Source organism: Sphingopyxis sp. PAMC25046, from assembly GCF_004795895.1.
Lineage (GTDB): Bacteria > Pseudomonadota > Alphaproteobacteria > Sphingomonadales > Sphingomonadaceae > Sphingopyxis.
Genome location: NZ_CP039250.1, coordinates 2,273,867 through 2,330,660, shown reverse-complemented (window position 1 = coordinate 2,330,660; position 56,794 = coordinate 2,273,867). Strand labels below are relative to the sequence as shown.

54 protein-coding genes and 1 tRNA gene (2 of these 55 cut by a window edge) are annotated in these 56,794 nt (G+C 63.2%); 29 read left to right on the top strand and 26 right to left on the bottom strand.

Going from position 1 to position 56,794, the window contains the following annotated elements; genetic code table 11:
* The 3 genes from lpdA to E5675_RS10885 all read left to right on the top strand — a co-directional run.
* Window positions 1-1,261 carry the 3' portion of a dihydrolipoyl dehydrogenase gene (gene lpdA / locus E5675_RS10895; RefSeq protein WP_136174533.1) on the top strand. The gene continues 137 nt to the left of window position 1, outside the view, so only the last 1,261 of its 1,398 coding nucleotides appear in the window; its start codon lies beyond the left edge, outside the window; the stop codon is at window positions 1,259-1,261.
* Window positions 1,262-1,390: 129 nt separating this feature from the next.
* The gene (locus tag E5675_RS10890) at window positions 1,391-2,011 is read left to right on the top strand and encodes a phosphatase PAP2 family protein (RefSeq protein WP_136174532.1); all 621 of its coding nucleotides are present in this window, start codon (window positions 1,391-1,393) and stop codon (window positions 2,009-2,011) included.
* Between the two features lie 72 nt (window positions 2,012-2,083).
* Window positions 2,084-3,418 (top strand): amidohydrolase family protein, encoded by a 1,335-nt coding sequence (locus E5675_RS10885; RefSeq protein WP_136174531.1) that lies wholly within the window; start codon window positions 2,084-2,086, stop codon window positions 3,416-3,418.
* A gap of 4 nt (window positions 3,419-3,422) precedes the next feature.
* On the opposite strand, the gene E5675_RS10880 is transcribed toward E5675_RS10885, so the two are convergent.
* Both E5675_RS10880 and E5675_RS10875 read right to left on the bottom strand, forming a co-directional pair.
* Window positions 3,423-4,202: a tyrosine-protein phosphatase gene (locus tag E5675_RS10880; RefSeq protein WP_168707849.1), complete on the bottom strand. Its 780-nt coding sequence runs from the start codon at window positions 4,200-4,202 to the stop codon at window positions 3,423-3,425.
* 2 nt (window positions 4,203-4,204) lie between these two features.
* The gene (locus E5675_RS10875; RefSeq protein ID WP_136174529.1) at window positions 4,205-5,008 is read right to left on the bottom strand and encodes a crotonase/enoyl-CoA hydratase family protein; all 804 of its coding nucleotides are present in this window, start codon (window positions 5,006-5,008) and stop codon (window positions 4,205-4,207) included.
* 51 nt (window positions 5,009-5,059) lie between these two features.
* Here E5675_RS10875 and E5675_RS10870 point away from each other — a divergent pair, with 51 nt between their 5' ends.
* Complete coding sequence (locus tag E5675_RS10870; RefSeq protein WP_136174528.1) at window positions 5,060-6,199, top strand: acyl-CoA dehydrogenase family protein; 1,140 nt, start codon at window positions 5,060-5,062, stop codon at window positions 6,197-6,199.
* Window positions 6,196-6,909 (top strand): acyl-CoA dehydrogenase family protein, encoded by a 714-nt coding sequence (locus tag E5675_RS10865; RefSeq protein WP_136174527.1) that lies wholly within the window; start codon window positions 6,196-6,198, stop codon window positions 6,907-6,909. Before E5675_RS10870 ends, E5675_RS10865 begins: the two co-directional genes overlap by 4 nt.
* A 4-nt stretch (window positions 6,910-6,913) precedes the next feature.
* Here E5675_RS10865 and E5675_RS10860 read toward each other — a convergent pair whose 3' ends face one another.
* The 6 genes from E5675_RS10860 to E5675_RS10835 form a co-directional block, all read right to left on the bottom strand.
* Window positions 6,914-8,044, bottom strand: coding sequence for a CaiB/BaiF CoA-transferase family protein (locus E5675_RS10860; protein WP_136174526.1), 1,131 nt, complete (start codon window positions 8,042-8,044; stop codon window positions 6,914-6,916).
* A gap of 16 nt (window positions 8,045-8,060) precedes the next feature.
* Complete coding sequence (locus E5675_RS10855; RefSeq protein WP_136174525.1) at window positions 8,061-9,311, bottom strand: acetyl-CoA C-acetyltransferase; 1,251 nt, start codon at window positions 9,309-9,311, stop codon at window positions 8,061-8,063.
* A 24-nt stretch (window positions 9,312-9,335) separates the two neighbouring features.
* Window positions 9,336-10,118: an SDR family NAD(P)-dependent oxidoreductase gene (locus E5675_RS10850; protein ID WP_136174524.1), complete on the bottom strand. Its 783-nt coding sequence runs from the start codon at window positions 10,116-10,118 to the stop codon at window positions 9,336-9,338.
* An 11-nt stretch (window positions 10,119-10,129) separates the two neighbouring features.
* A complete protein-coding gene (locus tag E5675_RS10845) occupies window positions 10,130-11,335 on the bottom strand; it encodes an acyl-CoA dehydrogenase family protein (RefSeq protein ID WP_136174523.1) in 1,206 nt (401 codons plus the stop codon).
* The gene (locus E5675_RS10840; protein WP_136174522.1) at window positions 11,332-12,426 is read right to left on the bottom strand and encodes an acyl-CoA dehydrogenase family protein; all 1,095 of its coding nucleotides are present in this window, start codon (window positions 12,424-12,426) and stop codon (window positions 11,332-11,334) included. The genes E5675_RS10845 and E5675_RS10840 overlap by 4 nt, the downstream gene beginning before the upstream one ends.
* Window positions 12,427-12,531: 105 nt before the next feature.
* Window positions 12,532-13,713: an acyl-CoA dehydrogenase gene (locus E5675_RS10835; protein ID WP_136174521.1), complete on the bottom strand. Its 1,182-nt coding sequence runs from the start codon at window positions 13,711-13,713 to the stop codon at window positions 12,532-12,534.
* Between the two features lie 121 nt (window positions 13,714-13,834).
* Between E5675_RS10835 and E5675_RS10830 the strand changes: the two genes are divergently transcribed.
* The 9 genes from E5675_RS10830 to E5675_RS10790 all read left to right on the top strand — a co-directional run bounded on the left by E5675_RS10830 (window position 13,835) and on the right by E5675_RS10790 (window position 25,644).
* The gene (locus E5675_RS10830; protein WP_136174520.1) at window positions 13,835-14,815 is read left to right on the top strand and encodes a nitronate monooxygenase family protein; all 981 of its coding nucleotides are present in this window, start codon (window positions 13,835-13,837) and stop codon (window positions 14,813-14,815) included.
* A gap of 127 nt (window positions 14,816-14,942) precedes the next feature.
* A complete protein-coding gene (locus E5675_RS10825) occupies window positions 14,943-16,025 on the top strand; it encodes a flavin reductase (RefSeq protein WP_136174519.1) in 1,083 nt (360 codons plus the stop codon).
* 460 nt (window positions 16,026-16,485) lie between these two features.
* Entirely contained in the window at window positions 16,486-18,003 is a 1,518-nt protein-coding gene (locus E5675_RS10820) for a site-specific DNA-methyltransferase (RefSeq protein ID WP_210727513.1), read from the top strand.
* Window positions 18,003-20,591 (top strand): DEAD/DEAH box helicase family protein, encoded by a 2,589-nt coding sequence (locus tag E5675_RS10815; protein WP_136174517.1) that lies wholly within the window; start codon window positions 18,003-18,005, stop codon window positions 20,589-20,591. Before E5675_RS10820 ends, E5675_RS10815 begins: the two co-directional genes overlap by 1 nt.
* A 9-nt stretch (window positions 20,592-20,600) precedes the next feature.
* Window positions 20,601-21,395 carry a hypothetical protein gene (locus E5675_RS10810; RefSeq protein ID WP_136174516.1) on the top strand — a complete coding sequence of 265 codons (795 nt, stop codon included), beginning with the start codon at window positions 20,601-20,603 and terminating at the stop codon, window positions 21,393-21,395.
* Between the two features lie 316 nt (window positions 21,396-21,711).
* On the top strand, window positions 21,712-22,101 hold the full coding sequence (locus E5675_RS10805; protein WP_247594575.1) for a response regulator: 390 nt from the start codon (window positions 21,712-21,714) through the stop codon (window positions 22,099-22,101).
* Window positions 22,098-23,192 carry a YaiO family outer membrane beta-barrel protein gene (locus E5675_RS10800; RefSeq protein WP_136174514.1) on the top strand — a complete coding sequence of 365 codons (1,095 nt, stop codon included), beginning with the start codon at window positions 22,098-22,100 and terminating at the stop codon, window positions 23,190-23,192. The genes E5675_RS10805 and E5675_RS10800 overlap by 4 nt, the downstream gene beginning before the upstream one ends.
* A gap of 335 nt (window positions 23,193-23,527) precedes the next feature.
* Entirely contained in the window at window positions 23,528-24,229 is a 702-nt protein-coding gene (locus E5675_RS21605) for a HEAT repeat domain-containing protein (RefSeq protein WP_210727512.1), read from the top strand.
* The gene (locus tag E5675_RS10790; protein ID WP_210727511.1) at window positions 24,226-25,644 is read left to right on the top strand and encodes a glycosyltransferase; all 1,419 of its coding nucleotides are present in this window, start codon (window positions 24,226-24,228) and stop codon (window positions 25,642-25,644) included. The genes E5675_RS21605 and E5675_RS10790 overlap by 4 nt, the downstream gene beginning before the upstream one ends.
* Here the strand turns inward: E5675_RS10790 and E5675_RS10785 are convergent.
* The 8 genes from E5675_RS10785 to E5675_RS21985 all read right to left on the bottom strand — a co-directional run bounded on the left by E5675_RS10785 (window position 25,632) and on the right by E5675_RS21985 (window position 34,749).
* A complete protein-coding gene (locus tag E5675_RS10785) occupies window positions 25,632-25,910 on the bottom strand; it encodes an Hpt domain-containing protein (protein WP_062902869.1) in 279 nt (92 codons plus the stop codon). The genes E5675_RS10790 and E5675_RS10785 overlap by 13 nt on opposite strands.
* Window positions 25,903-26,283, bottom strand: a complete 381-nt coding sequence (locus E5675_RS10780) for a response regulator (RefSeq protein WP_062902870.1) — start codon at window positions 26,281-26,283, stop codon at window positions 25,903-25,905. The genes E5675_RS10785 and E5675_RS10780 overlap by 8 nt, the downstream gene beginning before the upstream one ends.
* Window positions 26,280-28,304, bottom strand: a complete 2,025-nt coding sequence (locus tag E5675_RS10775; RefSeq protein ID WP_168707848.1) for an ATP-binding protein — start codon at window positions 28,302-28,304, stop codon at window positions 26,280-26,282. Before E5675_RS10775 ends, E5675_RS10780 begins: the two co-directional genes overlap by 4 nt.
* Window positions 28,305-28,684: 380 nt before the next feature.
* Window positions 28,685-30,106: a Shedu immune nuclease family protein gene (locus E5675_RS10770; RefSeq protein ID WP_136174510.1), complete on the bottom strand. Its 1,422-nt coding sequence runs from the start codon at window positions 30,104-30,106 to the stop codon at window positions 28,685-28,687.
* Between the two features lie 3 nt (window positions 30,107-30,109).
* On the bottom strand, window positions 30,110-31,540 hold the full coding sequence (locus E5675_RS10765; protein WP_136174509.1) for a response regulator: 1,431 nt from the start codon (window positions 31,538-31,540) through the stop codon (window positions 30,110-30,112).
* Window positions 31,540-32,427: an ATP-binding protein gene (locus E5675_RS10760; RefSeq protein WP_136174508.1), complete on the bottom strand. Its 888-nt coding sequence runs from the start codon at window positions 32,425-32,427 to the stop codon at window positions 31,540-31,542. Before E5675_RS10760 ends, E5675_RS10765 begins: the two co-directional genes overlap by 1 nt.
* Window positions 32,420-34,264 (bottom strand): AAA family ATPase, encoded by a 1,845-nt coding sequence (locus E5675_RS10755; protein ID WP_168707847.1) that lies wholly within the window; start codon window positions 34,262-34,264, stop codon window positions 32,420-32,422. The genes E5675_RS10760 and E5675_RS10755 overlap by 8 nt, the downstream gene beginning before the upstream one ends.
* Window positions 34,265-34,461: 197 nt before the next feature.
* Entirely contained in the window at window positions 34,462-34,749 is a 288-nt protein-coding gene (locus E5675_RS21985; protein ID WP_348769795.1) for a helix-turn-helix domain-containing protein, read from the bottom strand.
* A gap of 728 nt (window positions 34,750-35,477) precedes the next feature.
* Between E5675_RS21985 and E5675_RS10745 the strand changes: the two genes are divergently transcribed.
* From E5675_RS10745 to E5675_RS10735, 3 genes are read left to right on the top strand one after another with little or no spacing between them, the layout of a single operon-like run.
* Window positions 35,478-35,951: a TIR domain-containing protein gene (locus E5675_RS10745; RefSeq protein ID WP_247594574.1), complete on the top strand. Its 474-nt coding sequence runs from the start codon at window positions 35,478-35,480 to the stop codon at window positions 35,949-35,951.
* The gene (locus E5675_RS10740; RefSeq protein ID WP_136174505.1) at window positions 35,951-36,931 is read left to right on the top strand and encodes a caspase family protein; all 981 of its coding nucleotides are present in this window, start codon (window positions 35,951-35,953) and stop codon (window positions 36,929-36,931) included. Before E5675_RS10745 ends, E5675_RS10740 begins: the two co-directional genes overlap by 1 nt.
* Window positions 36,932-36,938: 7 nt before the next feature.
* Window positions 36,939-37,202 carry a hypothetical protein gene (locus E5675_RS10735; RefSeq protein ID WP_136174504.1) on the top strand — a complete coding sequence of 88 codons (264 nt, stop codon included), beginning with the start codon at window positions 36,939-36,941 and terminating at the stop codon, window positions 37,200-37,202.
* Between the two features lie 215 nt (window positions 37,203-37,417).
* On the opposite strand, the gene E5675_RS10730 is transcribed toward E5675_RS10735, so the two are convergent.
* The 4 genes from E5675_RS10730 to E5675_RS10715 form a co-directional block, all read right to left on the bottom strand.
* Entirely contained in the window at window positions 37,418-38,347 is a 930-nt protein-coding gene (locus tag E5675_RS10730) for a HEPN domain-containing protein (protein WP_136174503.1), read from the bottom strand.
* A gap of 52 nt (window positions 38,348-38,399) precedes the next feature.
* The gene (locus tag E5675_RS10725) at window positions 38,400-38,648 is read right to left on the bottom strand and encodes a sigma factor-like helix-turn-helix DNA-binding protein (RefSeq protein ID WP_136174502.1); all 249 of its coding nucleotides are present in this window, start codon (window positions 38,646-38,648) and stop codon (window positions 38,400-38,402) included.
* Window positions 38,645-39,850, bottom strand: coding sequence for a site-specific integrase (locus tag E5675_RS10720; protein ID WP_247594573.1), 1,206 nt, complete (start codon window positions 39,848-39,850; stop codon window positions 38,645-38,647). Before E5675_RS10720 ends, E5675_RS10725 begins: the two co-directional genes overlap by 4 nt.
* Window positions 39,851-39,939: 89 nt before the next feature.
* A tRNA-Ser gene (locus E5675_RS10715) sits at window positions 39,940-40,029 on the bottom strand.
* Between the two features lie 213 nt (window positions 40,030-40,242).
* On the opposite strand from E5675_RS10715, the gene E5675_RS10710 reads away from it, so the two are divergent.
* The 9 genes from E5675_RS10710 (at window position 40,243) to E5675_RS21485 (ending at window position 48,187) form a co-directional block, all read left to right on the top strand.
* On the top strand, window positions 40,243-41,238 hold the full coding sequence (locus E5675_RS10710) for a lytic murein transglycosylase (RefSeq protein WP_247594880.1): 996 nt from the start codon (window positions 40,243-40,245) through the stop codon (window positions 41,236-41,238).
* Window positions 41,222-42,202 (top strand): septal ring lytic transglycosylase RlpA family protein, encoded by a 981-nt coding sequence (locus E5675_RS10705; protein ID WP_136174501.1) that lies wholly within the window; start codon window positions 41,222-41,224, stop codon window positions 42,200-42,202. Before E5675_RS10710 ends, E5675_RS10705 begins: the two co-directional genes overlap by 17 nt.
* Before the next feature lie 9 nt (window positions 42,203-42,211).
* Window positions 42,212-43,162 (top strand): D-alanyl-D-alanine carboxypeptidase family protein, encoded by a 951-nt coding sequence (locus E5675_RS10700; RefSeq protein ID WP_136174500.1) that lies wholly within the window; start codon window positions 42,212-42,214, stop codon window positions 43,160-43,162.
* A gap of 75 nt (window positions 43,163-43,237) precedes the next feature.
* On the top strand, window positions 43,238-43,861 hold the full coding sequence (gene tmk, locus E5675_RS10695; protein ID WP_136174499.1) for a dTMP kinase: 624 nt from the start codon (window positions 43,238-43,240) through the stop codon (window positions 43,859-43,861).
* A complete protein-coding gene (locus tag E5675_RS10690; RefSeq protein ID WP_247594572.1) occupies window positions 43,858-44,838 on the top strand; it encodes a DNA polymerase III subunit delta' in 981 nt (326 codons plus the stop codon). The genes tmk and E5675_RS10690 overlap by 4 nt, the downstream gene beginning before the upstream one ends.
* Before the next feature lie 38 nt (window positions 44,839-44,876).
* Complete coding sequence (metG, locus tag E5675_RS10685) at window positions 44,877-46,460, top strand: methionine--tRNA ligase (RefSeq protein WP_136174497.1); 1,584 nt, start codon at window positions 44,877-44,879, stop codon at window positions 46,458-46,460.
* Complete coding sequence (locus tag E5675_RS10680; protein WP_136174496.1) at window positions 46,460-47,236, top strand: TatD family hydrolase; 777 nt, start codon at window positions 46,460-46,462, stop codon at window positions 47,234-47,236. The genes metG and E5675_RS10680 overlap by 1 nt, the downstream gene beginning before the upstream one ends.
* Before the next feature lie 13 nt (window positions 47,237-47,249).
* Window positions 47,250-48,014, top strand: coding sequence for an MBL fold metallo-hydrolase (locus tag E5675_RS10675; protein WP_136174495.1), 765 nt, complete (start codon window positions 47,250-47,252; stop codon window positions 48,012-48,014).
* Complete coding sequence (locus E5675_RS21485) at window positions 48,011-48,187, top strand: hypothetical protein (RefSeq protein ID WP_168707846.1); 177 nt, start codon at window positions 48,011-48,013, stop codon at window positions 48,185-48,187. The genes E5675_RS10675 and E5675_RS21485 overlap by 4 nt, the downstream gene beginning before the upstream one ends.
* Window positions 48,188-48,266: 79 nt before the next feature.
* Here E5675_RS21485 and E5675_RS10670 read toward each other — a convergent pair whose 3' ends face one another.
* Together E5675_RS10670 and E5675_RS10665 are read right to left on the bottom strand one after the other, a co-directional pair.
* Window positions 48,267-49,115 carry a hypothetical protein gene (locus tag E5675_RS10670; protein ID WP_136174494.1) on the bottom strand — a complete coding sequence of 283 codons (849 nt, stop codon included), beginning with the start codon at window positions 49,113-49,115 and terminating at the stop codon, window positions 48,267-48,269.
* Between the two features lie 92 nt (window positions 49,116-49,207).
* Entirely contained in the window at window positions 49,208-50,476 is a 1,269-nt protein-coding gene (locus E5675_RS10665; protein ID WP_136174493.1) for a S8 family serine peptidase, read from the bottom strand.
* A 124-nt stretch (window positions 50,477-50,600) separates the two neighbouring features.
* On the opposite strand from E5675_RS10665, the gene E5675_RS10660 reads away from it, so the two are divergent.
* The 3 genes from E5675_RS10660 to mazG all read left to right on the top strand — a co-directional run bounded on the left by E5675_RS10660 (window position 50,601) and on the right by mazG (window position 52,719).
* A complete protein-coding gene (locus tag E5675_RS10660) occupies window positions 50,601-51,089 on the top strand; it encodes an RNA polymerase sigma factor (protein ID WP_136174492.1) in 489 nt (162 codons plus the stop codon).
* On the top strand, window positions 51,086-51,802 hold the full coding sequence (locus E5675_RS10655) for an anti-sigma factor (protein ID WP_136174491.1): 717 nt from the start codon (window positions 51,086-51,088) through the stop codon (window positions 51,800-51,802). The genes E5675_RS10660 and E5675_RS10655 overlap by 4 nt, the downstream gene beginning before the upstream one ends.
* 143 nt (window positions 51,803-51,945) lie before the next feature.
* Window positions 51,946-52,719 carry a nucleoside triphosphate pyrophosphohydrolase gene (gene mazG, locus E5675_RS10650; RefSeq protein ID WP_136174490.1) on the top strand — a complete coding sequence of 258 codons (774 nt, stop codon included), beginning with the start codon at window positions 51,946-51,948 and terminating at the stop codon, window positions 52,717-52,719.
* Here mazG and hflX read toward each other — a convergent pair.
* The 4 genes from hflX to E5675_RS10630 form a co-directional block, all read right to left on the bottom strand.
* Window positions 52,697-54,040, bottom strand: a complete 1,344-nt coding sequence (hflX, locus tag E5675_RS10645) for a GTPase HflX (protein WP_210727670.1) — start codon at window positions 54,038-54,040, stop codon at window positions 52,697-52,699. The two genes, mazG and hflX, sit on opposite strands and share 23 nt — an antisense overlap.
* Before the next feature lie 8 nt (window positions 54,041-54,048).
* Window positions 54,049-54,552: an RNA chaperone Hfq gene (gene hfq, locus E5675_RS10640; protein WP_247594571.1), complete on the bottom strand. Its 504-nt coding sequence runs from the start codon at window positions 54,550-54,552 to the stop codon at window positions 54,049-54,051.
* A 118-nt stretch (window positions 54,553-54,670) separates the two neighbouring features.
* A complete protein-coding gene (locus E5675_RS10635) occupies window positions 54,671-56,050 on the bottom strand; it encodes a sigma-54 dependent transcriptional regulator (RefSeq protein WP_136174487.1) in 1,380 nt (459 codons plus the stop codon).
* Window positions 56,040-56,794 carry the 3' portion of an ATP-binding protein gene (locus E5675_RS10630; RefSeq protein WP_247594570.1) on the bottom strand. It continues 1,507 nt past the right edge of the window, so 755 of the gene's 2,262 nt are visible here — the last part of the coding sequence; its start codon lies off the right edge, out of view — the gene reads right to left on this strand; the stop codon is at window positions 56,040-56,042. Before E5675_RS10630 ends, E5675_RS10635 begins: the two co-directional genes overlap by 11 nt.

The window sequence follows — 56,794 nt, the reverse complement described above, 5'->3', positions numbered from 1 at the left end:
GGGCTGCATTCCGACCAAGGCGCTGCTGCGTTCGGCCGAAATCTATCATTACATGCAACACGCCGGCGACTATGGCCTGATCGCCGCGCAGATCAGCGCCGACATTGAGGCGGTCGTGAAGCGGAGCCGTGGTGTCGCGAAACAGCTGAGCCAAGGCGTCGCCTTCCTGATGAAGAAGCACAAGATCACCGTCCATATGGGCGAAGGCAAGCTGACCGCGCCGGGCAAGCTGGAAGTGAAGGGCGAGAAGGGCAGCGAAACGCTGACCGCGAAGAATATCATCGTCGCCACCGGCGCGCGCGCGCGCGACCTGCCGTTCGCGCCCGCCGACGGCAAGCGCATCTGGACCTATCGCCACGCGCTCGTCCCGCCCGAAATGCCGAAGAAATTGCTCGTCATCGGATCGGGCGCGATCGGCATCGAATTCGCGAGCTTCTACAGCGACATGGGCTGCGACGTGACCGTCGTCGAGATGCTCGACCGGCTCGTCCCCGTCGAGGACGCCGACGTGTCGGCCTTCCTCGAAAAGCAACTCAAGAAGCAAGGCATGACGATCTACACCGGCGCGGGCGTTGAGGAGCTCAAGGCGACCGCGACCGGCGTCACCGCAAAGATCAAGACGAAGGACGGCAAGACCGAAAGCGCCGAATTCAGCCATGCCATCGTCGCGATCGGCATCGTCCCGAACACCGAGAATATCGGGCTCGAAGCGCTCGGCGTGAAGACCACAAAAGGCCATATCGACACCGACGCAATGTGCCGCACCAACGTCCCCGGCATCTGGGCGATCGGCGACGTCACCGCCCCGCCTTGGCTCGCGCACAAGGCGATGCATGAATCGGTGATTTCCGTCGAGGCGATCGCCGGCAACCATCCGCACGCGATGGACCCGCGCAACATCCCCGGCTGCACCTATTGCCGCCCGCAGATCGCCAGCGTCGGCCTGACCGAGGCGAAGGCGAAGGAACTCGGCTATGAGGTCAAGGCCGGCACTTTCCCCTTCATCGGAAATGGCAAGGCGATCGCGCTGGGCGAATCCGAAGGTTTCACCAAGACCGTGTTCGACGCGAAGACCGGCGAACTGCTCGGCGCGCACATGATCGGCGCCGAAGTCACCGAGTTGATCCAGGGCTATACGATCGGGAAGACCGCCGAACTGGTCGAGGATGATTTTATCGGCACCGTCTTCCCGCATCCGACGCTCAGCGAAACGATGCACGAGGGCGTGCTCGCCGCGTTCGGACGGCCGCTGCATATTTGATCCCGATCCTCCCTGTGGCGAAGCCATGGGGAGGGGGACCGCTCGCCGCAGGCGAGTGGTGGAGGGGCCCCTACGTCGGCCCCTGCGGGGCCGCCACCTCCCCATGGCTGCGCCACAGGGAGGATATTCTTGTTTCGACGCTCACGCTTTCCCGCCTTGGCACTGGCGCTCTTCATCGCCGTCGTCCTGCTCGGTTTCGCAGTCGGCGCGGGCTGGACCGAAACCGTCGACTGGCAAATCTCGCAATCCCTGTCGCTCCGCATCGACGAAAGTGCTCCCGCCTTTATCGCCTTCATGCAATGGGCGAGCTGGATCGGCGGCGGCACCCCGCGCTGGATCATCGTCATCCTGCTCTGCGGGCTCGTCTGGCACTGGTGCGGGCCGCGTTGCGCGGTGGCGCTCGGCGGCGCGTCGCTGCTTTCCAACCTCGCGTCGAGCTCGCTCAAGCTCGGCTTCGGCCGCGCGCGGCCCGATCTGATCGACCATCTCGACCATCAAACGAGTTTTTCCTACCCCAGCGGCCACGCGACGAGCGCGGCGGTCGTCTATCTGCTCCTCGCCTGGCTCGCGCCGCCACGCTGGCGGCCCTTCGCCTGGACGCTCGCCGCCGCGATGATCATCCTCAACGGCTCTTCGCGCATCATGCTCGGCGTACATTGGGCAAGTGACATCGCGGGCGGCACGATGCTCGGCACCGCCTTCGCGCTGCTCGGCGCGTGGTGGGTCGGCCGACAGAAGATTTCAGCCTGAACATTTTCCGCTGTCCTATTTCGCGCCGCTTTGCCATCAGGTTCGCGGGGATTGATAAGGGGTGGGGCGAAGATGAAATCGCGAATGAAGTTCGGCAGTTTTCTGTGGATAATCGCTTTGGGATCGGCGTCGCTTTTCGTCGCCCCAATCGCTCCGGTAAAGGCGCGGGAGTCGACCGGACAGACGGTCATCACCGCGGCGCGCTATATCGATGTGCTAACGGGAAAGATCGTCGAATTTCCAGCGATCTTCGTCGGCGCAGACGGCCGCATCACGAACATCGCCGATGCGCGCACGGTGCGCTGGGGATCAAACGTCAAGCATATCGATCTGAGCGACAAGACGCTGCTGCCGGGCCTGATCGACATGCACGTCCATCTCGACGGCCCCGCCGACATCGGCGGCTATCGCGGGCTGGAGTTCACCGACAGCTTCTGGGGCATGACGGCGGTCAAGAATGCGAACGATATGCTCGGCGCGGGTTTCACCACCGTGCGCAACGTCGGGTCGAGCGACCGCAACGACATCGGGCTCAAGCAGGCGATCGACGCGGGCTATGCGACTGGGCCGCGTATCGTGCCCGCAGGCTACGCGCTCGGCGCGACGGGCGGCCATTGCGACAGCACCTTCCTGCCGCCCAGCCTCGAAAAGAAGGACGGCAAGGAAGAGGGAATCGGCGATACGCCCGACGAACTGCGCTATCAGGTCCGCCGCCAGCGCAAATATGGCGCCGAGGTGATCAAGGTCTGCGCGACCGGCGGCGTCTTTTCGCGCAATACCGAGCCGGGGCAGCTTCAGGTGTCCGAAACGGAACTCGCCGCGATCGCCGACGAAGCGCACCAGTGGGGGCTGCGCGTCGCCGCGCACGCGCATGGCGCCGAGGGCATCCGCGCCGCAATCGCCGCGGGGATCGACACGATCGAACATGTCAGCTTGGTCGATGACGAGGGCATTCGCATGGCGACCCAACGCAAGCGGCCGGTATGGTTCTCGATGGATATCTATAACACCGAATATACCCAAGCCGAAGGCGCGAAGAACGGCGTGCTCGAGGATAATCTGCGCAAGGACCGCGAGATCGCGCAGATTCAGCGCGACAATTTCCGCAAGGCCGTGAAGGCGGGTGTGCGAATGGTGTTCGGCTCGGACGCGGGCGTGATGCCGCACGGCGACGTCGGCAAGCAGTTCCGCGTCATGGTCGAATATGGGATGACCCCAATGCAGGCGATCCAGGCCGCGACGAAGAACGCTGCCGAGGCGCTGGGACGCGAAAAGGATGTCGGGGCGATCGCGGTCGGCCGCTATGCCGATATCGTCGCGGTCGACGGCGACCCGCTGGCCGACGTGCGCCAGCTGGAAAGCGTCGATGCGGTGGTGAAGGGCGGGGTGCTAGTGCGGGGCCAATAGGCCCCTAGACCACTAGCCGGTCGACCAGCGCCTCGCGCATCTCGGGGGTGAAGTTCAACACCGCTTCGGCGTAGGTCGGGATATCACCATGGTCACGGCGCACGGTGGCGAGCGCGGCGTCGAGATAGGAAGGATTGACCGACATCAGCGCGCGGATCGCGTCGTCGTGGATCTCGGCGCCATAGCGCGAGCGGATATGCGCCGCGCCCTGCGCAATGCGTTCCTCGATCTTTCCGGCGGTGTTGGTCAGCAGATAGTCGTGCATCAGATCATCCTCATGCACGCCGAGCAGCCGGTGGACGATCGCCACGGCAAAGCCGGTGCGGTCCTTGCCCGCGACGCAGTGGACGAGGCTCGGCGCGTCATATTCAGCGAGCGCGCCGAGATAGAGCCGGAGCGTCGCGACGAGCGCCGGACGATAGGGCATGCCGGCGTAGGTATCGATCATCCGGTGTCGCGCCGTCGCGACATCAATCGTCCCGCCTGCCGCCTGAAGGTGCGGCGCGAGGCCCGCGGTGACCCCGCCCGCGAACAGTACGCGCGCCGAGAAATTCTCGGAGCGCCGGCACGGGTGCATCTCGCGCTCGTCGTCTCCGCGGAGATCAACGACCGTTTCGAGCCCCAGCGCGTCGAGCGCGGCCAGATCGTCGTCGGTTGCCGCTTCATGATGCGCCGAGCGCCACAGCGTCCCTTCGCGCAGACGCCCGCCGCCCTCGACGGCATAACCGCCATAGTCGCGGAAATTGTGGATACCGGACAGCGGCAGGACACGCTCGGCGAGCATGGTCATTCTCCTGTAAAAATAGGGGGGCGCTTTTCGACGAACGCGTTGATCGCCTCCCGGTTATCCGCGGTTTCATGGACGATCGCCTGATAGGCTGCGCTCAATTCCAAAATATCGCTCATCCGGCTGTGCTGCGCCTCGCGCAACAAACGCTTCGTCAGGCGCAGCGCCCGGGGCGGGTTGCAGACGATCCGCTCGGCGATGGCGATCGCACGATCGAGCAGTTCCGCATCGGGCACGACGTCCGTGACCAGACCATATTCCTTTGCCCGAGCCGCGTCAAAGCGATCGCCGGTCAGGAACAGTTCGGCGGCGCGCGAATAGCCGAGTATCTTCTGCAGCAGCCAGGCGCCGCCGTCGCCGGGGACGATCCCGACCTTGATGAAGCTGCACGCGAACTGCGCGCTTTCGGCGGCGATGCGGATGTCGCAGGTGCAGGCAAGATCGGCGCCGAGCCCGATCGCATGTCCGTTGACCGCGGCGATCATCGGCACTTCGCAATCCATCAGCGCGCGGATCACCGCCTGCACGCCCTTGCGGTAATTGGCGCGGGTGGAATCGGGCTGGTCGAGCACGCCGATCCCGGTGCGATCCTGCATGCCCTTGAGGTTGCCGCCGGCGCTGAACGCCTTGCCGCTGCCGGTAAGGATGATCGCGCTGACGCTGCGGTCGTCGCCGAGGGTGCGCAGCGTGTCGATGATGTTCTGGCAGTCCTCGTGGGTGCCGATCGCATTCATGCTTTCGGGCTTGATCATCGTCAGGATTGCGATCTTGCCCCGCCGCTCGACACTCAAAAATTCGCCCATCTTCAATAATCCTTTGCTGCCTAACCAAAGCTATTGCATGGCTGGTGCGACATGCAAAGCTTCGCGCTCTATCCTTTCGATCCGCCCGGCGACACTGTCGCACTGCGCACCGATTTGCGAGCCTGGCTTGCGGCGAACCAACCCACGGATGACGTCGTGGCGCGCGCGAATTGCTGGGCGAGCTTCGATCCCGATTTCAGCCGCGCGCTTGGGGCGGCGGGTTATGTCGGCATGACGCTCCCGGCAATTTATGGCGGCGGCGATCGGCATCCACTTGAACGCTATGTGGTGATCGAGGAACTGCTCGCGGCGGGCGCGCCCGTCGGCGCACACTGGATCGCCGACCGACAGACCGGGCCGCTGATCCTGCGTTATGGCAGCGAGGAGCAGCGGCAACGCTATCTTCCGGGGATCGCCAAGGGCGAGCTTTATGCCTGCATCGGCCTGTCCGAGCCGGGCGCGGGGTCCGATCTTGCGGCAGTGCGGACGTCGGCGCGCGAAACGAGCGAAGGCTGGCGGATCAACGGCCAGAAAATCTGGACCACGGGCGCACATCTGTCGCATGTCATCCTCGCGCTCGTGCGCACCGAGGAAGGCAGCGAGCGCAATGCGGGGCTAAGCCAGTTGCTGATCGACCTCGACACGCCCGGCGTGACGATCCGCCCGATCATCGACATGGCGGGCAACCATGATTTCAACGAGGTGTTTTTCGACGATGTGCTCGTCCCGCATGGCGCCCTCGTCGGCGAACGCGGGCAGGGATGGAAACAGGTTACGGCCGAACTGGGGCTCGAACGGTCGGGACCCGAACGTTATCTGTCGAGCCATGCGCTTCTGGTCGCGCTGATCGATGCGGCGGGGGCCGATCCCGATCCGGCGGTGGCTGGGCTGATCGGCGAACTGACGGCCGAGATGTGGACGCTGCGTCAGCTGTCGATGTCGACCGCAGCAAAGCTCGCGGCGGGCGAGGATCCGATGGTCGAGGCGTCGGTGGTCAAGGAACTGGGCAATGCGTTCGAACAGGATATGCCGCGCCGCGTGCAGGCGATCGTCAACTTTGATTGGGACGACGAAGACGATCTGGCAAGGCTGCTCCGCGCACTCCTTATCGCGTCGCCCAGCTTTTCGCTGCGCGGCGGGACGCGCGAAGTGATCCGCGGGATCATCGCGCGCGGATTGGGCCTTCGATGAGCGCGGCGCGCGACATGCTCTGCGACACTACGCGTACGGTTCTGGCCGGTGCCGACGATATCGCGCCGGTCGAAGAGGCGGGTTTCGCGCTGCTGCTTGTGGCGGAGGACGAAGGCGGTTTTGGCGGTGATTGGGGCGATGCGAATGCCGTCCTTCACATCGCAGGTATGTTGGCGCCCGACCTGCCGGTCGCCGACGTCATCCTCTCGGGCCTCGGCGACGTTTCGATGCCGCACCGCGCCGCCGCAACGGTCGGCCTGATGGCCGGCGCGATGGGGCAGGCGCTGTCGCTTTCGATCGACCATGTGAACACGCGCCAGCAATTCGGCCGCCGGCTCGGCAAGTTTCAGGCGGTGCAGCAATCGCTCGCGGTGATGGCGTGCGAGGTGGCGGCGGTCGACGCGGCTGCAGCCGCGATGGCGGCGCGGCTCGACGCGACGGGGTTCGACGCCGAAGCGGCGGGTTTCGAAATCGCCGCCGCGAAGCTGCGCGCCAATCGCGCGGTCGGCGTTGTGACCGCAATTGCGCACCAAGTGCATGGCGCGATCGGGTTCACCGAGGAATATGACCTGTGCCGCGTCACGATCCCGCTGATGCGCTGGCGCGGTGAGCATGGCAACGACGCCCACTGGGCGCGGACCCTTGGGCGTCAGGTTGCCGCCCTCGGCGGGCGCGGCCTCTGGGAAGGTCTGACCGCCCGCGCCGGGTGACGGGTCAGCGCAGCGCACCGCTTTCGCGCAGTGCGGCGATGCTCGCTACATCATAGCCAAGACCCGTCAGCACGGTATCGCCGTCGGCGCCGACCGCAGGCGCAGCGCGCGGCGTGTCGTTGACCGTCGCCGAATAGCGCGGGGCGGGAGCGGGCTGGATCGCGCCGCCCACCGTGAGGAAGGTTTCGCGTTCGACATTGTGCGGATGCTGCGGCGCCTCGCCCAGCGACAGGATCGGCGCAAAGCAGACGTCGGTCATTTCCATGATCGCGCACCATTCGTCGCGCGTCTTCGTCTTGAACAGCGCAGTGAGCTTTTCCTTCAGCGGACCCCATTTCGACGGGTCGAGTTGGGCGTCGAAATCGGCATCATCGGTCAACCCGGTCTTTTCGCGAAGCAGCGCATAGAATTGCGGTTCGATCGAACCGATCGAGACGAACTTGCCGTCGGAGCATTCGTAACTGTCGTAGAAGTGCGCCGCGCCATCGAGCATGTTGACGCCGGCCTCGTCCTTGAGCCGTCCTGCGGCGAGAAAGCCCCAGGTCATACCCGCGAGCAGCGCCGAGCCGTCGGTCATCGCGCAGTCGATCACCTGGCCCTCGCCGGTGCGCGCGGCGTGGACGAGTGCGCTCGACATGCCAAAGGCGAGCATCATGCCGCCGCCGCCGAAGTCGCCGACATAATTGACCGGCGGCACGGGCTTCTCACCCGCGCGGCCGATACCGTGGAGGACGCCCGAGAGCGAAATATAGTTGATGTCGTGACCCGCCGCCTGCGCATAGGGGCCGAACTGGCCCCAGCCGGTCATGCGCCCGTAGACGAGCTTCGGATTGTCGGCGAGCAGCACGTCGGGGCCGAGCCCGAGCCGCTCCATCACGCCGGGACGATAGCCCTCGATGATCCCGTCGGCGCTTTTGCAAAGTTCGCGCGCGATGCGGACCGCGTCGGGGTTCTTCATGTCGAGCGCGATCGAAGTGCGATTGCGGCTCAGCGGATCGCGCGGATCCATGAAGCCGCCGGGGCGATCGATACGGATCACCTCGGCGCCATGGTCGGCGAGCATCATGCCGCAGAAGGGGCCGGGACCAATGCCGGCAAATTCGATGATCCTGACACCCTTCAGCGGCCCGGTCATGTTTTACTCCTGTAACTCAGATACGTTCGATGATGATCGCGGGCGCCATGCCGCCGGCAGCGCACATGGTTACAAGGCCGTAACGGCCGCCCGAGCGTTCGAGCTCGTCGAGCGCGGTGCCGATCAGGATCGAGCCCGTTGCGCCGATCGGATGACCAAGCGCCATCGCGCCGCCGTTGATGTTGACCTTTTCGCGGGGCAAGTCGAGGTCGCGGATGAACTTTTCAGCGACGACCGAGAAGGCTTCGTTGATTTCCCAGACGTCGATGTCGTCCTTCGTCAGGCCGGCCTTTTCGAGCACCTTCTTCGCCGCCGGGACGGGCGCGTTAAGCATCAACGTCGGATCGTCGCCGATATTGGCATAGGCGACGACGCGCGCGCGCGGCTTCAGGCCGTGCTTGTCGGCATAATCCTTCGACGTCAGCAGGATCGCGGCGGCACCGTCGACGACACCCGACGAATTGCCGGCATGGTGGAAATGCTGGATTTCGAGATCGGGGTAACGGCGGTTGATCTGCTTCCTGAAAGTGAAGCCGCCGCCCATGTCGAAATCGGCGAGGCCCGCGAAGCTCGGCTTCAGCGCCGCGAGGCCTTCGGCGGTGGTTTCGGGGCGCGGAAATTCCTCGCGGTCGAGCGCGACGCTGCCGTCGGGATTGAGCACCGGCACGACCGACTTGGCGAAGCGGCCTTCCTTGATCGCGCGATCGGCGCGCTGCTGGCTAACGAGCGCGAGCGCGTCGAGATCTTCGCGGCTGATCCCCTCGATCGTCGCGATCGCGTCGCCGCAAATGCCCTGATGCGATTGCGGGTGGAGTTCGTCGAGCGCTTCGTGACCCGAGCCCATCAGGCGCGGCGGCAGGCCGGCGTTCGCCTGTTCGGCAGCATGGGCGCTGGTGTAGCTCATCATTTCGGTGCCGCCCGCGATGACGCAATCTTCCATGCCGCTCATCACGCTGGCGGCGGCAAAGTTTACCGAGCTGATGCCGCCTCCGCAGAAGCGGTCGAGCGTCGTGCCCGAAGCCTTGGTGTCATAGCCCGCCGACAGCGCCGCCATGCGGCCGAGATCGCCGCCCTGCTTGCCATTCTGCGACGAAGTCGACCAGACGATGTCGTCGACCGTCGCGGTATCGAGATGGTTGCGGTCGCGGATCGCGGCGAGCACGGTCGCGGCGAGATGCTGCGGGTGGAGGTGCGACAACGCACCCTTGCCGGGCTTGCCGATCCCGCGGGGAGTACGGACGGCGTCGATGATATAGGCTTCGGCCATGGGGATATTCCTTCGCTGAGAGAATTAACGGGGGGCCATGCGGATCGCGCCGTCGAGGCGGACGGCCTGACCGTTGAAATAGGTGTTGCGGATCATTTCTATCGCGAGGCTCGCATATTCTTCGGCCTTGCCGAGCCGCTTGGGGAAGGGGACCGAGGCTTCGAGGCTCTCCTTCACCTTCGGGTTCATATTGTTGAGGAGCGGCGTGCCGAATACGCCGGGCATGATCGAATTGACGCGGATGCCAAGGTCCATCAGGTCGCGCGCCATCGGAAGGACAAGGCCGTTCACCCCGGCCTTTGCCGAGCCATAGATGACCTGCCCGATCTGGCCGTCCTGCGCGGCGACCGAAGCGGTCAGCACAATCGCGCCGCGCTCGCCGTCTTCCATTTCGGGAAGGATCGCCATGCCTTCGGCGGCGATCGACGCGACGCGGTAGCTCGCGGTCAAAATGCCTTCGACACCAAAGGCATAATCGGCGGTCGGCGTCCTGCGATAACCACCCGTTTCCTTGTCGTAGGCCAGCGTCTTGCCGCGACGCGACGTCATCGCGCAGTGCACGCATACGCGCTCCTGGCCATGCGCCGCGCGCGCCTTGGCATAACCGTCCACAACCGATTGCTCGTCGGTGATGTCGACACGCACGAACAGCCCGCCGATCGATGCCGCTACCTCCTCACCGAGCGCGTCGTTGATGTCGAAAATGGCGACCTTCACTCCAGACGCGGCGAGCGCCTCGGCGGTTGCGCGGCCGAGGCCCGACGCGCCACCGGTGACCACGGCCGATATGCTGGAATCGATTTTCATGGGGAGGCTCCTCAGGCGGGTATCTGGTTGAAGGGAATACCCTTGTCGGGGCGATGGTCCTGCGGCAGGCCGAGGATGCGTTCGGCGATCGTGTTGAGCAACGTCTCGTCCGACCCGCCCGCGATGCGGCCCGTCGGCGCGTTGATCCAGCTCGATGCCCAGTCGTCCTTGGGCGAGGCATGTTCGTCGAACGCGAAGGCATCGGTGCCCTGCAGATCGAGGGCAAGTTCTGACAGCTTCTGCCGCGAGCGCACCGCGACAAGTTTGTTGAGCGAGCCTTCGGGCCCCGGCGTCATGCCCGCCTGCATCATCAGCCGGGCGCGCCGGTTGATCGAATCGAGCCCGGCGCGCATCGCATGGTTGCGCGCGATCTGCTGACGGATACGGCCATCCTCGATCGCGGGGCGACCGTTCAGCCGCACCTCTTTGGCGAGATCAACGAAGAGGTCGAGGTGCGGCCCGAAACCCGCGCTGTCTGTCGCGACATAGCGTTCTATCATCAGCGTCGCGAGCGCGACCGCGAAGCCGCCGCCAACTGGCGACATGCGATGATCGTCGCTGATCTTCACATCGTCGAAGAAGACTTCGTTGACGTGGCTGTCGCCGCCCGCGAGCTTGATCGGACGCACGGTGACCCCCGGCGCCTTCATGTCGACCCAGAAGTAAGTGAGACCCTTATGCTTCGCGACGGTCGGGTCGGTTCGCACGACGATGACGCCATAGTCGCTATACTGCGCCCAGCTCGTCCACACTTTCTGTCCGTTGATCTTCCAGCCGTTGCCGTCGGTTTCGGCGCGGGTGCGGAGGCCCGCAAGATCGGTGCCGCCCGAGGGTTCCGAAAAGAGCTGGCACCAGATTTCTTCACCCTGCAGCGCCTTGAGCACGCGCTCCTTCACGAACTCGCGGTCACTGCCGAACTGCATCAGCACGGGGACGGGCATGCCGAGCGAGATGCCGAAATAGACGTTCGGGAAGCCGTGCTTCATCTCTTCGCCCTCGAAAGTGATCTTCTCGATATGGCCGAGCCCCTGACCGCCGAGGTCGGTCGGCCAGTTGATTCCGGCATATCCGGCGTCGAACTTGGCCTTCTGATAGCGGCGGCCGAGCGCGAGATCTTCTTCGACGGTCAGCCCCTCGCGCGCTGCCTTGCCGAAGGCGGGCACCATCGCTTCGCACCATTCAGCGGCCTTGGCGCGATAGGTTTCGAGGTCGGTCATGCGCCTGCTCCTGCCAACCGGTCGACGAGTATATCTTCCCAGAAGAAGCTGCTCCCCTGTTCGAGCGCGAGCGTGCGCGACCGGCGCATGTGGAGGTGGAGGCCGATCTCCCAAGTCACGCCGATCCCGCCGTGAATCTGGATGCAATCGCGCGCGGCGGTGTCGTAGGCCTCGGTCGCCGACAAGCGCGCGGCGGCGGCGGCGGTGATGAAATCATCCTGTCCTTCGCACGCGGCTGCGTGGATCGCATTGGCGCGCGCCAGTTCGACAAGGCCGTAAAGCTCGGCGATGCGGTGCTTGATCGACTGAAAGGCGCCGATCGGCTGACCGAACGCCTTGCGCGTCAGCGCATAGTCGCGCGCGATTTCCATCAGCGCTTCGGCGCCGCCGGTCTGTTCGTGCGCGGTAACGACCGCCTGCAGCGCAAGGATGCGGAGCGCTGCGGCACGTGCCGCCTCGCCGGTCACGAGAGGCTCCGCCGGTGTGCCGGCAAATGTGATATCCGCGACGCAGCGGCTGTTGTCGAAGCTGTCGACAGCCTTGCGTTCGATGCCGGCCAGATCGACGATCAGCAGCGCGGGTGTTCCGCCGTCTAGCGCGAGAAGGATGGCGACATCGGCGAAGAGGCCGCCCGATACGCCTGGAGCCATTCCTTCGACCTTCCCGGCATTCAATCCAATCGCCGGTTGGTCGGGCAGGGCATCCGCTCCCGCCGCAAAGGCGATGGCGCCGATCGTTTCACCGCTTGCGAGGCCCGGGAGCCAGCGCGCCTTCTGCGTATCGTTGCCGTAAAGCTCGATCGCCTTGGCCGCGCCGAAGTTCGAGGTGAGAAAGGGGGCGCCGCTGAGCGTCCGACCCGCCTGATGCGCGATCAGCCCCAGCTCGACGAGACCGAGATCGAGGCCGCCATAGGCTTCGGGAAGCGCGAGCGCCGTCCAGCCCTGCTCCTTCGCGGTCGTCCAGAAACCGTCATGATATCGGCCGCTCGTCTGGAGCAGGGGCAGCAGGTCATCCTTGCTGACCCGCGCTTCGAGCGCGCGACGCGATTCGGTTGCGATCGCCTGCTGCCCTTCGTCGTACAAGATCGACATCGGCCCGATTCCTCTACCCTATGGTTTCCGATCATCATCCGGACGTTAACGTAAACGTCAAGTGTTTTGACGCTACGGCCGCTCGCTGGTCAACTGGCGGCCGTGTCAGGCAAGGCCGGCCTTCCAGTCGCGCTTGATCTTTTTCGCGAGGCTCCATTTGTGAACCTCGGTCGGGCCATCGTAGATGCGAAAGGCGCGAACTTCGCGGAACACCTGCTCGACGATCGTCTTGTCGGTGACGCCGGTGCCGCCCATGATCTGGACGCAGCGGTCGGCGATGCGCATCAGCGCCTCCGAAACTGCGACTTTTGCCATCGAGCTTTCGACGGTGCCAAGCGATCCGGTGTCGAGCACGCCCGCGCACCAGTCGATCATCAACTCGGCCTGTTTGAGGTCGATCATATTCTCGGCGAGCATGAAGCCGACGCCTTCGTGATCGATCAGCGGCTTGCCGAACGCCTCACGGCGATTGGCGTAGTCGGTCGCGATCTCGTGCGCGCGAATGCAGCAGCCGAGCCAGCGCATGCAGTGCGACAGGCGGGCAGGCGATAGGCGCACCTGCGCGTAGCGAAAGCCTTCGCCGACTTCGCCAAGCATCTGGTCGGCGGGGATGCGCAGATTGTCGATCATCAGCGTCGCATGGCCGCCGGGCATCGAACTGTCGATCGTGTTCGGCACATCATCGATGCGGATCGCGGGATCGGGCAGGTCAACGAGGAACATGCATGCGCCCTGCTCGGCCTTGGCCATCACGATGCCGACGCGCGCGCCCTGTGCCCCGGTGATGAAGGTCTTGCGGCCGTTCACGACCCAATGATTGCCGTCGAGATGGCATGTCGTCTTCATCATTGATGGATCAGAGCCCGCGCCGCCCTCTTCTGCGGGTTCGGTCATGAAGAAGGCCGAACGAACCTCGCCCGCGACCATCGGCTTCAGAAACCGTTCCTTGAGTTCGAGGCTGCCCTCCTTGCCGAGCAGATACATATTGCCCTCGTCGGGCGCCATGGTGTTGCACGCGAGCGGGCCGAGCGGCGACAGGCCGCTCTTGATAAGGACGACCGCGGTCTCGCGCTGGTTGAGGTGGCTGCCGTCGGACAGGATATGCGGCGTCAGCACACCGGCGGCGCGCGCGTGCTCGCGCATTTCCATGACCAATTCATCTGTCGGCGCGCCATGATGGTCGCGGCGCGGGTCAGCTTCATAGGGAATGATCTTTTCGCGCACGAAGGCTTCGACTTTTTCGGCGATGGCGCGCGCTCGATCCGATATGCCTTCGTGCGCTGCCATTCCGATTCCCTTCGTTATCTAACTATCTTCCTAGTCAACCCGACGTTGACGTAAGCGTCAAGTTATTTCATGGACCGGAACGAAGATGCCGTAAGGGCAGGAGCAATCAGGAGGGATCGAGATGGCTTTCAAGACACGCATTACCGAGATGCTGGGTATCGAACATCCGATCGTCCAGGGCGGAATGCAGAGCGTCGGCTACGCCGAACTCGCCAGCGCCGTATCGAACGCCGGCGGTCTCGGCATCATCACCGCACTGACGCAGCCGTCACCCGAAGCGCTGCGCGAAGAAATCGAACGGTGCCGGGCGATGACCGACAAGCCGTTCGGCGTGAACATGACCGTCTTTCCGACGATCAACGCCCCCGAATACAAGGCCTATGCGCAGGCGATCATCGACGGCGGGGTCAAGATTGTCGAGACCGCGGGCACACAGGCAGTGCGCGAAATCTGGGAAATGCTGAAACCCCATGGCGTCACGATCCTGCACAAATGCACCGCGGTTCGACACGCGCTGTCGGCCGAACGTGCGGGCTGCGACATCATCTCGATCGACGGCTTCGAGTGCGCCGGCCATCCGGGCGAGGACGACATCCCCGGGCTGATCCTGATCCCGGCGGCCGCCGACAAGGTGAAGATCCCGATGTTGGCAAGCGGCGGCTTCGGCGACGGGCGCGGGCTGGTCGCGGCGCTCTCCCTCGGCGCGGAGGGGATCAACATGGGCACGCGCTTCTGCGCGACGCAGGAAGCGCCGATCCACGACAATGTGAAGCAGGCCTATATCGACAATGATGAGCGCGGCAGTTTCCTGATCTTCCGCAGCCTCAAGAACACCGCGCGCGTCGGGAAGAGCGCGGTGAGCGAAGAGGTGGTGCGCCGCCTCGCGCAGCCCGACGCCACCTTCGCCGACGTCGCCGAACTGGTGAACGGCAAGGCTGGGCGGGAACTGCTCGAGACCGGCGATCTCAGCAAGGGCGTGTTCTGGGCGGGGATGGTACAGGGGCTGATCCACGATATCCCGACCTGTCAGCAACTCATCGACCGGATTATCGCCGATGCCGACGCGATCATCGACCGGCGGCTGGCATCGATGCGCGGCTGATGCGCCCGAAGTCCTGACCTTAGCCGCTGGCGCGCCGTGACGGCTTTCGATATGATCCGATTCTTCGCAATTTGATCGTATCGAAGCCCGCCGGCGTTCGCGTCTGCCGGCGCGGCAAGGGGGATGTTTGAGCCTCATCGAATATAAGGGTTTCGGCGGCGTAGTGCTGGCGGCCGACATGCTGGGCGACGAGAATGATCCCGCGGTGCTGCTGGTGCCCGAGATCGGGCAGGGCCGCGCGGCATGGCGTGATGTTGCCGAAGCCTTGGTGCTTTCGGGCCGCCGCGTCGTGAATCTCGACCTTCGGGACGACGATGAACTCGCGCCGCATATAGAGGACCTGCGCGCCGTTCTCGCCCAGATGGGATCGCGCCCGGTCGTCGTCGCGGCGGGGCGGGGCAGCTGGATCGCCACGCGTGCGCTGGGGCACGACGGGGCGCATCTCGCCGCGGGTCTTGTGCTTGTCGACATGCCCGTCGATCAGGATGCCATCGAAAGCGGCGTCGCGGCGCGCCTCACACTGCCGACCCTCGTCGTGCGCGGCGGCTTCGCGCCCGCGCAGGGCAGCGTGGTGAGCGATGCGTTCAGCGCCGCGTTGCCGTTCGGCGAGAGCGCCGACATCAACGAATGCGATCTCGAACTCGCCTCCGACCGCGAGGAAGCGCTGCTCGGCCAGCTGCTCGAATTTCTCGAGCGTCGCCAGCCGCGCGAGGCGATGGAGTTCAAGGCGGGATCCGATCCGCGCACCTTGCGCGATGCGATGGGGTGTTTTGCCACCGGCATTACGATCGTTACCGCGCTCGATGCGATGGGCACGCCGGTGGGATTGACCGCGAACAGCTTTACGTCGGTGTCGCTCGATCCGCCGCTCCTGCTCGTGTGCATTGCGAATACCGCTGGAACGGCGCCGGCGTTGCGCAATGCCGCGTATTTCGGCGTCAATGTGCTCCAGATCGGCCAGCAGCCTACATCCAACCGTTTTGCCGCAAAGGGGGAAGACCGCTTCGCCAACCAGCCCTGGGCGCCGGGGCAAACCGGCGTGCCGTTGCTTGGCAGCTCGCTCGTATCGTTCGAATGCCAGCGCGAATCGCTCCACGAAGCTGGCGATCATTTTATCCTCGTCGGCCGCGTCGTCCGCGCGCAGTTCGAACCGCACCGCGATCCGCTGCTCTATTTTCGCGGAAAATACCGGAGGCTGCATTTCGCATGATGGCGGACAGGGTGGTTTTATTAAGTTAAATCTATGTATTTGAAATAATTTTTCAAATTACATCCGCTAAATTTCGGACCCACACGGTTCCACCGCGCATCTGAATTCATGATTCAGTCCGTGCAACTCTTCTGCCATTGTTCGCCGCGATTGTCTAACATTTTCTTTTTTACTCCATCCCACAACGGCGACAGCCAACTCTATTATCGTCGGAAGATTTTTGGGCCTGGAGTTGGCATATGCGGAACCGGGGAAGCGGACCAACGGGAGGCGGTCAATGTGTATGACTGGCCGGTTACGGTCAGGCCCCTTAGCGGAGCCAACGAGACATAGCGGACAATCGTGCGGGAGGTTTGTTCTCCGACGTCCCACAAAGCCTGTTCGATTGGGATCTGAGCGGCTACAGCCATTACACAAGTTGCTGTGTGAATTTGGGGGTTAGGTGCCAATACTCGATTGGATGACGCGCGGTGAAGATGTGCGCGCGGCGGCGGGTGTGCCGTATCGACTACTGGAAGCGGTGCCCGCGCTGGATGGAGGCGATGCCGCCGCCGGCAACATGCTTATCCAGGGCGACAATCTCGACGCGCTGAAGGCGCTGCTCCCCTATTACAAGGACGCGGTAAAGTGCATTTACATCGATCCGCCCTACAACACGCGGTCGGCCTTCGAGCATTATGACGACAATCTGGAGCACAGCCAGTGGCTGGCGATGATCTATCCGCGTCTGGTGCTGCTGCGCGACCTGCTGGCGGAAGACGGCAGCATCTGGGTGTCGATCGACGATAATGAAGGCCACTACCTCAAAGTAATCATGGACGAGGTTTTCGGTCGCGCGAATTTCGTTGCAAGCCCGGTGTGGCAGAAGCGATATTCTCGTGAGAACCGAGGCGCGATTGGTGACGTGCATGAATATATTGCTGTCTACGCCAAGTCGCCGGAACGCTTCAAAACCGGACGGAACCGGCTGCCGCTCGATGAGAAGCAGGCGAAGATATACAGGAACCCTGACAACCCCGGGGAAACCGATCCCGCTAAACGATGGCGTGGCCTTCCCATGACGGCGCAAGGTTTCCGACCTAACCAGATGTATGAGATCGTCGCCCCGAACGGGCGCCAGCATCGGCCGCCGGAAGGGCGCTGCTGGTCCATGATAGAAAGCGAGTTCAGGAAGCTAGAGGCGGCCGATCGAATCTATTGGGGCCGTGATGGGAACGCTCAGCCCAGCGTCATTCGCTTCTTGTCCGAAGTCGAAGGGCTCGTCCCATGGACGTGGTGGCCTCACGATGAAGTAGGCCACACCGACGAAAGCAAGAAGGAAGCTAATGCGCTGTTCGGCGCCGATGTGAGTTTCGGCACACCGAAGCCCGAACGCCTTATGCAACGTATTCTCCACATTGCCAGCAATCCGGGCGACCTCGTCCTCGACAGCTTCGCTGGTTCCGGCACAACGGCGGCGGTCGCACACAAGATGGGCCGCCGCTGGATCGGCATCGAGATGGGCGATCATGCCGAAACCCACTGCAAGCCGCGGCTCGACAAGGTGATTGCGGGCGAACAGGGCGGCATATCAAAAGCAGTCGGATGGTCCGGCGGCGGCGGCTTTCGTTTCTATCGTCTCGGCGCAGCGGTGTTTGACGCCGACGGACACATCACCGATGGCATTCGCTTTGCGCCGCTGGCCGCGCACGTGTGGTTCAGCGAGACGGGAACGCCGTTTCTCGGCGCGGCGGATACCCCGGTGCTGGGGGTGCATGACGGCATAGCATTTGCCCTGCTCTATAACGGCATCCTTGGTGACCGATCGGTCAGTGGCGGCAACGTGTTGACGGCTGCGTTGCTCGCCCAGCTGCGCAAGGAGAGCGGCTGGGATGGCCCGATGACGGTATATGGCGAATGGAGCAAGCTGGGTGCGGCGCGGCTGATGGACGCTGGCGTGACGTTCAAGCAGACGCCTTATGATGTGAGGGCGCGCTAATGGAACTGAAGGACTATCAGCGCCGGGCGCTCGACGCGCTGCGCACCTTCCTTGATCAGGCAACGATCCGCGATCATGCAAAGGCCTATGCCGCAGCCTGCGCCGTGGGCCAGCCGGGCGCCTATGGCGCGGCCTATCGCCCGCTCGCCGGGTTGCCGGACGTGCCCTATTGCTGTCTGCGCCTCCCGACCGGCGGCGGCAAGACACTGCTTGCCGCGCACGCCATCGGCGTCGCGCGCGACACATCTCTGAACCGGCGCTTTCCGGTCGTGTTGTGGCTGGTCACGTCGACCACCATCGCCGAGCAAACGCTGGGCGCGCTCAAGAAGGTCGGCCATCCATATCGCCAGGCGCTGGAAGCGACCTTCGGGGGTGCGGTGCGCGTTTATGGCATCGACGAGCGTCGGCAGTTGCGTCCGCAGGACATGGCCGACGCGGCGACAATAATCGTCTCGACCGTGCAGGCGTTCCGCGTGAACAACGTTGCGGACCGCAATGTGTATCGCGACGACGAAGAGCTGGAGCCGCATTTCGCCACAGTCGCCAGGGGCGCTGACGTGGCCCGGCACGAGGATGGCCCGCGCCGGGGCAAGCCGGTCGCGAGCTTTGCCAATCTGATGAAGTTGCATCGTCCGCTGGTGGTCGTCGATGAGGCGCACAATTTCACCTCGACGCTTTCCGGCGAGACGATGGGACGCATCGCGCCTGCCGCTGTTGTGGAGTTTACGGCCACGCCTGTTCGCTCGAACGTCATCGTTTCCGCCACAGCCGCTGAGCTGAAGGCGGCGGACATGATCAAGCTGCCGATCCACCTTTCGCAGCATGGCAGCTGGCAGCAGGCGATCGCGCACGCAGTTGATAATCGTGCATGGCTCGAAGGCATTGCCGTCCGCGATAGCGGCGGTATTCGACCAATCGCGCTCTATCAGGCGCAGCCCGCGCGCGAAGGCGCCGAAGCAACCGTGGATGTCGTCAAACGTCATCTGATCGAAGATTGCCGAATCCCAGACGACCGGATTGCGGTGGCGACCGGCAACCAACGTGAGCTAGACGGTATCGACCTATTCGATCCCGCCTGCACGATTGAGCACGTCATTACCGTCGACGCCCTGAAGGAAGGCTGGGACTGCTCCTTCGCTTATGTGTTCTGTTCGCTCGCCAGCATTCGGAGCGGCGGCGCCGTGGAGCAGTTGCTCGGCCGCGTGCTGCGCATGCCGTTCGCAACTCGACGGTCGTCAGAAGAATTGAACCGCGCCTATGCCCACGTTTCCGAGCGCAATTTCTTTGATGCAGCGGAGGGTTTGAAAGATCGGCTTACCGAAATGGGCTTTGATGAGCGCACCGCACTGGAGGCGATCGTCGAACAACCCGAGACTTTCGAGTGGCGTGAGGACCAGTCGCTGTTCACCCAGCCGGAGCTGCCTGTGCTGCACGTCCGGGACCGGCCCGATCTGAGCAGTTGGACCCCCGAGATGGTCGCTGCAACGCGCATGGCTGATGACGGAGCCGGCGGAGTTGTGATCACATTCGACACATCTGCTCCGGACGATGTGCTCCGCGAAGTAGCCACAGCGGTTGCAAGCGCGGAGGCCACGCCGACGACGGCGGTGGAGGCTTTTATCGCCCGACGTGCCGAATCGTTGTCGCCCGCTGAGCAGGGTGAGGTGCTGACGTTGCCCCGTTTGGCGATTGAGCGGGACGGGCAGCTGGAAATAGTCTTCCCCGAAACGCTGGTCGATGTGGGAGGCTGGGATCTGCGGCAGGTAGACACAAGCCTGCCCGGCTTTGCGTTGACCGAGCGCCCCGACACATTCGAGATGGACGTGGATGGCGACCAGGTAGTCTACAATCGTATCGACGCCGCCGCCGAGTTGGCGTTGGATGACGCGACCGATTGGGACGTGGCCGCGCTGTCTCGTTGGCTCGATCGCACGACGCGCCAGCGCGACGTCTCCCAGCCTATATTCCTCGAATATTGCCGGCGCGTTGTTGAAGGGATCGTGGAGCGTATCCCGCTGGCGCAGCTCGTGCGCGGGAAATTTGCGCTGCGAAGGGCCGTTATCGCGAAAATCGTACATCAACGCCGCGAAGCTGGCGTGCGGGGCGTGCAGCTGTTGATGACCGAAATCGCACCTGTCCTCGCCTTGGGTGAAAACGGCTTCAGTTTCTCAAAGGCCGGCTATGATCCGCGCACGCCATATTCCGGACCGTGGCGACCGCGGAAGCACCTGTTCTCGCAGGTCGGCGATCTGAGGCATGGCGGTGAAGAATGGATAGCTGCGGTCCAGATTGACGATCACGATGCCGTCAAACATTGGGTCCGGAACGTGGATCGCACGGCGTGGTCCTATTCGCTGCCAACCTCGACCGACCTCTTCTACCCGGATTTTGTCGCGGAGCTGGTGGACGGCCGCAAGCTGATCATTGAATATAAGGGTGCCGATCGCACCGATAATGCGGATAGCCGAGAGAAGAGGAATATTGGCGCGCGGCTTCAGGAGGTGAGTGATGGCAAAGTCATCTTCCTCTGGGCGGAGCTTGATCGCGGTGGCGGCGTGGCGCGTCAGATCGACGCGGCGATCGGGTAAGGGGGCAGAATGGACAAGTTGAACCGCAAGCAGATCCACGCACGCGCCCGCGAAATTCTCGAAGAGCATTCCGGCGGCATCCGCTGGGGCGAGATTCTGAAGCTGATCCACGCCGACGCGCCCGACACGCCGCCCAATAGCATTCACGGTGCCATCCAGGTGCTGTTTCAGAGCTCGGACGACATCGTAAAGGTTGCTCGCGGAACCTATCAGTTGTCGAAGTTCGTCGACGAGGACGCTGCGGAGGCGATAGCCGCCGACGCGGCAACTGCGACCGCGCCCGTCGTTCCAGTGAAAAACGGTGCCGTTCAGGAAGCGCTGGCCGAGCAGGATTTCTACGCGAGCTTCGCGGAATGGCTTGTAGAGAACGACGAGGTCACAGTCGCAGGTGCGCTCGGTGGAAGCAGTCTTGGTGGGAAGTGGGGCACTCCGGACGTGATGGGTGTCCTGAAGCCTCGCGCCCAGGACATGTTCAAGTTCGAACCGCAGATTGTAGCCGCCGAGATCAAGGCGACGCCGAGCCAGCCTGTCGTCGCCTTCGGACAGGCGGTCGCCTATCGGCTTTTCTCGCACAAGAGCTACATCGTCGTTCCACGCACCACGAGCAGCGACGATATGAATCGGTTGAAGTCGCTGTGCAGCATCCACGGCGTCGGCTTGGTCGTCTTCACCCTGGACAAGAGCGAGCCGGACTATGGGGTAATCGTCCTGCCTGCCGTGGCTACCCCGGATATGTTCTATGTGAACAGCATGCTGGACCGATTAAAGGTGAGCGAACCGAACCTACTAAACCGATTGTTTTGAAACTGAAATGGCCGGTTGCGGTCGGGCAGCTTTCGGGCGGAAGAATCAAAAAGCGGACATACTCGGCAGACCTCGGCTTCGCGACAGGAATGGACTATTGCGGACATGAGGGTCTGTGGCTCGTCCCGGCGTCACGCACGACAGCACGCCGAAACATTCAGTGCTTCCAATCGCGGGCGTAGCCGAACAGTCCCAGTTGGAGACAGTAACGGCGCACCGTCAAGCCCACGGTCGCTATTATGCGTCCAATCGGCGCAATTACACCTCGGCACCGATGCAACGCGTCGCGAGCGACCGTATTGAGGTAAGGAGAAAAATGGAGGCGTTGCCAACGATGCAGACGATATTGGTATGCGACGATGACGAGTTGTTGGTAGAACTCCTCACGCATCGGCTTGGAGCGCGCGGCTACCACGTCGTCGTAGCAGCAGACGGCGGCGCGGCCGTCAGGCAGGCATTGGAATGTGACCCGGATGCCATCGTACTCGACATGATGATGCCCGTACTCGACGGCCAACAGGTATTGCGACGATTGAAGGCGGATCCAGCCACAGCCGCCATTCCGGTCATCATGCTCACCGCCCGGCGCCAGGAACAGGACATCGTCGGCACGCTCGAGCTAGGCGCCGACGATTATCTGGTAAAGCCGTTTATTCCGGAAGAGTTGATGAGCCGTTTGGCCCGCCTTGTGACGGCGCGTCGATGACCCGAATCTATTTTTTCGCCTTGGCGCTTTGCTGCACCACCGCAGCGCAAGCGCAGGATGCGCGGTCCACTGACTATGACATGGCTGTCGAAGCCAGGCTTGCCGGGGACGCGGCCCGCGCCGCTGCCCTGCTCGAACCGTTGATCGCAGCCAATCCCCGCAACAGCGACGCACAGGTCCAATTGGGGCTCGCGCGTATGGCCTTGGGTGAGTTGGATGCGGCGGAGGCCGCATTCCGCGCCGCGCTCGTCGTCGCGCCCGGCTATACCGACGCGCATGTCGGCCTCGCCCGGGTTGCGCAGCGGCGGGGCGATCGCGCCGCAGCGCTTCGCGCGCTGGACGCGGCGGGTGTGCAAAGTGCGGAGATAGCCGAGCTTCGTAACCAACTGGCCGACGCCTCTTCCGGTCCGCGCTGGCAAATCGATGTGGACGCCGCGTACAGCTGGCTCGACGGTCCCCAACCCGATTGGCGCGAGCTTGCTTTTCAGCTTCGCCGATCCGAGGGCCGAGCCGCAATCGGCGCACGGATCGAATATGCCCGCCGCTTCGCCCGCGGCGACGTCTATGGCGAAGCGCAGATCGACTATCGCGTGTCAGAGGCAGCCCGGCTCTATGCGACGCTGGGGGGCACGCCGAATGCCGATTTTCGTCCGGAATGGCAGCTCGGCCTTGGAGGATCGCTTCGCGTCAACGGCGGTCCCAACGCGACTATATTGACTCTGGATGGCCGGCAGGCCCGGTTCGCCGTAGGCGATGTCCAAAGTCTGACCCCCGGCATCGAACAATATCTCGGCGGGCGCTTCTGGCTGACGGGACGATGGATCAACCTGTTCGACGAACGCGGGACGCATCGATCGGGGTTCCTCGCCCGCGGCGATGTCCAGGCCAGCGACGCGCTGCGCCTGTTCGCGGGCTACAGCGACGCTCCCGACACCGATGAGGGGGTGGTGGTCGATGTCCGGAGTCTGTTCGGCGGCGTCTCGCTCGACCTCGGCCGTGATTACGCGCTCCGGTTCGCGGTCGCGCACGATGATCGCGAGACGGGAGCGGATCGTACGCAGTTGACGGTGGGTTTCGGGCTGCGCTTCTGACGATGCTGCGACTGATCTGGGATCTTTCCTTACTCCTCGCCGGTGCGGCGCTTGCCGTGATGTCGTTACTCGTCCTGCTCCGCGCCTTGTCCACTCGGCGGCGAGACCGGCTGCTTGCAGCAAGGCGGCGGCTTGCGCCGCTCCTGCTCGATACATCGGACCCACCGGGGGAAGGGATAGGAGGCATGGCAGATTCTGTCGTGACGCAACTGACCCTCGACCTTATCCAGCTCGTCCGCGGTGCCGAGCGGATACAATTTATCGGGAAGGCAGCCGAACTCGGGGTGCCCGACCGGCTGAGGCGTCAGCTGCGGTCGTTCTCGCGGCGGCGGCGGATGATCGCGGTCCAGGGCCTCGCCCTCTTCGACGATGCCTTATCGCGCGAAGCGCTGCTGGATACGCTCGGCGACCGCGACGACGAAATCCGGCTCGCGGCGGCCTTGGCGCTGGGACGCGGCGACAACCGCCCAGGGCTCGACGAGTTGGTCGCCCGTCTTGGGCTGCGGGACAATCGATCTTCGCTGCTGACGGTCACCCTGTTTCGTCATTATGCCAACGAAGCGCCCGACGAAGTACAAGCCATCGTGCTCGACACCGACCTGCCGCTATCCGTCCGCCTCGCCGCGATCGAGGCGCTGGCTGTGTCCGGCGATTATCGCCTCGTCCCCGCCATCGTCGAGCTCGGCCTTCGCGCGCCCGATGATGGCGAGGAATTGCCTCGATACCTCCATGCATTGGGACGTATCGGGCATCCTGCCGCGCGCGAGGCCGTGCTGGCGGGTCTCGCCAGCAATTCGATGCCCGCGCGCGTTGCCGCTGCAGGCGCGGCAGGCCGGATTGCACTTCTTGAAAGCGCCGATCAGTTGGCGGGCCTGCTCGACGCGCCGGAATGGTGGGTGCGCTTCCGCTCGGCAGAAGCGTTGCTTCAGCTGGGCGACACCGGCGTCGCCCGTCTACGGGAAGCCGCGACATCCGGCGGCGAAGCTGCACGCGAGGCCGCCACAACGATGCTCGCGGAACGGGGCCTTGCACCGTGATCGTCGTGCCGGACTGGTTGTTTCGCGCCGCCGAGATCGTGACACTGTTCGTGATTGCGTGCGGACTGATCCAGATCCTATTCTACATCGTCCAGTTGCTCTTCGCCGCCCTCGCACTCCATCGCCGACCGGCCCACGCCTCGACCAGCGCGCTATGGGACCTCTTTGGCGATATCGCGCCCTCGATCGCCATCGTCGCCCCTGCCTATAATGAGGAAGTCACTATCATCGAGAGCGTCGAGGCGCTGCTCGCGCTCCATTATCCCGATTTTGAAGTCATCGTCGTCAACGATGGATCGAAGGATGCGACGCTCCAGACCCTGATCGACCATTATTCGATGCGGCCCGTCGCGCGCTATCACGATCGCGCGCTTGCGCATCAGCCGATCCGCGGCCTCTACGCCGCGCCCGATCGGCCGCGCCTGTTCCTCGTCGACAAGCAAAATGGCGGCAAGGCCGATGCGATGAATGCCGGCATCAACGTCGCCCGGACGCCGCTCGTTTGCGTGATCGACGCTGATACGCTGCTCGAGCCTGACGCGCTGATGCGAGCCGTGCGCCCATTTGTCGACGATCCGGCGCGCACGGTCGCCGTCGGGGGAACGATCCGCATCGCCAACGGCTGCCGCGTCGAAGGGGGACGCGTGGTCGAAGCGCGCCTGCCCCGCAACTTCTTCGCCCTGATGCAGGTTGTGGAATATCTGCGCGCCTTCTTGATGGCGCGGCTCGGACTGAGCGAGATGCAGACGCTTTTGATCATCTCCGGCGCATTCGGTCTCTTTCGCCGCAACAGCGTGATCGATGTCGGCGGCTTCAGCGCGGACACGGTGGGCGAGGATATGGAACTCGTGGTCAAGCTCCATCGCCGGATGCGCGACCTGAAGCGCCCGTACCGGATCGTCTATATTCCGGAGCCGGTCAGCTGGACCGAGGCGCCCGAGACGGCGGCCATACTCGGCAACCAGCGGGCGCGCTGGCAACGCGGGTCACTTGAAACCTTCCGGACACACAAGGACATGTTCCTCAATCCCCGCTACGGCCGGATCGGCCTGGTCGGCTTCGGACAAGTGTGGATCGTCGACGTCATCGGACCGATCGTCGAGGTGGCGGGCTATCTGCTCGTGCCCCCGCTGTGGATGCTCGGGCTCATTTCGTTCGACTATCTGCTGGCGTTTCTTGCCGTCATTTTCACCTTCGGGGTCTTCATCAGCGTCGCGACGCTCATCCTTGAGGAAGTGCAACTGCGCCGCCTGCCGCGCGCGCGCGACCTGGTCATTCTCACCGCCGTCGCCGTGCTTGAAAATTTCGGCTACCGGCAGCTCAACAATTTCTGGCGGCTGCGTGGCTGGTGGCAGTTTCTGCGCAAGAAACAAGGCTGGGGCGACATGGTCCGCAAAGGCTTTCAACGATCCTGACGCAATCGATTCAGACGATCGAGCAATTCCGCGGCGAGATGTTCGATTTCGCCACGTGAGGCCTGAGCATCGATCGCTTCCTCCACCGCGCGGGCCGCGTCGCCGATCGCGGTGTAGCCGAACATCCCGGCACGCCCTGCAAGACTATGGCACGGCGCTGCAAGTTCCACCCACGCTTGACGCGCAAGGCATGCTTCAATGGCGTCGGCGATTTCGATCGCCTGTTCCACGAAACGCGCGCCGAGGGCGGCGAGGCGTTCATCCATTCCGTTCATCGAGCAAATCCCGCACCTGACCGGCCAGCGCCATCGGATCGAATGGTTTGGCGATCACCCCCGAGGCGCCGAGCGCGCGCAAATGGGCCACTTCCTGCGCCTGCGTCCGGGCGGTGATGAAAACTACCGGAATCCCGGCGGTCACGGGATCCTCTCTCAACAAGCCGAGCACGGTCGGTCCATCGAGTTCGGGCATCATCACATCGAGCAGAATGAGGGTGGGATTCCAGTCGCGCGCGGCGGCGATCCCCTCGCGGCCCGACCCACGGGTTTCGACCACGAAATCCGGATCGAGTTCCAGCGCCATCTGAGCGATTTCTCGAATGTCCGCTTCATCGTCGATGTAGAGGATCCGTATGCTCATCGACCTTTCTCCAGCTCACTTGCGCCTCCGATCCGTTCGAGCGTCTCGCGAACCAGAAGCTCGAGACTGGCCCTGGACTTTACCAGCACGAGGTCGATGCCTTCGACCGCCGCATCGACCTCTTGCGCGGTAAAGAGGATGATCGGGATCGCGCCCGATTGCTTGCGCAACGGGATGGCGAGATCGGTTCCGCAGCCGTCGAGCAACCCGACATCAAGGATTGCGCCGTCATAACGATGACGCCGCACGAGCCCGCGTGCTTGCGCCACACTGGGGGTCGAATGGACTTGGGCCCTGTCCTCGAACATGCTGGCGACGACGGTCAGCATGTCGGGATCGTCATCGACATGGAGAATGGTCGGCAGCGACGCGTCGTGCGCGCTGGTCTGACCGTCCTCTTTCTTCGGCGCCGCGCCCGGGAGTCCAGCCGTCGGCAGATCGACGTGGAAGACCGTCCCCTTGCCCTCTTCACTTTCGAAGCTGACCGAACCGCCAAGCCGGACGACGATTTCGCGCACAATGCTGAGTCCCAGGCCCGTTCCGCCCTTTTGCCGCGAGTCAGAGGCGTCGGCCTGCGCAAACTTGCCGAAAATCCGGCTCCGGAAAGCCTCGGGAATACCGGCACCGCGGTCGATTATGCTGATGCGGCTGCGCCGGTCCAGCGCTGTCACCCGGACTTTCACTATTTCTCCGCGCGGCGAAAATTTGATCGCATTGGAAAGAAGGTTGGACACCACCTGCATGAGCCGATCCTCGTCGGCGAGCACCGCCGTATCCGAGGCCAAGGGCTCGATGCGAATGGTCACGCCATACTCGCGCGCGAAGCCCGCCATCTGGTGCATCGCCTCGTTGAGGATCGGACCGAGTGCCAGCGGCCGGATGTCGAACGGCATTCGCCCCGCCTCGATCTTCTCGATGTCGAGGATATCGTTGATCAGCCGTACCAGCCGCGCGGCATTGCTGTGCGCGATCTCGACGAGGCGTCCAATCTTCGGCGACACCTCTCCGGCCGCGCCCCCGCTGATTAGCCCGAGCGATCCGGCGATCGACGTCAGCGGGGTCCGCAGTTCGTGACTTACGGTCGCCACGAATTCGCTTTTCATCTGCTCGACTTCGCGCCGCTCGCTGATGTCGCGGATCACCGCGAGAAAAAGTGTTGCATCCATGAGATCAACCGGACTGACGGAAACTTCGAGCGGAAAGCTGGTTCCGTCGCTTCGACGCCCTATGAATTCCTGAATTTGCCCGGGATTTGCTTTCCGGTTCGCGGAGAGGCGGCGAAGAAAGGTTTCGATCTGGCCACGGTCGGGCGCAATCTCGAACAGCGACCCGATGTCGCGGCGCAGGAGCGACGCCTGTGTGACGCCGAACATGGCCGCCGCCGAGGGATTCAGGCTTTCGATGCTGCCACTCGGGTTGAGAACGATCATTCCGTCTTTCGCGCTGTCGAAAATCGCCTCCTGCCGGGCTGCAAGGTCCTGCGCGCGGCGATATGCCTTGTTTCGCGCTGCCTGACTGCGCGCGATCAGCACCGCTGACAGCGCGAGCAGCAATATAAGCCCGACCAGCAAGACAAAGGTGCGCTGGCGAAGGGACTGGCGGGCGGCTTCCGCAACGGCGGTACGCCTCTCGAGCCGCGCGCGCTCAGCCTCAGACATCCGCGCCACAAGTGCCCGAATTCGGTCCATTGACGCCTTGCCTGCGCCGCCGGCGATCAAGCCTGCGGCTGCGGCGCGTCGTCCTTTTTCAACTTCGTCGATCGTCCGCGAAACGAAACGCCGCTTTTCGGCCGACTCCCGACGAAGTTCGGCAACCAGCACGGCTTGTCCCTGGCCTGCCAGTTTCGCGAAGGATTCGAGGTTGGCGTCGATGCTTTCCTCGGCATTGAGATAGGGCTGAAGAAACCCGGCATCACCGGTGATGACATACCCGCGCTGGCCGAGTTCGATATCGAGATGCCGGTTCAGGACTGCTTGCAACGCGGCTCTGGCGTCATAGGAGTCCGAAACGTCCTGCCGCAAACGGGCATTCTCCTCAAAGCCCCGGTCGACATCGATTGCGAGGAAAAGGAGGATGAGGAGCGCTGCGACGCACGAGCCAGCAAGTAGACCGTTCGCGATAATTGCGCGGTGCCAACCCGACATGGAAATCCGTTCTAAATCAAATTACCAGCTGCAATGCCGAATAGATACCATGCCCTTTCGCCGACTGCACCCCGTGATGATTCAAGACATATCGCCGGACGCCCCGATGGCAATTGGCCGGAAGGCGTCTGTCCGGTTCGGAACCAAGTCGAGGGTATAGCTGACATTCACGCGGCGGCGGCTCCCGACCAACCGCAGTCGTTTCGGATCAGTTTGCGATGACTGCTACTCACAGCCACAGACCACCTGTCGGATGCTTAGAATGGGGCCTCACCGTTCGTAGGCAATTCTGCCGATGGGCTTAGCGCAGCGTGGATCTCCTCCAACCGCGCCAAAAGCTCATCGAAGGTCAGAAGGGTGACGCCGACCAACACATTGCGTAAGAGCTCCAAAGACTTCCGCCGGGCCCGATCACTCGGTGTCACCCCAGCGACGATGATGCATCGCGTGCCATAGTCGTGAATGTCATATCGCTCGCTCTGCTCTTTCAGGTTGGGCAACTCGCGCTGGAGCGTCATCCGCTGATCGAGAACTTGGGCGACTGTTCCGCTAAGTTCGGTCGAGGCCGCGAAGACGTCGTCACCGCGATAGGGTGACCCACCCAATAGGTCGGTCGCGGGCTTCTTGATCTCGACGACCGCAAGGTTGCCGGTCGAGGCCGATGCGCAGAGGAAGTCGGTGATCTTGCCCCCGCGGCCGCTTAGCCGCTTGCCACCAGCATAAACCTGTCCCTGCACGACTATCGTCGGCACTGCGAATGCGAGGCTTAGGATAAAGGGATTTTGCATTAGGAAAGCCTGCCACCGGCTCTCGGGCAAATTCTTGGCCAGCATTTCTCTAAAATGGTTGATAAGCTGTTGAAGGGTGACTTGCTCGATTTCGCCCTTGAGCGAAAGAAGGGCGTCCGTGTCCGACTGTGCCAGCGCTTCCAAATTGGATCGCACCAATCCGACCGCGACCCGCCTGTCTCGCTTCGAGAGCTCCACCCTATCCCGACCGCCACTGGTCGCGTCGGCCAAGGCGTCCGCCCGCAGAGTCTTCTTCAAGCGCGGAAACACCTGCGGGTCCGCTGCATGGAACAGCATGTGATAGGCGTAGTGGTCCTTATCCCGCTTGGCATCACGTTGATAGCGGGCGCTGATCCGATTGATTTCTCTGCGGATCTCATGGAAGCGCCGGATACCCAAGATGAAAAATGGCGGGTCGAGCGTAGCTTCGTCGCCGCCATGCACGATCATCAGCGTGATCTTGTTCTGCCCGGCGAATGCTTCGGGGATGGCTCGATACTCCCAGAGCAGCCCAAGGCCGAAGCGGAAGTCCTTCGCGAACCCATCGGGCAGCCCCTCAAGGATTGCCTCCACATCTTCGACGGTTTGGGGCAGCTCATAGGGCCGGTCGACCCTACGGCTGACCGCAATGGAATCGAGATGGCCGTACTTGGGGGTCAGATAGTCGTCTCGGCCCTGCCGAACATTCAGCGGGAATATCCGCAAGGAGTTGGGCGTCACGTTCAGAAGCCGCTCTATTGGATACGAACCTGTCCGGTCGTCAGGCGGAGTGTCGGTGAAGAAGACATCTACGCTGAGGCCGTCGTCCTCCTCCGATGGCTCTATCAGAAGAAACGGGCCTCCATCCGCACGTTCGCGCTGGTTGAAGACGGATGGTCGGACAGATGGCATCGACTAACCGCCTCCCCCGACCAGCCCCTCAATGCAGGAATTCACGATCTCTCGCACCAGCGCCTTGTCGGTATCGCCGTATTTCAGTTGCCGAAGGGCGTAGCTGTACGCGACTGCCAGAACCTCTTGAGGTGAGGCGGCGACGCTCTCCGCCCAAGCACGACACGATCTGATAAAAGGTTCGTAAGCGGCGCCGGCGCAATAGGCATCGAGGTCTGTCCACTGGCGCGCCTGCGCCTCAGTCGGCCATCCCGCGCGGTCCGGTGCGTCCTTATGGAAGATCGTGCTGAGATCCAGCGCGATTGGGTCGAGCGCCGCGAAAGCCCCTCCGGTGCCCGGGTAGTCGATGACCATCGGCCGCCCGCTTTCATCGTACAAGACGTTGCCGCAATGCAGATCGCAGTGCTGAACACAGCGCGCGACGTCGATCTCCAGATTCTCGACGGTCGCCAAATCGATGTCGCCGAGATGATGGTTGTGCATTTGTAACGCCACGTCGCCGATCAGGGCCCGTCGAACGGCTGCCACGCGTACCCGTTCGACTTGGCGCGCGCCATGCCATGTCGCTTGATCTTGCCGAAGTCGTTCAGCGGCCGCAGCGGCGGCAGCTGGATTGGCCGTCAGCTCATCGAACAATGATCGGACCTCCGCGCCGACGACCTGATAGAATATGCCCGCGAATCCGGCTGCTCCGTGGCTGAACTCGGCCGTCACCGGGGGGAAGGCGCCGTTGGCGAGCTTCACTATCTCCGTCCGATATTTCTCCCGCTCGGCAGCGATGTCGTCGAAACCTCCTATTCTGGCCACCGACATGATGATGACTGCGCCCGCAGCATTGAGCACCGAGACGCGAAAGACCCGCGCGCCAGACAGACCGCCCTGCAACACCCGGACTTCGACTTGCGCACCCTGATGCCGCCGGCCGAACAGTTTGAGAAGGCGGACCTCTTCGGCCCGCAGATTCGCGGGTGTGCCCACCTGAACGAGATTGATGCCGTCGGTCTGCTGGACCTCGCCACGAAATCCACGGACGGCCGCGACGCAGTCCGTCATCTTGTCCTTCCAGAACACTTGGTAGAGCGCGTCTTCCCGTCCACAAGAATGGATGTCGCCACGCTTGCCGTGCGTGTTTAGGACTTCAGTCGGGAAATCGGCATCGACAGTGCCCGTCAGAAACCAGACGGATGTGCCCGGTTGTTGCTCCAAAATAGCCTGAAAGACGGCCCAGCCATGATCCTGATGGTCGTCGAGGAAGTCGTCTTCAGTCGGGATGCGGCGGTCGAGAATGACGACGTCAAAATGCTCCTCGCCGAGCGCAGCCACCGCACCAGCTTTGCTTCGCTTCCAACTTAGCTCGCAGCCGTCGATCGCTCGGATCGCCTTCTCGATCACTTCTGCGAAGTCGATCTTGTCCTCGACGAGCAGGATGCGCATCAGGCTACCGCCTTCGGCCAGCGCATCTCGAACCTTACACCGCGTTCGCCGGGGATGAGGCGAACACTTCCGCCCAGCGACGTCATGGCCTGCTGGGCGGTCGCCAGCCCCATGCCGAGATGGCCGGCCTTGGTGGTCGATCCGATCTCGAACGCACGCAACAGGCTGCCCCTGAATCCAACACCGGCATCGACAATCGCGATCCAAACGTCGATGTCGGTCGTGCCCCAATTTACCGTAATCTCGGGGTAGCGCTCCTCCTCGATCGGCAAGGCAAGGGTCGCGTCGATGGCATTTCGAAGCCCGTTAACAAAAGCCAAGCACACTAGGCCTTTGTCGCCTTCAACCACTGTCTCCTGCGGGCCGGCGCGCAGGACGCCGAGCGGCTTCTGGCCTACCTCCTCGGCGATCCACGCGAAAATGCATTGGGAAAGCGCAAAGTCCTCAAGCTTCGGTGCGCTGGCGGCCTGACGCAGCCGTGCGAGACCAGCCACTAGGGCTTCCATCCTTTCGAGGCCGCGCTTCGTGTCCGACCCCTCAAAGTTTGCCATCTCCGTTTCGGCCGATAGGCGAAGCGCGCCGAGGATCGGCTCGATCTCGTGGATGATCTGCTTGGCAGTAGTTTCCAATGCATCCGAATAGATTTGGGCGGTCTGGTCGGAAGAAAGCTCGACGCGCTCAGGGCCGGGCGTAGCGCTGTCTGTCGGCCGCGCCCGCTGGAGCGCCCGCTTCAATGCGCTGCTGACCCAGGCCACAGTTTCTAAGGCGAGGGCACCTTCAATCAGCCCAATCTGTTTGGCGTCGGCATGTTCGGCCAGATGGCGCGCAGCATCGAGCCGCTCGCGTGGATCCGTAGACCCCAGCTTGCGCGCCAGCTCATTATTCACCGCGGCTCTCGGCATAAAACGCGGCCCGTCGCTGGAACGCTTCTCGACCGCCCTCCATGATATTCGTTATCGATTTCACCACGGCAACATCGTCGAGTGCGCCTGCGACCTGTACGAAGCACCGATCACCATCGGACTCGAGGTGTGCGACGAAGTCGGCGCTGCCTAGAACCGGAATGTTGGGATTGTGCGTAGCGATAATCGTCTGCGCCGAACCGCCCCGTGTGCGGATGGCCTTGACCAATGTCCCGACGACAAAGGCGTTGTCTAGATGATCCTCTGGCTGGTCGAGAACAATGATGCGCTCATTGTGTTGCAGGATGATCGGCAACACCGCCGTGCAGCGCTGGCCCATCGACAAGAAATCTGTGCTCTTGAAGCTAGTGCCGTCGAGCAGCTCGATGACCACCTCGTCGCCGACCTCGGTGACCAGAAGTTCGGCGCCGGCATCGCCCCGCAGCCCCTCGGCAAGCCGCAAAGCTCGCTCCTCGTTGATCTCAAGGGCTTTGCTGATGACTGAGACCTCACCCCGCTCGGCGAGGACAGCAATTTCTTGCGGACTGAACGTATCGGCGATCCGATCAGCCAGTTCGCGATACCTCAGGCCGCTGCCGCGCAGCGCGGCATTCAACACACTCACGTAGGCGCGGTAGTCCGCGAGCGGCTTCACAGTGACGCGGATCGACGGCGCTAGCCCCGCAGTCAGGCGGGCGGCGGTCTGCTCGCGACCTGCCGACAGCGCGATATTTTGAGCGTGCATCTCATCGAGAGCTGTTTGTCGCTGCACGTGCAGCCGATCGATACGGCCCAGCCTTTCCGTTTGTAAGTCGGCCAGCGCAGTCAGCGCGGCGATTTCCTGGCTGAGGTCTGCAATCTGGCGGTCGAGAACGCTCGCGCCCTTTTGCTGCTCCTCGATCTTCTGGCGAACCTCGCGGCCCTTGGCCTCAAGCGCGGACTTCTCCTCGCTCGACTTCCGGCGAAGCGCCTCCAGATCGTCAATGACCGAACGATATTCCTTGATTACGGCGGTCAGACGCTCATGCGCCGTTTCTAAGCGCTTGCGATGTGGCTGAAGCTGATCAGGCGTCATCGCTTGTGCTGGCCAGGACTCAATGGGGGGCTGGCGGCCCGCGACGAGGTCGAGATCGTCCGCCCATTCGCTCAGGTCGTCGGCCGACCGGCCGATTGATCCGGCACGAACGGTGGCCGCGCTCGTAAGAGGGGTCAGTTCATCAAGCTGCTTGCGCAGTCCATCCAGTTCAGCGCTGCGGGCGCGTTGAGCGGCGCCCTGCTTCTGAAGGTCGGCAAGGCGCTCCCGCAATTTTGGCAGCGCCAGTAGCTTTTCACCGATGTCCGCTACTTCAACCAAAAGGGTTCGGATTTCGGTCGATGCGGATTTGATCCGCGCATGCAGCGGACCGCGCTTGGCCGAAGCCGCGCCGCGCCCAGGGAAAAAGCCGTCGACCAAGCGCATGCGCGACTGTGATTGCGCACCAATCTGCTCGACCTCCTTTTGCGAGAACACGAATGGCGGCGAGATTTCCCTCGGACAATTGTCGTCGGCGTCGGTAGCGATCCGAGACACCTCAATCCGATCGCTTCCGTTTGTGAGGGTGATCACGACCTTACCGTCGCCCAGCACCCCCAGCGCGTGCTCAAGCGCGTCTTTGCCGATGGCATCCGAGGACGAAGGAGCGCCCAGGCAGAAGCGGATCAACTCGATTACGGAGCTTTTGCCTGTGCCGCGACCGCCGATCAGGACGTTCAGGCCAGGACTAAGGCTTTGGTGGAATCCATCGAGCGATCCCCCCTCTATTCTGATGGACTCGATCCACACTCCCGAACGCCTTCCCCGTTTTAACGAACCTATCCCGGTGTAGCGTCCTTATGGGCCTGCCGGAAGCCATTGAAAGCCGACGTTCCCGATCGCAGCGCCAATCGGCCGGAATGTCCCAGCCTCGGTCATTAGCGGACTGACCGTTCACGGGCGCGATAAATGCCAAACTGAACGGCCTGGATCGGGCGCGAAGCTGCCTAATCCCTCTCGAACAGGGGAATGGAAGCAAAATCGTTGGCCGTGCGCCTGCTACGAGATTGCCGATCAGATTTCCGTACTTCATCCTGATCGCTGCGGCATCGGATCGGCGCCGCCGTCCGGCTGGTCGAAGTGCCGCGCTGCCGCTCGATCAAGTCGCGAAGGCTTTCCGTCAGGACCAAGGTCGCGGCGCCCATCTTAACGATCTCGACTTCGCCTCTCGCGATGAGAAGGTAGAGGGAACTGCGACTTATGCCCGTGAACCGACATGCGTCCGGAATCCGCATGCTGATGGGCTCGATGGCAAGCGGTGACGACGGTGATGGGGCAGGGGATTGGAAAGGCATAACGGCGCTCTCGCTGGACAACGGAGACGGGCGGCCGGAAGGGGCGCCACCCGTCGCGCTCGATTATCCAGATTTGTGCTGCGCCATTCCACACGACGTTTGTACGCCAACGCCTGTTTTCCTGCGCCCGGCTGCCACACCTCGACCGAATGAACACCTTTGATTGTCGCTGGACGGCTCGGCATACGGAAGTATCGGGACGCATCTCGGACGCGGGCCGAGTGCCGGTGACCGCGGCAATAGCCCAGAGGGCGGGGCGACAGGTCACCCTGACGCCAGTTCCGCACTGCCAATTCGCGCGCGGCTGATCCGCCCCTCGCATCATTTTCCTCCGCCATATTCTTGTCCAGCGAGAGTGCGATGCGCAGCCTCGAAAAGTCGCAGAAAAACGTCAGTTTGCGAGAGCGAGGCAGCGCGCGCTGCCGGATCGCACCCTCGAAAAGTGGCAGAAAAGCGCTATGCACCCGTGCGTAAGGTGTGTGATTGTAGATTGTGGGTCCGATGCGGAGCATCGCGGCCCGATAAATTGGATCGAGGCAGCTGAGAGAGCCCCGGGCGATTGACCGCTCCGGTGCGGCATGGATATTCAGTTTTCCATCGTCAAGCTCGTGGCAGTACCAAACCACCCGATGGCGTAGAGGACAATCGTTTGTCGAACAGAAAAAGACATGTCCATTCTGGGAAGGGTCGTGCCAGAAATACTTGACTGTCTCTTGGAAGATCGTTCTCATTCGACACATGGCTTGAGCAAAGGGGCGGGGGCTGTCGAAATGGCTGCAAAAAAGGTGGTATTCGTAGCATTTGCAATCGAAGATGAGCGTTCACGGGATTACCTAAAAGGGCAGTCGCTCAATACTCGCTCTCCCTTCGAGTACATTGATATGTCGGTCAAAGAAGCTTACGACGAGGCGTGGAAGGACAAGGTCCGTGCGCGTATTCGTCGTTCCGACGGCGTCTTGGCTTTGGTCAGCGCAAACTCCCTTAAATCGAGCGGTCAGAAATGGGAGATCAAGTGCGCGCTCGAGGAAAGCAAACCGGTTAGAGGCATGTGGATTTACAAGGATGACCGCACCAAGATCGATGGTCTCAACACTATGATCTGGACTTGGGACAACATCGCTGCTTGGATCGACTCTCTCTGATGCGTCGCGCACTGGTCGTTGGGATAGATAAATACCAGCACATTTCTCCGCTCTTCGGGTGCGTGAATGACGCAAAGGCTGTGGCCGCTCGGCTTGAGCGTAACGAGGACAAATCGCGCAACTTTGACGTGCGCACCGTCGTAGGCGATGACCCTCAAGATATGCTCGATCGCGATGAGCTCCGAAGTGCGGTGGCAGGGCTTTTCCAAGGCGACGGTGAAGTTGCCCTATTCTATTTCGCGGGGCACGGTCACATCGAAGCCACGGGCGGTTACCTGTGTGCCGGCGATTGCAAGAGCGGCAATGATGGTGTGGCGCTCTCTGATATAATGACATTTGCCAACACATCTGGTTTCCGAAACAAGATCGTCGTGTTGGACAGCTGTCACAGCGGCATTGCCGGAAACCATCCGACACATGGAGCCGTAGCAGAGCTTAAAGACGGAGTGACGATCCTTACCGCGTCAACAGCAGATCAGTACGCGAGCGAAAAAAACGGCTCCGGCGTCTTCACCACGCTTTTCTGCGATGCTCTTGACGGTGGAGCAGCCAACCTACTTGGCGACGTAACGCCGGGCAGCGTCTACGCGCACATCGATCAATCTCTCTGGGCTTGGGCGCAGCGTCCAGTGTTCAAAACGAACGTGCAATCTTTCATTTCTTTGAGGAAAGTGCGCCCGCCAATTGATCTGGCTGACCTGCAGCGCATTGCCGAATTCTTTCCCGACAAGGATTGCCGCTTCCCGCTTGATCCTGCTTACGAGCCCGAGCGCCCGGTAGCTCAGATTATATCGTCCGCTCCGGCTCCGGATCCAAAGAAGAATGAGATTTTCGCTATTTTGCAAAAGTTTAACCGCCTGAATCTCCTCGTTCCCGAAGACGCGCCGCACATGTATCACGCTGCGATGGAGAGCAAGTCCGTCCGCCTCACAGCACTAGGCGAGCACTATCGGCGCTTGGTGGCCGAAGGCTTGGTGTGATAATCGAATGAATACCGATCAGATCATCGACGGGCTAATTGAAACACTTGCCAACATTGAGCACGCGCGTTGGGCCAAATGGCAGCGGTATCTTCACGACAAGGCAGTGAAGCAGCCGGACGGTTCTCTGGTGATCCCCGCCGAACTGGTGGAGCGTTGGGAGCGACAGATCGAAACTCCGTATCAATCATTGACGGAGGACGAGAAGGAAAGTGATCGCGAACAGGTGCGTATGTATCTCCCCGTCATCAAGGAAGCGATCCGGGGCTAATTGCCGAACCTCATACGCAAGCGGGACCGGTCTTGTTGGCTTTTGATTCTGCAGAAAGCGGGAGCAAAATAGGACGGCAAGATAAAAGCCGTGCCAGCTTGGCCCTCGCGATGGTTGGTTTTCTGCGGCTTTGAGCGTATGGCACGGCACAAAAATGCCATACCCAGCGCGCGAAACCGCGCGAAGTCACGAGCTTTTTGTATGGCATTGGATAATTAGGGGCGAGTTGAAGCGCTTGCTTCGAGAGCGGCGATCCGCTCCGAGCAGATTGCGTGAACGGCACGACCGAGCTCCTCGACGCAGCCGCCGAGCCACGTCAGCTCTTCTTCGGTGATGCGGTAATGCTTCGAATAGCGGGCCTTCACGTAAGCCTCTTTCAGCTTCTCAAACCGCGCCCGGTCCTCGCGGCGCTCGCGCGGCCACACATCGACCAGCCGCATGTCGATGCGCTCAGCCTGTGTGCGCAGGAAGGCGAGATTGTGGACGTGCGGCGTGTAGAAGGTGCAAACCAAAAGGACGCAGTGGTACATGCGCTCCGCTGACTGATGCAGATCGAAAACGGCCTTCTTCAATTTTCCCCGCGCCTTCGCATCTACGTGCCCATCGTAGAAGTCGGAAGCACTGGGCATCCATTCGTCGAAATACTCCCGCGCCATCGCGAGCGCCTGCTCGGGCGTCTTGGGCTTGGGTTTGTGAAGCGGTTTGTCGTCATACTCGTAGAGCGCGATCCCGTCGCGCGCGACGTCCATGAAGAAATAGCGGCCGTGGGCCAGCCCGTCGTTCACCTCCTGCAGGGTGTGAACGATGAAGTTGACCGGCGTCTTGAGGGTCTTGTCGATCGCGAGTTCGCGAATGAGCCGGTCTTCCAGCTTGCCCCAGAAGTCGACCTTCTCGGTGAGCCGCTTGTCGTTGACGATGATCAGCAGATCGAAGTCCGAGCGGTAGCCCTTGGCGGTGTGCGGCTCATCGACCCAGCCGCCGCGCGCATAGCTGCCATAGAGGATGATCTTGTCGATCCGGCCCTTCTTCTTCCAGCCCATCGTACCGAGCGCGATGGCGTCTTCGAATTCTTCGAAGACGATTGCTTTGACGCGTTCGAGCTCGCGCTGCTTGTTGGCGGGAAGATGATCGAGGTCGGTTTTCATTGCTGGCGGCACCCTGTCGGCGTGGCGGCTGATTGGCAAGGTCTAGGCGGCTCTATCGTCCCCAGAATTGCCACCACCTGCGGTTCTTCCTGTCGACCGAATGGGCGATGACCCGCAAACTGCGTATCATCGCGTCCTCGACTTCCGTTATGCTGACGCCATGGCGCTCGGCAAGCTGGCGATAGCTAAGCTCCTCGACGCGGTGACCGAGAAAGATCGCGCGATCCTCCTCGTCGATCCGATCGACGGCGCGCTCATATTGGCGGAGCAGGTGGCGCCGCGCGCGGGTGTAGCGGCTCATCGCTTCCTCCCGTCGCAATAGTTCGCCCAATCCTCCATCATAAGGCGGCGCTTTTCGAGGAGGTTGCCGCGCCGATAGGCGGCCTCGACCTTGTTTGCGACGGTATGCGCAAGGGCGGCTTCGGCGACGTCGCTCGGGTGGTTCGTTTCCTCGCTCACCCAATCCCGGAACGACGAGCGGAACCCATGGGCAGTGTATGGCTCGCCCATTTCCCTGAGCAGCTTGGTCAGCGTCTGATCGGACAGGGGGCGATTGCGCCGCATGCCGGGAAAGACAAGGTCGCAGCCCTTAATCCGCAACCGCGCGCACCGCTCGACGATGCGCAGCGGGCGGCGGGTGAGGGGAACCACATGCTCCCGATAGGCTTTCATCCGGTCCTTGGAGAGCTTCCACAGGCCCTTTTCCAGATCGAACTCGCTCCATGTGGCGCCGCGAACCTCTCCCGACCGGGCGGCGGTGAAAATGGCAAACTCGAGCGCGAGGCGGCTGAACGATTCCCGCTCGCGCAGGCGCTGTATGAAGGCCGGCACATCTTCATAGGGCATCGCCGCAAAGTGGTTGTCGCGGCGGGGCTGGCGGGGCAGGCCTTTCGTGATGGCACGCATCGGGGCATCGGTCTCGCGATACCCCGATGCGTACGCCCAATCGAGGACGGCGCCGATCCGCTGCCGGACGCGGCGCGCCGTCTCGGGCTTGGCCAGCCAGATTTCCGCGAGCAAGTCGCGGATCATCGGGCCGGTAATTTGATCGACCTTGAACTTGCCGATGTGCGGAAAGGCATAAAGCTCCATCGTTCGCATCCATTGTGCGTGATGCTTGCCATTGCGCCATGTCTTTGAGTGTATCTCGTAGGTTGTGACGGCGGCGTCCTTGAAGGTCGGCACGGCCCGTCGCTTGCGCCGCTCAACGTGCGGGTCAACGCCCGTCTCGATCTGACTGCGAATTTCCTGCGTCATCTCGCGCGCCTGCGCCAGACTGACCTTCTGGCAACTGCCAAGGCCGAAGTCGCGGCGCACGCCGTCGCTCTGGACCCGGCACACCCAGCTGCTGGTGCCTCCTGGCCGTTCGAGGCGCATGAGGCCGTCGCCGAGACTCACGCGCCGCTGTTTTTCCTTGGGCTGCGACAGCCCGTTCGAAGTGCTTTTCATCCCTCTGATCATAAAATTTGTTCCCACATTGGCAAAAATGTCGGCCTGGATCATGTGGGACGCACAGGGATACGAATCGCATCTCAAACCCGCAGCTAAGCTGGGGTTTCGGAAACGGTTCGGGAAAGAGTGGGATTGAAACCTGGCGGACAGGGTGGGATTCGAACCCACGGTGAGCTTGCACCCACGGCGGTTTTCAAGACCGCTGCCTTAAACCACTCGGCCACCTGTCCTTGTGCCGTCGCCATAGCGCGCGGGCGCCCGGCGGCAAGCGAAACCTTGCCCGCTCGACCCATCGCACGAATGACTCGCCTCGTCCCGCCGCGACCTAGCCAAGCGGCTCGCATCTGTGCGAGACGTCGCTTATGGGTGGGGACATGATGCACGCTATTCGTTTCAGAACCGGGCGCCTTTTCGGAATCGCGGCCGCCTTCCTGTCGGCATGGATGCTCACCGCTTCAGCGCCGCTTCATGCGCAGAGCGGCGACGCCGGCTTCGACACCTATGTTCAGTCGCTATGGCCCAAGGCGCAGGCGCGCGGCGTCTCGCGCACGACCTTCGACCGCGTCACGGCAGGGCTGCGCTACAATGCCCGCGTCGTTGCGCTCGATCGCGACAATCTCGGCAGCCCGCCGAGTCCGAATACGCCGATTCCGGCCTTTGCACCTTATCGGGTGAAGCATGTCGATGCCGCGCGCATCGGCGGCGGACGCCGCGTCCATGACCGGTTGCTGCCGCTGCTTTCGCGCATCGAGCAGCGCACCGGCGTTCCGACGAGTATCATGATCGCCATTTACGGCCACGAAACCGCCTATGGCCAGGTCACAGGCAATTTCGACCTGCCCGAGGCGCTCGCCACATTGGCTTATGAGGGGCGCCGCCGCAGCCTGTTCGAACCCGAGCTGATCGCGACGATGGTGATGGTCGAACGCGGCGTGCCGCGCAGCGCGTTAAAGGGCAGCTGGGCGGGTGCCTTCGGTTATCCCCAGTTCCTGCCGTCGGTCTATCTGCGCGTCGCCGAAGACGGCGACGGCGACGGCGTCGCGCAGATCTGGTCGAGCGAAGCCGATGCGATCGAATCGATCGGCTCCTATCTCCGCAATGCCGGCTGGCGCGCCGGGCAACCGTGGGGGGTAGCGGTCACCGTCCCTGCGAGCTTCAATCGCGGCGCGGTCGCCAATCGCCTGGCTCCGACCCGCTGCCCGCGCGTTTTCGACCGTCACAGTCGCTGGCGCTCAATGGCCGAATGGCGCGCGGCGGGCATCCAGCCGCTGAGCGGGCGCTGGCCCGACGGCAATGTGCAGGCGACTTTGCTCGAACCCGATGGCCCCGGCCGGACGGCATATTTGCTGACCGGTAACTATCGTGCGATATTGGACTATAATTGTTCCAATTTTTACGCATTGTCTGTGGGGTTGCTGGCGGATGAAATCGATCGTTAGGGGCTGGGGCCTGATGGCCGGGACGGCGTTGCTGGTATCCGGTTGCGGTAGTTTTAATGGTCAACGCAAGAGTGGGCCGACGGCAAGTCCGGCGCCCGCGACTGCTACAGCGGGCGTCGCCGATGTGCCGGTGGTGATCGGTGAGCCTTACAAGATCGGCGGGGCGACCTATACGCCCACCGATGTCGCCGATTATGACGAGGTTGGCTACGCGGGCTCCTATGCCGACGAACTCGCCGGAAAGCCGACCGCAAACAGCGAAAGCTTCAATCCGGCGGCGATCAGCGCGGCGCACAAGACATTGCCGCTACCAAGCTATGTCGAAGTGACCGCGCTCGACACCGGGCGGACGATCCTGGTTCGCGTCAACGACCGTGGCCCGATGGTCACGGACCGCCTGATCGACCTGTCGCGCGGCGCGGCGGAGCAACTCGGCATTACCGACGGCGTCACCGCGGTCCGCGTGCGCCGCACGAACCCGCCCGCCGCCGAGCGCGCACGGCTTCGTGCCGGGCAGTCGGTCCGCGAGCGCATCGCCACGCCCCAATCGCTGCTGGCGATTCTCCGCGCCAAGGTGAGGGAATTGCCGGTGCCAAAGACCGCGACGGCGCCGGCACCCGCCAGTCCGGCGACAGCATCGGCGACCAGCAAGCCCGGCAAGGACCGCTTCATCGTCGACAGCCCGGGCACGAAGGTGCCAGCGCCGAATGTCGAGCCGACCCCAAAACCGGCGCAGGCCGCGAAACCGGCTGCCACCGGCAATTACGTCGTGCAGGTTGGAGCCTTCAGCACCGAGCACCGCGCCAATGCCGCCGCGAAATCGGTCGGCGGACACGTCAGCAAGGCCGGAAAGCTGTGGCGCGTGCGCATGGGGCCATTCGCCAGTGACGCCGAAGCCCGCAGCGCGCTTGCCACGGCGAAAGCCAAAGGTTTCGGCGACGCCCTGATCCAACGCGATCGCTGACGGCGGGATATGAACAAGCCCTCCCTGTCATTGCGAACCGGCGCAATCCTCTTATCGGGTGTGGCGCTCGCGCTTTCCAGTCCGGCGACCTCGGCTGGCGAGGTCGGCCCGAAGAGCGCTCCGGTCATCCGCGCGCCCTATGAAACCGACGCGCCCATCGTGATGCTCAAGGATCTGGATTCGGGACGGATTCTCTTCTCGCGCGGAGCCGAAAAACGTTTTGCGCCCGCGTCGATGGCAAAGGTTATGACCGCCTATGTCATCCTCGACCTGATCGAGAAGGGCAAATTATCACGCGACAAGCTCATCACCGTCGAAGACGCGACATGGAAGAAATGGAGTGCACGTCGAGGTGGCTCCACCATGTTCCTGCGTGCAGGCGAAAAGGTGTCCGTCGATGATCTTGTCAAGGGATTGATCACCGTTTCCGGGAATGATGCGGCATCGGTTCTTGCTGTGGGCATCGACGGCAGCGAGGATGCTTTCGTCAAGCGAATGAATGCGGTGGCAGCAGAGATGGGCATGACGTCGAGCCGATTCGGCACCGCGAGCGGCTGGCCCGACGGCGGCATCACCAAGGTCAGCGCGGGCGATCTGGTCCTGCTTGCCAGTCGGCTGATCCGCGATCATCCCGATGCCTATGCCCGCTATTTCTCGATGCCGAAATTCCAGCACGGGATATCGCCCGACGGCCAGCCGATCATCCAGGCGAACCGCAATCCGATTCTGGGCCGTTTCGCCGGCGCCGACGGGCTCAAAACGGGGCATACGTCGGAAGCCGGCTATTGCTTTCTCGGCTCGGCGAAGCGTGACGGGCGCCGTCTGGTCATGGTCGTGGCCGGTCTGTCCAGCGCAAAGGCGCGCCGCGACGAAGCCGAACGGCTAATGAACTGGGGCTTTGCACCCACCAACACATCGGTTGCGGCGAAAGGCCGGACAAGCACTGCCGCGGCGAGATGACAAAGCCGATCCGTCGGGCTACGGCCGGTCCATGCACGGCGCGCTTTCCCTTTTCATCCCTCGCGAGCTAGCGAAGTGACCTCCGGGCGTTTCATCACGCTGGAGGGCGGCGAGGGCGTCGGCAAGTCGACGCAGATCGGTGCGCTGGCGGCGGCCCTCGAAGAACGGGGCCTCGAAGTCGTCGCGACGCGCGAGCCCGGCGGCAGCCCCGGCGCCGAGGCGATCCGTACGCTGTTGATGGAAGGCAGCGACGACCGATGGAACGCGCGCAGCGAAGCTTTGCTCTTCGCCGCCGCGCGCGCCGACCATGTCGCGCGCACGATCCGTCCGGCACTGGCTCGGGGGGCCTGGGTGCTGTGCGACCGCTTCGTCGATTCGAGCCGCGCCTATCAGGGCGGCGGCGGCGGGATCACCGACGCCGATCTGCTTGCGCTGCACCGCTTCGGTTCGGAAGGGCTGTTGCCCGACCGCACCTTCCTGCTCACGGTCAGCCCGGACGAGGCGGCGCGCCGCCTCGTCGAGCGTGGCGGCAGCGACCGCATGGGGAACAAGCCCCTCGACTATCAGGCGCGCCTCGCCGCGCGCTTCGTCGAAATGGCCGCGGCCGAAGCAGGACGCTGGCAGATCATCGACGCCGACAGGCGCGCCGAAGAGGTGACGGAAGCGATCCTCGCGGACCTTGCGGAATGGCTGTCATGATCGGGCATCGGGAGGCCGAAAAGGCGTTTCTCGAAGCGTGGCAGGGCGGCCGCGTCCATCATGCCTGGCTGCTCGCAGGGCCGCAGGGGATGGGGAAGGGGGCTTTTGCCGAGCGTGTCGCCCGTTTTCTCGTTACCCACGGGCGCAGCTGCGAAGCTCAGGCGCTCGCGCTCGACGATCGCGGCGACGATGCGTCGGCACGATTGGTAGACGCGGGGAACCACCCCGAAATCCTGCGCCTCGCGCGGCAGCCGAAGGACAAGGCCAAGGAACTCGCGCGGAATATCACGATCGAACAGGTTCGGCAGATGATCCGCCGCCTGCATCTGTCCTTGTCGCTCGGCGAGTGGCGGGTGATCATTGTCGATGCGGTCGACGACCTCGAGACCGACGGCGCCAATGCGCTGCTGAAAACGCTCGAGGAGCCCCCGGCAAAAACCCTTTTCCTGCTTGTCAGCCACTCGCCCGGACGCTTGCTACCCACGATCCGCTCGCGGTGCAGAACCCTTCGTTTTCAGCCCGTTGCGCGTGACGTCATGACAACATGGTTGCACGATCTGCGCCCGATGATCGAGATGGAGGAGGTCCGCGCGATCGTTGCCGCATCGGGCGGCGTTCCTGGCAAGGCCCTCGCACTCGTCGATAGCGATGTCGCGGTCATGGAAAAGAAGTTGCTCGCGATCGCGGCGAGCGGCGATCCGGAGAACCGGCTGCGCGAAGCGCTTGCGCGCGAGGTCGGCGGCACCAGCAATCGAGCGCGTCTCGAACTGGTCATCGATATCGTGCCGGGCCTGCTCTCGCGTATCGCGCGCGAGCGCCCGATTGCCGAAATCGCACCCATCCTCACCCAGTGGGAACGCGTTCAGCGCACCGTTCGCGATGCGATCCGCGGATCATATGACGGCGCGATGGTCGGTTTCGAGATCGGCAACTGTCTGGCCGAATTGGCACCGCGGGCCGAGCGGGCGGCACGCTGACGCTTTCCCTTCCGCGCGCCAGCGGCTAAGGCGCGCGCATGTCCGAAAATAGCGAACCTTTCTACATCACCACCGCGATCAGCTATCCCAACGGCCGCCCGCATATCGGCCACGCCTATGAGGCGATTGCAACCGATGTCATGGCGCGTTTCCAGCGTGCGCGCGGCCGCGACGTGCGGCTCGTCACCGGCACCGACGAACATGGGCTGAAGATGTTCCAGACGGCGCGCGACCAAGGCCGCGCGACGATCGATCTCGCCGATGAAATGTCTGGATATTTCCGTGAGATGTACGCCAAGCTGAATATCGGCTATGACAATTTCATGCGCACATCCGACGCCGCGCATCATGCTGCGTCGCAGGCGATCTGGAAAGCGATGGAGGCGAAGGGTGACCTCTATCTCGATCGCTATGAAGGCTGGTATTCAGTTCGCGACGAGGCTTTCTACGACGAAAGCGAGCTCTCGGACGGGGAGGGTGGCGTGCGTCTGTCGCCGCAGGGGACGCCGGTCGAATGGACCGTCGAGGAAAGCTGGTTCTTCCGCCTGTCGAACTATCAGGACCGGTTGCTCGCGCTCTACAGCGAGCAACCTGATTTCATTCGGCCCGAAAGCCGGCTGAACGAGGTGTTGCGCTTCGTCGAAGGCGGACTCAAGGATCTCAGCGTCTCGCGCACCAGTTTCGACTGGGGCGTGCCGGTACCGGGATCGCCGGGACATGTAATGTATGTATGGGTCGACGCGCTGACCACTTATCTCTCGGGGCTCGGCTATCCCGATCCCGCCAGCGACTTCGGGACATTCTGGCCAGCGAACATCCATATGATCGGCAAGGATATCGTGCGTTTTCATGCCGTTTACTGGCCGGCCTTCCTGATGAGTGCGGATTTGCCGCTGCCGAAGCAGGTGTTCGGCCACGGCTTCCTGCTCAATCGCGGGGAAAAGATGTCGAAGTCGCTCGGCAACGTCGTGGACCCGATGGCGCTCGCCGACCGGTTCGGCGTCGATCCACTACGTTATTATTTGCTCCGCGAAGTCAGCTTCGGTCAGGACGGCAGCTATTCGGCCGAAGCGATCGTGCGCACCGCGAACGCCGACCTTGCGAACAGCTTCGGCAATCTCGCGCAGCGCAGCTTGTCAATGATTTTCAAGAATTTGGATGGCAAACTTTCGGACGACGATACACCGGCTGAGGAGGATATCGACCTGCTGGCCGAACTCGTCGACATGGCGGCGGTCCGCCTGCCGCGCGAATTCGAGCAGCTCGCCTTTTCGGTGGGCATCGAAGACTGGATCCGCGCCGTCTTCGCCTGCAACCAATATGTCGATACGCAGGCGCCCTGGGCGCTGCGCAAGACCGACCCCGAACGCATGCGCGCGGTACTGATGACGCTGTTTCGGGCAGTCCGCACGCTCGCGATCGCGATCCGTCCGGTGGTGCCTGCAGCCGCCGACAAACTACTCGATCAGATGGGCATCGCCGAGGATGCGCGTGATTTTGGGGCGCTAGCTGACACCGACTGGTTCGCGAAGCTGGTGGCGAGCGGCTTCGCAGTCGGCCAACCCGTGCCGATCTTTCCGCGCCTCGAATTGCCCGAGGGTGAAGGGGAAGGGGAGGCCTGATGCTCGTCGATTCGCACTGCCACCTCAATTACAAGGGGCTTGCCGAGCAACAGGGCGACGTGCTGGCGCGCGCGCGGGAGAAGGGCGTTACCGCGATGCTCAACATCGCGACGCGTGAAAGCGAATGGGACGAGGTGCTCGCCGCGGCCGAGGCGAACGACGATGTCTGGGCCAGCGTCGGCATCCATCCGCACGATGCCGACCATCATCCCGACGTCGACACCGCCAAGCTGGTCGAACGCGCCGCGCACCCGCGCGTGATCGGCATCGGCGAAACCGGGCTCGACTATTATTACGACAAGAGCGACCGGGCGCGCCAACAGGATAGTTTCCGCCGCCATATCCATGCCTCGCAGCAGACTCGCCTGCCGATCATCGTGCATACGCGCGATGCCGAGGCGGATACGCTGGCGATGCTTGGCGAGGAGATGGGGCGGGCGAGCTTCCCCGGCGTGATCCACTGTTTCACGGCGAGCGACGATTTCGCGCGGAAGGCGCTCGATCTTGGCCTCTACATTTCGATTTCGGGAATCGTGACGTTCAAGAACGCTGCGGACCTTCAGGCGACCGCCAAATGGTTGCCGCAGGATCGGCTGCTGATCGAAACGGATTCCCCCTTCCTTGCTCCCGTCCCGCACCGGGGCAAGCCTGGCGAGCCCGCCTTCGTCGCCGACACGCTCGCCTTCCTCGCCGACCTGCGCGGCGAGGAAAACGATGCGCTGGCAGCCGCAACGAGCGCCAATTTCTATGCGCTTTTCAACAAGGCGGCACCATGACGTCGCGCGCCCAATGAAGCTGAGAATTCTGGGTTGCGGTACGTCGTCGGGCGTGCCGCGGATCGGCAATGATTGGGGGCAGTGCGATCCCGATAATCCCCGCAACCTGCGCAGCCGCGCGTCGATCATGGTGTCGCTCGGCGGCTTTCGGATTCTTGTCGACACCAGCCCCGATATGCGGCTGCAGCTCCTCGACGCAGGCGTGGGCGAGATCGACGCCGTTATCTGGACGCACGAGCATGCCGATCACACCCATGGTCTCGACGATCTGCGCCAGGTCATGCACCTGCGCCGCTCGGCGGTTCCGGTCTACGCTCGCGATCATGTCCTCGACATATTGAAGTGGCGCTTCACTTACGCTTTCGTCGGCAATGCAGGCTATCCGGCTTCGGTCGATCCGATCGATCTCCACGATCATCAGTCGATCGGCCCGATCGAAGTATCGGCGATCGAGATGCCGCACGGGCCGATCAAGGCGAGCGGGCTGATCTTCAGCGATGGCGCTCACAGGATCGCATATGCCACTGATTTTTCGAAGTTTACGGATGAAATGGTCGATTTTTTCCAAGGCGTCGACCTGTTCGTCATCGACGCGCTGCGCCGCTACCCCCACCCAACGCATCCGCACCTTCAGATGACCCTCGAGGGGCTGGCCAAGGTCGGAAATCCGCGCGCGATCATCACGCATATGGACAATACAATGGATTATGAGGACCTTGCGGCCGAATTGCCCGTGGGGGTCGAACCGGGCTATGACGGGTTGGAGGTCCAGCTATGAGTGGTGATACCTTCGTCCAGACGCTGTGGTTCGCCGGCGCATTCGCGCTGGTGCTAAGCTCGTTGCTCGCGCGCCGGTTACCGATGGCCGACTGGCTCAAGATGGCGCTCGCATGGGTCGCGATATTCGGCCTCGTTTTCCTCGTGATCTGGACGTGGCAGACGGTGACATAAAGAGGGCGGGCCGCGTGGCGGCCCGCCCAGTTGTCGATCGGCGGCATTGGGGTCATCGCCGATCGCCCCATTCCATCGGTTACTCGCCGTTTTCCTGTTGTTCGGCCGCGTTCTTGAGCTGGCCTTTCGTCATCCCGGTCACGAGCACGTCACCCGAGCCCGTAAAGTTCGCGGCGGGCAGCGTCGCGACCCGGTCACCCACTTCGACCGTCACCGCCTGAACGACGCCGCGACCGGTTTGGCGCAGGTTCTGGACGTGACCGATCACCTTGCCGCGCGGGTCGGTGACCGGCATGCCCGGAGCGATCGCGAACATGCCGTTGCCGCTGGCTGCGCCGCTACCCGCGGCGGCAAGCTGGCCGAGGCTGCCCTGGAAGCTGCCCGCGATCGAGCCGGCGCCGCTGGCACTGCCTGAGACGTCTGACAGCGCGCCGCCGGCCCGATCACGGACAGTCCCGACCGCACCGCGCGCGGTGTCGGTAGCGGTCGAAGCGGCACCGCGGGCCGTGCTGACGGCGCCACGCGCGGTCTGACCGACGAAATCGGTGCCGACGGCTTGCGCGTCGAGGCTGCCGCTACCCGATGCCGAACCCGAACCGCTGGCGCTGCCGCCGACCGTGCGGCCGAGCAGATTCGCGTCGCCATCGGCCGAACCCTTGCCGTTCGCATCGGCGCGGCCCTTGCCCTGAACCCGGCCCGAGCGGCGATCGACATTGGCGTCGCCGCGGCCCGACCCGGTGATGTCGCTCGCGGTGCCAAGCGTCCCGCCGATCGGCCCGGTGGGATTGCCCAGCGTGCCTCCGATCGTTCCGCCCAAGCCGCCGCCTAACCCACCGCTGCCGCCGAGCAGCTGCGCCGCGGCGGGGGTCGAAAATGCGATAGCCGACGCGGCGAGCGCGAGCGCCGGCATGAAAATACGATGTGCCATTATCCTTCTCCTTCATCTGCGGCCCGGAGGGGAGGGCCTGAAGGAAGAACGATGGCGCGTTCGAATTTCTTCCGAAAAACATGCCGGGCGGGTCAGCGGCCGCCGCAATCCCCGCAAATCAGGCCGTGGCCATAGATTTTATCGCGACCTTTTTTGCCAAGGTCGCGCGCTTCGAAGACCAGCGCGGAAACCGCGGGTCCGATCCGGTCGATCGCCGGCGCGGGATAGCGAAGGGCGAGGCGCCCGGCCACCAAGGGCGCAGCGAAAGAGGTGCCCCGCAGGCGGTCGGTTGTGTCGAGCCCGGTCGCGGCAAGCACGGCATCGCCCGGCGCCGCGAAGTCGAGGTGGAGCGCGCGGCCAGCTTCGGGCAAGGCGCGATTCTTGGTATCGACTCCGGTCACGGCAAATACGCCCTTATAGGAGGCGGGGTAGGCGGGCGGGGCGGCGGGGCCGTCGTTGCCGACCGCCGCGACGATCAGCATGCCGTGCTGCTGCGCGCGCGACACCGCGGCTGCCAGCAGCTTGTTGTCGGGCCCGACGAGGCTGATCGTCGTCACCGCAACGCCGTGCTGAACCAGCCAGCCGAGCGCACGTACGATGGCGCTCGCATTGCCGCCCGCCGGATCGGAGCCGTAAACATCGGCGGCAAGAAGCCTCTGCCCCGAAGCCGCGCCGCGCACTCGCCCACTGCCGATCAGCAGTGACGCCACGGCGGTCCCATGGCGGCTTGCCTGCGGGGCGCCGGCAGCGAAGCCGCGCTGCTCGACGCGGCCCGCGACCGACGGATGCGCGGCAACGCCGCCGTCGATCAGTCCGAGCCGGGTTTGGCCGGGCGACGCTGCCGTCGCCAATGCGGCGGCCGGCAGTGCGCCGCCTGGGCCGCTCGCGAAATAGATATGATCGGCATCGACTTCGGCATCGGGGAGCAGCTTGGCGAGACGTTTTTGTGCACGAACCAAGCTACGCCCGTCGGGAACGGCGAAACGAACGATGTCGAGATCGATGCCTTCGATGCGATCGCGGTCGATCAGTCGGAATCCTTCCTGGGCAGCGCGCGCGATCATCGCCTCGTCGACCCCCGTGGCGACGAGTATGCCGCGCACGGCGGGCTGGCCGTTGCGGTCGGGCTCGATCCGGTCGCGATTGTCGTGAAGCAGCCTGTCGATCCGGTCGAGCCGTACCCGTGCGAGCGTGTCGCCCGCAGCCTGCAATGGCTCGGCGACGATGTCCGGCAGCGAAGGCAGCGTGCGAGACGTGTCGGGCAGCTGGACCGATGGCAGCGCGATCTGGGCGTCGACACGCACTGCAATTCCCGCGCACAAAAGCGAGAACATCACGGGCAGGGCGACAAAGATGCGCATCGAGGCTCCTCATATCGTCGAACGGAAAGGCAGGGTGACCAATCGCGTCCGAAAAATTTAGCATCCTGCGGAAGAAACGATAGGGTGGCGTCGTTTCTTCCTCGGACACAGCGAAAAGGCAAATATGCGCTTCGAAGAGGATCTGGTCGAATTGCTGCCACGCCTGCGACGTTTCGCACGCGGATTGACGCGTCATCAAAGCGATGCCGACGATTTGTGCCAGGCGGCGATCGAGCGCGCGCTGAAATCGCGTGACCAATGGCAACGAGGAACGAGACTGGACAGCTGGATGTACCGCATCACCCGCAATCTCTGGATCGACGAGCGCCGCGCGGCAGGCCGGCGCGGCGTTCACGCCCCGATCGACGATGCGGTCACGCAAGTCGCCGGCGAAGGGGCGGCCGAAGTCGAGGCGGTAGCGCTCCGCGGCGATGTTGATAGTGCCATGGCCCGGCTTCCAGACGAACAGCGCGAAGTGGTGATGCTCATACTCGTCGAAGGCTATGCTTATCGCGAAGCCGCGGAGATACTCGACGTGCCGGTCGGCACCGTCACCTCGCGGCTTGCGCGTGGGCGCGAGGCATTGATGTTCTATCTCGGAGAAGCAGCATGAGCTTTGATCCCGCCACCGTTGCCGCTTTCGTCGACGGCGAACTCGACGACCTGACAGCGCGCCGGATCGAGCGCAAGGCAACCACCGACGCGGTGCTCGCGGCCGAGATCGCACGTCACCGCACGCTCAAGGCGCAGTTGACGGCGCATTATGCGCCCGTCACGACAGAAGCGGTTCCTGAACGGCTCCGGTCGCTGCTCGCGGTCGATGACGCAGTCGATGACAAGGTTGATACCAGTCTGGCCGATCGCCGTAGCGCCGGGCGGGCGCGCTTCAGCGGCATCCATTGGGGCGCTATCGCCGCCTCGCTCATACTCGGCCTAACGGTCGGGCTGCGGCCATGGATGCCTGCCGCGGATGTCGCGATCGACAATGGCACGCTGGTCGCGGCGGGTCCGCTCGCCGAGGCGCTCGATACGCAGCTCGTCTCGACCCAGCGCGGCGATCCCGCGGTGCGGATCGTCCTGAGCTTCGAGGACAAGGCCGGACGCTATTGCCGCAGCTTCGAAAGCCGCGCGATCGACGGCATCGGGTGCCGCGAGCAGGAACGCTGGCAGATCGAAAGGACATTGCCGGGCCAGACGCGCGGCGATTACCGGCAGGCTTCATCGGGCGAACTTGCCGCAGCGGCGGCGGCCATGATGAAGCGCGACGCGCTCGATGCTCGGTCCGAACGGGCGGCGCGGGACGCCGGATGGGTCCAGCAGCGATAGCATTCGTCAGGAGACATGAGTGCTCAGGCTTTACTGTCGCAAGAGGCGATTTTAGACGGGGGACCTATGAGTGGATGGAATGCCGTCCGTTTCACATACTCATTGAATTGTATTTAACATAATATATATTATCGGATAATAATATGCCTGAAACGGCGAACCAATCCCCCATCGACCGCTTGCTCGTCATCATGCGCCAGTTGCGCAATCCCGACGGCGGTTGCGAATGGGATCTCGCGCAGAATTTTTCGACGATCGCGCCTTATACGATCGAGGAAGCCTATGAAGTTTCCGACGCGATCGCCGGCGGCGATCCTGCCGCGATCCGCGACGAACTCGGCGACCTTCTGCTTCAGGTCGTGTTCCATAGCCAAATCGCGACCGACGACGGCCTGTTCGGTTTCGACGATGTCGCCAATACGATCAGCGACAAGATGGAACGCCGCCATCCGCACATCTTCGGCGACGGCAAGACCGACGATGTCCGCCGGCAATGGGAAGCGATCAAGGCCGACGAACGCGCCGCCGATGGGCCAAGCGGCGCGCTGGCGGGCGTCGCGCTGGCGCTACCGGCCTTGCTCCGCGCCCAGAAGCTACAAGGCCGCGCCGCGCGCGTCGGTTTCGACTGGCCCGATACCGACGGACCGCGCGACAAGATCGCCGAAGAACTGGCCGAAGTCGCGGGTGCAAGTGATGACAGCGAGCGTCACGAAGAAATAGGTGACTTGTTGTTTGCCGTCGTCAACTACGCGCGCAAGCTAAGTGTCGATGCCGAAGGCGCGTTGCGCGATGCCAATGCCAAGTTCGCGCGCCGCTTCGCGGCCATGGAAGACCGCGCAGGCGGTACGCTGACGGGCCTGTCGCTCGACGCCCAGGAAGCGCATTGGCAGGCGGTCAAGCTGTCGGAGCGTCCCTGAGGTTCGGCCACAGCCGTTCAAAGCGCGCCCGGTCGGCGGGATCGAGCCGTACGGTAAGCGCATGCCCCTCACCCTCCGGCTCGTCAGCGAGCACTTCGCCGCGCGCATGGAGCCATGCCATCGCCTCGCCCTGCTCATAGCCCAGATGAATGTGGTGCACCTGATGCCGCGCGGTCAATTGTGACGCCATGAGGATGCGCGCGTCCTCGACGCCCTCACCGGTCACCGCCGAAATGACCGCGACGTCGGGACGTCGCGCAGCCATTTCTTCGATGATCGCCCGGCGATCGACATCGGCGGTATCGACCTTGTTCCATATTTCGATCTGCGGGATGGCTTCGGCAGTATCGCCCTCCCCACCGTCCTGCGGACCATTCGCGCCGAGCGAGCTCAGGATCGCGCGCACATCGTCATATTGCGCTTCGCTGTCGGGATGGACGATGTCGCGCACATGGACGATCAGATCGGCGGTGGTGACCTCTTCCAGCGTCGCCCGGAACGCCGCGACGAGTTCTGTCGGCAGGTCGGACACGAAACCGACCGTGTCGGACAGGATCGCCTTGTCGATGCCGGGCAGCCGGATTTCGCGCATCGTCGGATCGAGTGTAGCGAAAAGCATATCTTCCGCCATGACGTCACTTCCCGTCAACCTGTTGAAGAAAGTCGATTTTCCGGCATTGGTATAGCCAACCAGCGCAATGACGGGCCATGGTGCACGCTGGCGTTTCGACCGTTGAAGCTGGCGCGTCCGGCGCGCATCCTCAAGGCTACGCCGGATTCGCGCCATCCGGTTGCGGATCATCCGCCGGTCGGCCTCGATCTGCGTTTCGCCGGGGCCGCCTAGGAAGCCGAAACCGCCGCGCTGGCGCTCGAGGTGGGTCCAGCTGCGCACGAGCCGCCCCGCCTGATAGTCGAGATGCGCGAGTTCGACCTGCAAGCGGCCTTCGGCCGTCGCGGCGCGCTCACCGAAGATTTCGAGGATCAGGCCGGTGCGATCGATCACCTTGGTACCGAACGCCGTTTCGAGATTGCGTTGCTGAATCGGGGTGAGCGCCGCGTCGACCACCACGAGCAGGACGCCCTTCGCCGCTATTTCGGGCGCGATCGCATCGATCTGCCCGACGCCGAGCAGCGTTGCGGCCCGTGTCTGGCGCAGGCGGAGCGTATGAACGGCGACGACGTCGAGCCCGATCGCGAGCGCAAGGCCCCGCGCCTCCTCGGCGCGCGCGTCGAGGTCGCGTGCGAGCCGCTGGCTATGCCATTCGGGCACGATGACAAGCGCGGGAGCGCCGCGCGTTACCTCGTCTTCATTGTTGATTATCGGGTCGATCAGGCGTCGTCCGCTTCGCCGTCACCCTCGCCATTGTCGGTCAGGTTGATCGGCCCGTTCGGCTGAACGGTCGAAATCGCGTGCTTGTAGACGAGCTGCACTTGCCGCTCGCGCTCGAGCAGCATGCAGAAGAGGTCGAAGGCGACGATGTCGCCCTGCAGCATCACGCCGTTGACGAGGAACATCGTGACCGATTCGTCCGAACGGCGGACGGCGTTCAGGAACACATCCTGCAACGCCTTGCCCTTACTCGCCGGCGCATCGCGCAGATTGTCGCCGAGCAGCGACAGGTCGAAATCGTGCGACGGCATCACCGTCGAGATCGCATGCTTGTACACCAGCTGCGACTGGCCGTCGCGGCGGAGCAGCAGCGAGAAATTGTCGAACCAGGTGATGATGCCCTGCAGCTTGACGCCCTTGACCAGGAACATGGTCACCGGGGTCTTGCTCTTGCGGAGGGCGTTGAGGAAAATATCCTGGAGATTCTGGTTTTTATCGGACACATTTGCCTCCTGTTCTTGGCGGTGCAACCGCGGGTACGGTGCCGGTTTCCTCCGGCATTCAAGACCTTCTTCTGAAACGCAATATGCGGCAAAGCGCGTGGGACGTCTAGCGCAAAGCCTAACCTTCGCCTTCCGAACTCTCGGTAAGGCCCAAAAGTTTCAGTTTCCGGTGCAGCGCGGACCGCTCCATCCCGATGAAGGTCGCGGTGCGCGAAATGTTGCCCGAAAAGCGATTGATCTGGATACGCAGATATTCGCGCTCGAAATTCTCGCGCGCTTCCTTAAGCGGAATCGCGGTGATCGATTCCGAATTGGGCAAGATGTCGGCCCCGCCACGTACCAGTTCGGCGGGCAGCATGTCGGCATCGATCCGCGCCAGCCGGTCGCTCGGTGCAAGGATCATGACGCGTTCGATGACGTTGCGCAGTTCGCGGACGTTGCCCGGCCATTCATGCGCTTGCAACGCCGCCATCGCCTCGGCGCTGATCTCGGGCGGCGGAACCCGGCGGTCGGCCGCATAGCGCCGAATATAGTGGTCGCAAAGGCTCGCGATATCGTCGCGCCGCTCGCGCAGCGGTGGGATATGCACCGGCACGACGTTGAGCCGGTAATAAAGATCCTCGCGGAATCGGCTCTCGGCGATTTCGGTCGTCAGGTCGCGCGCCGAACCCGAAATGATGCGGACGTCGACGCGGATCATCGTGCGCCCCCCAACGCGGGCGAAGCTCTGGTCGGTCAGCACGCGAAGGATCTTGCCCTGCGTTGTCAACGGCATGTCCGCGACCTCGTCGAGGAACAGGGTGCCGCCATGCGCCTGCTCGAGCAGGCCGACGCGGATCGAACCGTCCTCTGCCTCGGACCCGAACAATTCGAGCTCGACCGTTTCCGGGTCCATGCGCGCCGACGAAATGACGCGGAAGGGCGCGTTTTGCCGTCCGCTCCATCCGTGCAGCACACGCGCCGCGACCTCCTTGCCAACACCCGGCGCGCCCGTGATCAGAACCCGGCTTCCCGTCCCTGCCACGCGCTTCAGCGTCGCGCGGACATTGTTGATTGCAGCGCTGGTGCCGGTGAGCTCGTCCGACGGACCCGCCTTTTCGCGCAGCTGCTCATATTCGAATTTCAGCCGCTCATTTTCGGTCGCGCGCGCGACGAGATGAAGCAGGCGCGATGCTTCGAACGGCTTTTCGATGAAGTCGAACGCGCCGCGGCGGATCGCCGCGACCGCGGTGTCGAGCCCGCCATGGCCCGAGATGACGATGATCGGCAGCGTCGGATCAAACGCCTTGATCGCCTCGACGAGGCCAAGGCCGTCGAGCCGCGAACCCTGCAGCCAGACGTCGATCAGCGCCAGCGACGGCCGCCGCTGGCGGATCGCATCAAGCGCCGAATCGCTGTCGGACGCGGTGCGCGCCTCATAACCTTCGTCTTCCATGACCCCCGCGACGAGGTCGCAAATGTCGCGTTCGTCGTCGACGATCAGAATATCAAGCGCCATGATCTTCTCTGTCCTGCCGGTTCCGGATGCGCCCCGGGACCGTTTCATTCTGCCCCATGTTTTGCTCGCCGCCCTTTCCGGTCAAGGGGCGAAGCCGGTCGGGATGGAGCGTCAGGGTCACACATGTCCCCTGCCCCGCCGGATTGTCCGAAAATTCAAGTTCACCATAATGTTGCTCGACGATCTTCTTGACGATTGCGAGGCCGAGACCCGTCCCGCCTTGGCGCGTCGTCATATAAGGCTCGGCGATCGCATCGCGCGCCTCGGGCAACCCGATGCCGTCGTCGGTGACGCGAATGATCACCTCCCCGCCTGCACCGATGTCGAGCGCGGCACCGATGTGGCCCGTTGGAGCGAAATCCGAAATTTTATGCTTTTCTTCAATCGCTTCAACGGCATTTTTGACGATATTGGTTATCGCCTGCGACAAGGAGCGGCGATCGCAAACCAGCGGCTCGATCTCGGCCGGCGTCTTGACCGAAAAGGCGATGTCAGGCTTTGCGACCTCGAACAGGAAAACGGCCTGACGCAATATGTCGCGCACGTCCTCGACGCCGAAGGTGGGTTTCGGCATCCGCGCGAAGCTCGAAAATTCATCGACCATGCGCCGCATGTCGTGAACCTGCCGGATCACCGTGTCGGTGAGCTTGCGGAAGGTCGCCGCATCGCCCTCGACCTTATCGCCGAAGCGGCGCTGGAGCCGTTCGGCGGCGAGCTGGATCGGGGTGAGCGGATTCTTGATCT

Excerpts from the sequence above, each read along its gene's own strand:
- E5675_RS10735 (WP_136174504.1), top strand. The coding sequence starts at position 36,939 with ATGAATACCGATCAGATCATCGACGGGCTAATTGAAACACTTGCCAAC.
- E5675_RS10725 (WP_136174502.1), bottom strand. The coding sequence starts at position 38,648 with ATGAGCCGCTACACCCGCGCGCGGCGCCACCTGCTCCGCCAATATGAG.
- E5675_RS10765 (WP_136174509.1), bottom strand. The coding sequence starts at position 31,540 with ATGCGCATCCTGCTCGTCGAGGACAAGATCGACTTCGCAGAAGTGATC.
- E5675_RS10680 (WP_136174496.1), top strand. The coding sequence starts at position 46,460 with ATGCTCGTCGATTCGCACTGCCACCTCAATTACAAGGGGCTTGCCGAG.
- E5675_RS10705 (WP_136174501.1), top strand. The coding sequence starts at position 41,222 with ATGAAATCGATCGTTAGGGGCTGGGGCCTGATGGCCGGGACGGCGTTG.
- E5675_RS10665 (WP_136174493.1), bottom strand. The coding sequence starts at position 50,476 with ATGCGCATCTTTGTCGCCCTGCCCGTGATGTTCTCGCTTTTGTGCGCG.
- E5675_RS10690 (WP_247594572.1), top strand. The coding sequence starts at position 43,858 with ATGATCGGGCATCGGGAGGCCGAAAAGGCGTTTCTCGAAGCGTGGCAG.
- E5675_RS10675 (WP_136174495.1), top strand. The coding sequence starts at position 47,250 with ATGAAGCTGAGAATTCTGGGTTGCGGTACGTCGTCGGGCGTGCCGCGG.
- E5675_RS21605 (WP_210727512.1), top strand. The coding sequence starts at position 23,528 with ATGATCGCGGTCCAGGGCCTCGCCCTCTTCGACGATGCCTTATCGCGC.
- E5675_RS10740 (WP_136174505.1), top strand. The coding sequence starts at position 35,951 with ATGCGTCGCGCACTGGTCGTTGGGATAGATAAATACCAGCACATTTCT.
- E5675_RS10800 (WP_136174514.1), top strand. The coding sequence starts at position 22,098 with ATGACCCGAATCTATTTTTTCGCCTTGGCGCTTTGCTGCACCACCGCA.
- E5675_RS10745 (WP_247594574.1), top strand. The coding sequence starts at position 35,478 with ATGTCCATTCTGGGAAGGGTCGTGCCAGAAATACTTGACTGTCTCTTG.
- E5675_RS10830 (WP_136174520.1), top strand. The coding sequence starts at position 13,835 with ATGGCTTTCAAGACACGCATTACCGAGATGCTGGGTATCGAACATCCG.
- E5675_RS10820 (WP_210727513.1), top strand. The coding sequence starts at position 16,486 with ATGACGCGCGGTGAAGATGTGCGCGCGGCGGCGGGTGTGCCGTATCGA.
- E5675_RS10870 (WP_136174528.1), top strand. The coding sequence starts at position 5,060 with ATGCAAAGCTTCGCGCTCTATCCTTTCGATCCGCCCGGCGACACTGTC.
- E5675_RS10785 (WP_062902869.1), bottom strand. The coding sequence starts at position 25,910 with ATGGATGAACGCCTCGCCGCCCTCGGCGCGCGTTTCGTGGAACAGGCG.
- E5675_RS10850 (WP_136174524.1), bottom strand. The coding sequence starts at position 10,118 with ATGAAAATCGATTCCAGCATATCGGCCGTGGTCACCGGTGGCGCGTCG.
- E5675_RS10700 (WP_136174500.1), top strand. The coding sequence starts at position 42,212 with ATGAACAAGCCCTCCCTGTCATTGCGAACCGGCGCAATCCTCTTATCG.
- E5675_RS10770 (WP_136174510.1), bottom strand. The coding sequence starts at position 30,106 with ATGCCATCTGTCCGACCATCCGTCTTCAACCAGCGCGAACGTGCGGAT.
- E5675_RS10880 (WP_168707849.1), bottom strand. The coding sequence starts at position 4,202 with ATGCTCGCCGAGCGTGTCCTGCCGCTGTCCGGTATCCACAATTTCCGC.
- E5675_RS10720 (WP_247594573.1), bottom strand. The coding sequence starts at position 39,850 with ATGATCCAGGCCGACATTTTTGCCAATGTGGGAACAAATTTTATGATC.
- E5675_RS10835 (WP_136174521.1), bottom strand. The coding sequence starts at position 13,713 with ATGGCAGCGCACGAAGGCATATCGGATCGAGCGCGCGCCATCGCCGAA.
- E5675_RS10815 (WP_136174517.1), top strand. The coding sequence starts at position 18,003 with ATGGAACTGAAGGACTATCAGCGCCGGGCGCTCGACGCGCTGCGCACC.
- E5675_RS10635 (WP_136174487.1), bottom strand. The coding sequence starts at position 56,050 with ATGGCGCTTGATATTCTGATCGTCGACGACGAACGCGACATTTGCGAC.
- mazG (WP_136174490.1), top strand. The coding sequence starts at position 51,946 with ATGCCTGAAACGGCGAACCAATCCCCCATCGACCGCTTGCTCGTCATC.
- E5675_RS10805 (WP_247594575.1), top strand. The coding sequence starts at position 21,712 with ATGGAGGCGTTGCCAACGATGCAGACGATATTGGTATGCGACGATGAC.
- E5675_RS10780 (WP_062902870.1), bottom strand. The coding sequence starts at position 26,283 with ATGAGCATACGGATCCTCTACATCGACGATGAAGCGGACATTCGAGAA.
- E5675_RS10730 (WP_136174503.1), bottom strand. The coding sequence starts at position 38,347 with ATGAAAACCGACCTCGATCATCTTCCCGCCAACAAGCAGCGCGAGCTC.
- E5675_RS10885 (WP_136174531.1), top strand. The coding sequence starts at position 2,084 with ATGAAATCGCGAATGAAGTTCGGCAGTTTTCTGTGGATAATCGCTTTG.
- metG (WP_136174497.1), top strand. The coding sequence starts at position 44,877 with ATGTCCGAAAATAGCGAACCTTTCTACATCACCACCGCGATCAGCTAT.
- E5675_RS10840 (WP_136174522.1), bottom strand. The coding sequence starts at position 12,426 with ATGTCGATCTTGTACGACGAAGGGCAGCAGGCGATCGCAACCGAATCG.
- E5675_RS10710 (WP_247594880.1), top strand. The coding sequence starts at position 40,243 with ATGCTCACCGCTTCAGCGCCGCTTCATGCGCAGAGCGGCGACGCCGGC.
- E5675_RS21485 (WP_168707846.1), top strand. The coding sequence starts at position 48,011 with ATGAGTGGTGATACCTTCGTCCAGACGCTGTGGTTCGCCGGCGCATTC.
- E5675_RS10865 (WP_136174527.1), top strand. The coding sequence starts at position 6,196 with ATGAGCGCGGCGCGCGACATGCTCTGCGACACTACGCGTACGGTTCTG.
- E5675_RS10875 (WP_136174529.1), bottom strand. The coding sequence starts at position 5,008 with ATGGGCGAATTTTTGAGTGTCGAGCGGCGGGGCAAGATCGCAATCCTG.
- E5675_RS10810 (WP_136174516.1), top strand. The coding sequence starts at position 20,601 with ATGGACAAGTTGAACCGCAAGCAGATCCACGCACGCGCCCGCGAAATT.
- E5675_RS10845 (WP_136174523.1), bottom strand. The coding sequence starts at position 11,335 with ATGACCGACCTCGAAACCTATCGCGCCAAGGCCGCTGAATGGTGCGAA.
- E5675_RS10655 (WP_136174491.1), top strand. The coding sequence starts at position 51,086 with ATGAGCTTTGATCCCGCCACCGTTGCCGCTTTCGTCGACGGCGAACTC.
- E5675_RS10855 (WP_136174525.1), bottom strand. The coding sequence starts at position 9,311 with ATGGCCGAAGCCTATATCATCGACGCCGTCCGTACTCCCCGCGGGATC.
- E5675_RS10860 (WP_136174526.1), bottom strand. The coding sequence starts at position 8,044 with ATGACCGGGCCGCTGAAGGGTGTCAGGATCATCGAATTTGCCGGCATT.
- E5675_RS10670 (WP_136174494.1), bottom strand. The coding sequence starts at position 49,115 with ATGGCACATCGTATTTTCATGCCGGCGCTCGCGCTCGCCGCGTCGGCT.
- E5675_RS21985 (WP_348769795.1), bottom strand. The coding sequence starts at position 34,749 with ATGCGGATTCCGGACGCATGTCGGTTCACGGGCATAAGTCGCAGTTCC.
- E5675_RS10660 (WP_136174492.1), top strand. The coding sequence starts at position 50,601 with ATGCGCTTCGAAGAGGATCTGGTCGAATTGCTGCCACGCCTGCGACGT.